Genomic DNA, 54,336 nt, shown 5'->3' on the forward strand with positions numbered 1-54,336 from the left:
CCGGGCGCCGGGCCCGGCCCGGGCCCAGACCCAGGCCCCTGGCCGGCCGGACGCCCACCGGCTCCGGGGCCGGACGCTCCCCCGGAGCCGGAGCCGGAGCCGGACGCCCCGCCAGGACCGCCGGGCCCGCCACTACCACCGGGATTACCGGGGCCGCCAGGGCCGCCGGGGCCCGGACCGTATCCCCCGGGAGCCGCCCCGCCGCCGCCGTACCCGCCGTACCCGCCGGGTCCTGCGCCGCTGCCGCCGCCCGCCGTCGGCGGGTTGGAACCGCCGGACGGATCGACGATCGCCTCGATCTTCCACTGCACGTTGAACTGCTCGGACAGGGCCTGCCGCAGCACGTCCTCGCTGCCGCTGCTCACGAAGTTGTCGCGCGCGCCGGCGTTGAGGAAGCCGACCTGGAGCGTGGTGCCGTCGAACCCGGTCACCTGCGCGTTCTGGCTGAGGAGGATCCAGGTGAAGCGACGGCGGTTCTTGACCGCCTCCAGGATGTCCGGCCACATGTTGCGCACCTGTCCCGCGCCGGCCGCGGGGTTGGACGGATCACCGCCGGAGGACGGCGCGGACGGCTGGGCCGGCGCGGAACCACCACCGGGCGCGCCACCACCGCGTGCGGCGCCGCCTCCCCCGCCAGCCGTGGGCCAGCCCCCGGGCCTCCGCGCACCTCCGCCCCCCTCGGCGGGCGGGGCGGCCGACGGCTGCGAGGGCGGGAACTCGGGCGCGGGAGCCGGCTCAGGGGACTGAGGCTGACGTTGCTGCAATGGCTGGGGCGCGTGCGGCTGGGCCGTCTCAGGTACGTACTCGGCGGTGACCGTTCCAGGTCCCTCGGGCCCGGACGGCCGGGGCGGCGGCGTGTACTCGGCGGCCGCCATGGCCGTACCGGCGGCCACGCCCCGCTCCAGGCGCTCGAGCCGTGTACGCACCGAACGCTCGTCGTCGAAGGCCGCGGGCAGCAGCACGCGCGCGCAGATCAACTCGAGCTGCAACCGTGGCGAGGTGGCGCCGCGCATCTCCGTCAATCCCGTATTGACGAGATCGGCGGCCCGCGACAGCTCCGCCGCCCCGAAGACGGACGCCTGCGCCTGCATGCGCTCGACCAGATCGGCGGGTGCGTCGATGAGGCCCTTCTCGAGCGCGTCGGGAACGGCCGCGAGAATCACCAGGTCACGCAGGCGCTCCAGCAGGTCGGCGACGAAGCGGCGGGGGTCGTTGCCCCCTTCGATGACCCGGTCGACCACCTCGAAGGCCGCCGCGCCGTCACCGGCCGCGAACGCGTCCACCACCGAGTCAAGCAGGGAGCCGTCCGTATAACCGAGGAGGCCGGTGGCCATGGCATACGTCACACCGTCCTCGGCGGCCCCGGCGAGCAGCTGGTCCATCACCGACATGGAGTCGCGGACGGACCCGGCGCCGGCACGCACGACGAGCGGCAGCACCCCGTCGGCCACCGGGATCCCCTCGCGCCCGCACACGTCGGACAGGTACTCGCGCAGGGTCCCGGGAGGCACGAGCCGGAAGGGGTAGTGATGGGTACGCGACCGGATGGTCCCGATGACCTTCTCGGGCTCCGTCGTGGCGAAGATGAACTTCAGATGCTCGGGCGGCTCCTCGACGACCTTCAGCAGGGCGTTGAACCCCGCCGAGGTGACCATGTGCGCCTCGTCGATGATGTAGATCTTGTAGCGGCTGCCTGCCGGGCCGAAGAACGCCTTTTCCCGCAGGTCACGGGCGTCGTCCACGCCACCGTGCGAAGCGGCGTCGATCTCGATGACGTCGATGGACCCGGGGCCGTTGCGCGCGAGGTCACGACAGGACTGGCACTCGCCGCAGGGCGTCGGCGTGGGTCCCTGCACACAGTTGAGACAGCGCGCGAGGATCCGCGCACTGGTCGTCTTGCCACATCCGCGCGGGCCGCTGAACAGGTACGCATGGTTGACGCGGTTGTTCCGCAGGGCCTGCTGGAGGGGGTCGGTCACGTGCTCCTGCCCGATGACCTCGGCGAAGGTCTCGGGACGATAGCGGCGGTACAGCGCAAGCGAGGACACGCCTACGACGATATCCGCCACCTATGACAACGCCCCCCACGCACCCGCCAGAGCCAACCTACCCTTGCTGCCTTCCGGCCCTGGGGGAGTTCAGTCAGATAGCGCCACGTGAGGGGCTCCGCACACAGTACCTGATCGGAGGCCCTCCCAACGAGTTCGCGAGCACTCCCCGCGGTCTTGTATGGTTCTCAGCGGAGGATTCGCCTAGAGGCCTAGGGCGCACGCTTGGAAAGCGTGTTGGGGGCAACCCCTCACGAGTTCGAATCTCGTATCCTCCGCTCATGCTCTCACCGGGCATAACGTCGATGGCCCCCGCTGCTCGCAGCGGGGGCCATCGACGTGTGTGGTCTCAGTTCTGGTCTAAGTTGCACGGGGCGGACAGCCCTGGACCTCCACGGACAAGCTCGGGCTGCTCCGTGCCAACGATCAGAACCGCCGGGATCGTGGTGGTCGTCTGCACCGAGTCCAAAATCACCATGACCGTCCCCGGCAAGGCCGGCGGGCTCGTCGATGCCCACGTCCACTCCTTCTCCTGGCCGCCTCCCAGAAGGAAGCCTTCTTTCTGGAAACCCAAGGCACCACCATCCTCAAGGAGCTGCTGACCCTCATCCGCCGAAGCCCGACCGGGGACGACGACGGGGGAAGGCGGCCGCCGTGTATGCCGGAGTCCTCGACCACATCAGGGCAGCCCTCGAAAAAGGACGTCGAACCAGGGTCCGCGAAGTACAGCGCCCTGGCAGAGCGGATCAGGCAGCTGCGTGACCGGGTCACGACCGGGCGCTGCGCTACCTCGTCGGCGGCCCCGACGTGATGCGCGAGCAGTACGACGAGATCACCAGACTGGCCGGGCTCGACAACGTGACCGTTCAGGTACTCCCCCACACCGTGAGCGGGTACAACGCGGTAAGCGACTTCAGCATCCTTCACCTCGGTGACATGCTGCCCACCACGGTCCAGGTGGACAACGCCTGGGGCGCGTCGTCTGTCTCCGACACCCGCGCGAAGTCGCGGAGTTCTCGCGGCAGTTCAACGCCCTGGTGGCGTCGTCCTTCCCATCCGAGGACACCTCGAAGTTCCTGCATCAACTATCGCGAGAGATCACAGAATGACCACACGCACCCGCAAGCTCACAGCACCCGACCTGGACGGTGTGGCCACCTGGTTCAAGTCCTCCTACGGCAGTGGCTTCGGCAACAACTGAGTGGAGATCGCGGACCTGACCCATACCTCCACCGGGGCGGTCGCCATCCGCGACTCGAAGAACGCCGGCGGCCCCGTCCTGCTGATCGAGCCCGAGCACTTCGCCGCCCTCGTTGAAGGCGTACGTGGCGGCCGCATCGGCGCCTGATGTCCCGTCTCCGGCTTGGTGACCAGGTCCCGCCGGGCCTGGCCACGTTCGGGTCAAACTCGGGCGTATGGCCAAAGCTCTCGTGGTCCGCCGTAGGTTCGTGAGGTTCGTGCCGTGCGATGTCGGAGTGGCGGGCATGACGGATCCGTCGGTCGTTGCGCTTTGTTGGGCGGGCCGACCGATGAGTCAGCGGTGGACGTCCACCCAGCCGTCCCGCAGGGCGACCGCGAACACGACCAGGCCGACCGCCGTCAACAGCGTGGTCGCTGGCGCGATGCGGGTGAGCAGTGCCGGAGGATTGCGCTTGGTGAACATGCCGAAGAGCCCCAGGCACGCGAAGACCATGGCGAAGAACTGGAGTATCAGCGTCATTCCGGCGAACGACATCGTTTTCCTGCCTGTCTGCTTGCCACGGGAAACAACCTCACCGGGCACGAAGTCGTCGGGCATCGGACCGGCCGCCGCTACGCGGGGCCGCACCACTGAGCTTGTTCCGCTTTGACGGACACCATTGGTGTGGTGGTCAGGCTGTGAGTGCGGTCTCGTAGTCGGCAGGACTGAGGTAGCCGAGGCTGCTGTGCAGTCGGTTCAAGTTGTACCAGCTCTCGATGAAGTCGAAGATCGCGGTGCGTGCGGTGGCCCGAGTGGTCCAGGTGATCGTGTCGAGCAGTTCGCGCTTGATGGTGGCGAAGAACGATTCGGCCAGCGCGTTGTCCCAACACTGCCCGGTGCGGCCAACCGACAGACGCACTCCGAACTGGTCTGCCAGGGCCGCGAATTTCTGGCTGGTGTACTGGCTTCCGCGGTCCGAGTGGAAGATCACCGATCGCTTCGGGCGACGCTGCCGGCAGGCGGCGGTCAGGGCGTCGGCGACCAGATCGGTGCGCATGTGGTCGGCGGTTTCCCAGCCGACGACGCGGCGTGAGGCGATGTCGATGACGGTGGCCAGGTAGAGCCAGCCCTCGTCGGTCGGGATGTAGGTGATGTCGCCGCACCAGCGGGCGTCCAGCCCGGCGGGGTCGGGCTGAAAGCCCCGGGCGATGAGGTCGGGACGGGTGGCGGCCCGGAGGTCGGGAACAGTGGTCAGGTGGCGTCGGCGGCGATGCACGCCTGCCAGCCCGGCGGCCCGCATCAGGCGGGCAACACGGCGACGCCCGCAGGCGGCGCCGTCGCGCCGGAGAGCTGCGTGGACGCGTGGGGCACCGTAGGTTCCCCACGACCTGGTGTGGACGGCGGTGATCTGCTCGGTCAACTCGGCGTCACGGACCGCGCGGGGACCTGGAGTGCCAGTGCGGCGGGCGTAGTAGGCGGCTCGGGAGACCTTCATCAGCTCACAGGCTCGTTTGATGCTGTGACCTGCACGTTTCTCCGCCTCGATGAACGGGTGAACCGTCACCGGGTCTCCTTCACGAAGAAGGCCGTGGCCCGCTTGAGGATGTCGACGTCCTCGCGCAGTCGGCGGTTCTCCCGCCGCAGCACGGCCAGTTCCTCGCGTTCGCTGCTGGTCAGGCCGCCGCGCTCACCGGCGTCGACCTCAGCCTGCTTGACCCAGTCGCGCACCGCGGTCTCGGTCAGGTCGAAATCCTTGGCGATCTGACCGACCGTGCGGTCACCGCGCTGGCACAGCTCGACGATCTCGGCCTTGAACTGCGGCGTGAACGAGCGGCGAGGGCGTGGCTTCTTCTTCCCCATGCTCTCCATGATGGACATCCTCCCGGGGCAGAACCCCTGATCTCGAATGTCCGTCAAAGCGGATCAAGCCCAGTGGCGACAGCCGTAACTTAGGCGTCTCGGGGGCTGGGCTGCCAGTGGCGAGGCGTATTCGGGCGGATACTCGAAGCCATGGAGACTCGTGTGCATCCCCCGCTCGGATTCATACCCTACGGTCTCCCTGCGGCCTGGCCAGGGGATCGATGGATCGACTTGTACGACTTCCATGAATCGGACGATGGCCCGCCGGGTAGCCCGGTCTGGTCGGTCTGGCTGGAGCATCGGAACGAGGACTCCGCACTGATGGTCCAGACCGTCGAGGACACCCGGCACATCAAGATCATGAAGCCCGAAGACGCTCGTGCCGACATCGCTCTCACCGCGACCTTCGTGCATCTGAACATGGTCCTGCCTCTGGCCACCGAGGCCGATCGTGAGCGGCTCCTCCGCCGGCTCTATGGCGTGGCTGAGGAGGAAGCTGCACGATTCGGCAAGTGGCCGACCGAAGAGTGGCAGTTCCATGATCGGGTCACGGAGACCGTCGTCGGTCACCGCTGGGAGTTCGCAGATCTCTGGACGGTGGTGCTGCCGAGCCACCTGGGCCGTACGGTGATCTTGCACGGTATGGGCCCCAGGCCCGAGGAACGCATTCTGACCGCTGTCACAGACACCTCACCGTACGGGTTCGACCTGGACCAGCCGCTGCGCTACGAGGATCTCGGACGTCAGCGACGGGCATGGCCACTTGCCGATCATGTTGCCGCCTCTACCCACCCGGACATCGTTCGGCGCTTCGGGTTGGATTCCGAAGTCCGTTGAGGCTGACGAATACTCGCACCCGAAGCTGCCGGCATTCACACGCACCTGCGATCTCACCCCCGACGATTCCCCCAGGCCCGCACCGCGGTGGCAACGACGGCGACGGTGATGGTCGCGATCCCCGAAGCGGCCAGCACCTGTCGTGGTCCCATGGCAGCGCTGAGCGGGCCGCCGAGCGCAGTGCCCACCGGGGAGGCGGTGAGAAGGGCGGCACCCCGTACGGCCAGGACCGTGGTCAGCCAGGCTTCCGGGGTGCGGTTCTGGAGCAAGGTGAAGGACAGCGCCGTGAAGGGCCCGTAGATCATGCCGCCGAGACCAAAGCACACCAGAGAGATACCGGTGGACACGCCCAGGCCGAAGGGCACAAGCATCAGGCCCCAACCAGCGACGATCCCCAGAGTGACCGGCCAGTGCGGAAGCTTGCTCAAAGCACCGGCCGCCAGGCCGCCAAGAACGGCACCCACCCCGAAGAGAGTCCAGTACAGCCCAAGAAGGCTCGCACCCGAATGAAGGTCGTCGGTGACATGCAGCGGGAGCGCGACTTCCACCGGCCCATAAAGGAAATTGAACAACCACGTCAACGCGAGAATCCCGAGAAGCTCGGGCTGACTGCGCAACAAGCGCAGACCGGTGGCCGACCGTCGGGCGCCGACCGACGCAGCTGCCGCTACCGCCTTGACACCGCTCAGCCGACCCACCTGGACGGCAAGGAGGGCGAAGGACATGGCATCGAGGCCGATGATCCAGGCTGGGCTGACGACCACCGCCAGGAATCCGGCGACTGCAGGACCGACGATGACAGACGCCGATGCGCTCGAACTGATCAGCGCATTCGCTGCCAGCCGCTGATCCGGCGGAAGCATCTGGGAAATCAGGGAATACTTGCCCGCACTACCCCAGGCATGCAGCACCGACGACCCAGCAAGCAGGCCGACATAGAGAACCGGGTGCAGCACTCCCGCTATCCAGGCGCACGGCACACACCCCAGAAGCACCATGCGGACCCAACTGTCTGTGGCCAGTAACCGCCGAGGCGTCAGGCGACGCAACCAACGGCCGAAGATCAGCGCGCCGGCGGCCCCGGGAAGGGCATAGGCGGCAACCGCAGCGCCGACAACCAACCCCGACTGACCGGGAGGCGCGATCGCAACGGCCAACCACGCCACGGCGACCACACTCATCCCATCACCGAGGTTGGAGACCGCCAGGGCCGGCAAGAACCGTCGGAACTCGGCATGAGCGAACAGCTGCCGATACGTCGGCGGCAACATGCGGGCTGTCGATGAAAGCGGCACTGAGTCAGACTTGTGGTTCAAGCGCGCTTGAAGTCAAGGGGGATCAGTGCGAGAGCTGGGCATCGGTGACCTTGCGCGACAGATCAACGTGCGGCCCTCGGCGTTGCGCTACTACGAGAGCCTCGGCCTGCTGCCGGCCGCCCGACGAGTCGCCGGCCGACGCGTCTATCCGGCCAGCGTCCTACGGCGGATCGCCCTGATCAAAATGGCACAGCGGCCGGATTCACCCTCGCCGAGATCCGCCAGCTGCTGGACTCCGACGCCGACCGGGGCGCCACCAAGCAATGGCGCACCCTTGCGGAACGCAAGATCCCGGAACTGGACCAGTTCATCCAGGAGACGCAAGCCCTACGGAACGCCGTCGCCGACTGCCTCGACTGCGGGTGCATGAACTTCGACAGCTGCCAACTGCTCGCCTCCGGCATGCCCGAAGGTGACGGCTGAGTCCCGCTACGGCCCCAAGCCCTTGGGGGCAATCACGTACTGAGGGGGGTTCGTTGCGTCGGGCTCAAGGTTGCGTTCGTTGCTCCTGCGAGCGCCAGATGTACGGTGTCGTGCCGGCGTTGCGCCGGAAGAAGGTTGTGAAGTTGCCAGGGTCGTCAAAGCCCACCCTGGTTGCGATTCGGGCCGTGGTCAGATGGGTATACGCGAGCAGGCGCTTCGCTTCGAGCGCGATACGTTCGTCGGCGAGCTGCTTGGCGCTGCGACCGAAAGTGGCCTGTGTGGCGCGGTTCAAGGTGCGGGCACTGCAACCGAGTTGCGCGGCGTACCACGCCGTGCCTCGACGTTCCACAACGTGCTCTTCGAGCAGGCGCTCGAACTCACCACACAGCGACGTCGCGGAGGCGCGGATCACCGTCGTCTGAACGGGGGCAACTCGGAGCAGCAGGCCGGCGAGCACGTGTCGAAGAACCGCCGGACGAGAAAGTACGGGGTTCGCGACGGCCACCTCGTGCTCTACGGCGAGATGGTTGACCGCCGACCGGGCCAGGGCGAACTGTTCGGCTCCCAGGTGCCAGGTGATCGGCCTGCCGGACCGGCTGAGCGAGTCCGCGACCGCCGCCGCGGTGGCCGTGAAGAGGACCAGCCGGCCCTGCACCTCGTCCACGTCGGTCCACGCGTGCACCATGCCGGGGCGCAGCCACGCGACTGACCCAGGCAGAAGGTCGTAGTCGACGAAGTCGGCGCGATGCGTCCCGGCGCCGGCTTCCACGAGCGCAAAAACATGGAACGTCGGCCGTTGCAGCCCACGACGCCGTCCCGACCGGTCCATCTGACGCAGGTCCGCGAAGGTGAGCACCTCGACCGGGAGATGGGAAGCCCCCACCGCAGGCTGGTACGGCACCTGCCAGATCACTTGTCCACTATCCACAATGTCGTGTCTTCCTCACCTACGTCGCGCCCGATCTCCCAACCTAACGTCGTGGACGTCAGACAAATACGCGCGGCCGCCCGGCTCGGGCAGCCGAGGGAGGAACCCATGGCGACCATGATCTCGACCGCACTCGACCTTTCTGCGGCCTTCGACAGCCGCCTCAACGACGGTGACCTTCCCAGGCTGATGGAGTTGCTCGCCGACACCGCGGTGAGCCGAACACCGCAGGGCGATGTCCTGACCGACCGCAAGGCGATCGAGGCGGACCTTGCCGGGATGATCACGGCGAAGGCAGTTTTGCACAACACGCCGCGCGTGGTCCTCGAAGCCGATGACGTGGCGCTGCTGCTCATCGACTGGGTGCTCGAAATCGACACGCCGACCGGCCGTGCGGACTTGGCGGGCACAACGGCCAACATCGCACGACGCGACGAGACCGGATCGTGGCGACTGGCCGTCCTCAACCCGGGTGGCACGAACTGACCCACCTGCTGGCCAGGTCCCAACCACCTCATGCCGCAGGCGCGTTCTCCACAGGTACCGGCGAACCCACCTTGCCGCTGTACTACGTCGAGATCACCACGCTGTCCGGCGCATTGGACACCAACGCCAAGCACAATCTCGAGCACGCGATCACCACAGCGATCCTCGAGCTCGAAGGATCCCGCGACCGGCAGCAGCCGAACGACCTCAACCGGGTATGGGTGCGGTTCTTCGACGTGCCTGACGGCGACTTGATCGTCGGAGGAGAGTCGACCTCGCTTGCCGGGCTCCGGGCACTCGTCGCCAGTCAGCACTGAGCACGCCTCGCAGCCCGTCGGCGGTGGCACCGTCCTCGCGCCACAGGGCGAAGCAGTAGAACACCGCCGGCCAGGCCGGAAGATCGTGCGGCAGGAGCCGCCACCGACAACTGGTCCGGTTCTGACCAGTGGTTCGATCAACGCCCACTGCCCGTCGGTCAAGGTCCGCCTCGGCTGCGGGGCGCGGTGGTCTCAGTTCTGGTCTCATTCGCCCCCGTCCGGCTCCGTCCGGAGCAGATCGTCAGTCCCACCGCCGGGCGAAATCAGCTCCGGCCAGCAGGTCCCCGGTCCGCACGATCGGATCGTCGATCCCCATCGCCTGCATCACGTCAGCGGCAGAAGCCACGTATCTTCCCTTCACCTTCGTGACGCGACAGGGAAAGCGATGAGCCCTCACCAGTCCAGGCGCCTTTGACGCGTCCACACCGAGCAGATCTGCCACCGTGCGCAGGGGCACGGGCTCAGTCAGCCACTGCGACAGCCGCATCGCGCCGGGGCTCATTCGACTTCCTCCTGCGTTGCGACGGCCTCGTCGGCATCACCTTCCGGCCCCAGCCTCGGATCCGAGCCGAGGTACTCACCCAGGACCCCGAGGCGATGCAACGTTGCGCCCATGCGCTCGCCGCCGACACGCTCCTTCACCAAGGGATCCTCCCCATCGACCACCTGAATGTCCGATTCGTTGCGGATGGGCGTGTAGCCGTCGTCAATTGGGCTCGCACGGTCGACAAGGCTTTGCGGATCCGTCGTGCGCTCGGCCGGATCCGCCCGCTCGACCATCCAGCCGGCAGCATTGGCGGATCGAACGACCTCATCACGGACGTCATCGGCCCGGGCGCCCAACGCCAGGCCGTACAGAGCACCGAACACCATGGCCGACCTCACGTCTGCAACGTCGACGCAGAGCCTTCTCGAGACTCGCGCGGCTGACTTCCGCAGGTAGGGGATGACGAAGTACAACGCGAGCAACTGGCTACGCTGAGCCAGATTCGGCACGTCGCTGTGAGCATCTCGCCCCACACACCGCCACAACGCATCCCGCAGCGCAACGTCAGTGGCTCCTCGTGCTGCCGCTTCCTTCGCCTCCGAGAGTGTGAGGTGCTCGCTCACCAAGCACCTTTCCCCGGGTGCGTGCGGGCAGATCAATTGCCCACCGAGCAACTCCGGAGCCCTTAGCTCGATCGACCTGAAGATGTCCGCCGAAGGCAGCAAGGACATGGCCTCTCCTCCCTTTGTTCCGCCAACGGGAGGAGGTTCACCATTGCGGAGGGCATCCATCCGCCTGCCTAGCAGCATGCGCTGGAGAGAGTGAATGGCACGCCGTGACCGAGTGAAGCCGCACAGCCCAGAGGCCATGCGTGGGAAGGCCCATGGGTTGGCCTCCGGTCCCCTTGGGTCATCGATCACATCTGCTTCTTGGTAAGAGCAGCTACACCGGGAGTATGGTGACTTGTATGGCAACCAAAAAGGTGACGGTGACGATCCCCGAGGACCTCCTGGACGAGATCCGCGCTGATGCGGCCGAGCGGGGACTCTCCTCCTACGTCGCAGAAGCCCTGCGCTACAAACGCGACCGAGACCGGCTGCTGGAGCTGGTCGACTGGCTGCAGGAGGAACACGGCCCGGTCAGCGAGGACGAGCGCGCGGCAGCACTGGAGGAACTGGAAGATCTCGACACCGAACACGAGCGCCGCCGGACCACCGGTGGACACCACGCCGGGGAAGCTGCGTGAAGAAGCGGGCCGATCGGCGCAGGCCACGGGCACCGCGCGTCTTCGTACTCGACTGCGAAGCTCTGTCTCTTGCTGTGCGTGGAGACCGAAAGATGATCTCTTGGCTCGACCTCGCAGCGCGGGGCGAAGCTGAGGTGGTCACGTCTCCCATGACGCTGGTAGAAGCATATGACGGCAGAACCACCGAGCAGCGATGGGACTGGGTACTCTCCCGGCTCAAGGTCGCCGATATCGGGAAGGACGAGGCCCGCCAGGCGCGCCGTCTGCTGGCCGATGCCAAGCTTCACGGCCATGAATACGCGATCGACGCCGTGCTTGCGGTCATCGCCCGGCAGCAGAAAGGGCAGGTCACCCTATTCACATCGGATGCGGACGATCTAGAAAAGCTGGTCCCGGAGTCGATCGTCGTCAAGCCCCTGTGATCGGCGGCGCGGGTCTGACTCCGGTCTCATTCGCTCTGGTAGAGCACTGTCCATCTTCCGCCCGCGCCAGTCGGCGGAACCCGGGCCCCTCGGCCGTGGCACGCACGTTCCCGTGCGCAAGTTCTCCTGCCGAGCCGTAATCTGCCTCTTGCGAACGACGGAACGGTGAGCATCCATGGCCAAGGCGCACGAGCGGATCGCGGTGCGCCCGCCCGCGCGCGTCAGCGTCGTCACCGCCGTGCACGGGCCGTCCGCTCGCTTTCTGCCCGAGGCGTACAAGTCCCTGTGCGCCCAGGAGTTGCCCGAAGGCTGCGAGTGGCACTGGGTCGTCCAGCAGGACGGCATGACCGGCGAAGTCGCCGAGTACGTGCCCGACGATCCGCGCGTGACGTTCACGCAGGGGCGCTGCGGTGGTCCCGCCACGGCGCGTACGTTGGCGCTCGCGCGGGCGGACGGCGCGTACATCAAGGTCCTGGACGCCGACGACCAGCTGCTCCCGGGAGCTCTGGCGCGCGATCTGACGGCGCTGGAAGCGGACCCGTCCATCGGCTGGGCGACGTCCCGGGTGCTGGACCTGCTGCCCGACGGAAGCACCGCCGGCTTCCCGTCCGACCCGGATGCGGGGCCGATCGAGCGCGGGGCGGTCCTGGAGTTCTGGCGGGCGAACGGCTACCGGGCCCAGGTCCACCCGGCGACGCTCTTCGCACGCCGGGAGCTGGTCGTCGCGCTCGGCGGGTGGATGGCGCTGCCCGCCTCGGAGGACACCGGGCTGCTGCTCGCGCTCAACGCCGTGAGCACCGGGTGGTTCACCCCGGACGTCGGCATGCTGTATCGCAAATGGCCTGGTCAGACCACCCACCAGGCAGCCCACACGAACCCAGCCGAACGCGGGGCGCGGATGGCCGTCGTGGAAGCCAGGGCTCTTCAGCTGTCGCACCTGGGATGGACGTACCCGATGTCGTGAGCGGCCGGGGTCGAGGGATCAATCACCGGGTGCGGCAAGCCTCTTGGGCTTCTAAGATTCTCCAGGGATGCAAAGGACGCAGTTGACTCGGGTCTCTGGGGGACGACTTGGGAACCGGCGAGCAGATCGTGACGGTGGTGGCCGTGCTGCTCGGTGCGCTCACGACGCACCTCACCAACCACCTGACGCAGCGCGGCAAGGTCAAGTACGAGCTGCTGACACGATGGGACAACCGCAAGCTCGACGCCTACTCGCAGTTCGTCGACCGCGTGCGGACGGGCATCTTCCTGGCGGTCAGGCTCTACGAGCACCGCGAGGGCCTGCGGCTCAGCGACATCCCCGAGACCGAGCTGGTCGCCGACCTGGCCGAGGCCGAGCGGTTCCAGGGCCGGTCCTTCGAGCAGATCATGCTCCTCGGCGGGGACGACGTCGTCGAGGCCGCGCACGAGCTGCACGCGGCGGTGCGTGCGATCGACTGGCAGGCCAACGGCAAGGTGACCGGCACGTTGGAGGAGTGGCGGGAGCGCAACCGTGTCGCGTTCCGCGCCATCAACACCTTCCACGAGTCAGCGCGCGCGGACCTCGGCGTACGGGGGCGCGTGACCGGTGAACAGCACCCGGAACGCGACCTGTTGCTGCCGGCCGCCCGGCAGGACGCCGACGCGGCCGGCGAGTAGCGCGCTCTCGGGCCCTCGTGCTCTTGGGCTCTCGGGCCCTTGGGGCTCTCGGCCGAGGCACTCGATACCAACTTTTTGCCTGACTATTCACTCAGTACATGTACTGAGTGAATAGTGTGGCCCCATGAGCACCCGCCATATCCTCCTTGGCCTGCTCGCCATGGGCCCGAGGCACGGATACGACCTCAAACACCGGCACGACGAGCGCTTCCCGCAGGCCCGGCCGCTCGCCTTCGGGCAGGTCTACACAACGCTGCAGCGCCTGGTGCGGGACGGGCTCGCCGAGGTCGAGGAGACCGGTTCCGACGGCGGGCCCGAGCGGACCATGTACCGCAGCACGGACGCCGGCGCCCGCGAACTCGCCGACTGGGCCGGGTCCGTCACGCCGTCCGCGCCGTTCGTCGCGAACGAGATCTTCGCGAAGGTCGTCGTCGCGATCCTGTCCGGCGGTGACCCGGCGGCCTACCTGGCAGCGCAGCGGGCCTCGCACATGCAGCGGATGCGAGAGCTCACGGCGGTGAAGTCCGCGAAGGACGCCGACCTCACCACCGTGCTCTCGGCGGACTACGCCCTCACCCACCTCAACGCCGATCTGCGCTGGATGACGACCACCGCCGACCGGCTCGCCACCCTGACCGCGGAGGTCGAATCAACGTGAACACCACCGAGTCCGCGCACGGCCAACCGCTGCTCGCAGCAAGGGGCTTGTACAAGGCCTACGGTTCGACCCCCGCGCTGCGCGGCGCGTCGGCACAGCTGCGAGCCGGCGAGATCGTCGCGGTGACAGGCCCGAGCGGCAGCGGTAAGTCCTCCCTGCTGCACTGCATGGCGGGGATGGTCCGCCCCGACCACGGGCAGGTGATGTACGGCGACGAGCACCTCGCCCACGCGTCCGAGGATCGGCTCAGCGAGCTGCGCCGGACCCAGTTCGCGGTGGTGTTCCAGTTCGGGCAGCTGATCCCCGAGCTGACAGCGGTCGACAACGTCTCCCTTCCACTGATCCTGGGCGGGACGGATCGACGCACCGCCCATGGTCAGGCGCATTCCTGGCTGGAGCGGTTCGGAGTGCTGGACCGGGCCGAGGCACGCCCCGGCGAACTCAGCGGCGGCCAGGAACAGCGCGTAGCCCTGGCCCGTGCTCTGGTCACCGGCCCGAGGATCGTGTTCGCAGACGAGCCGACAGGAGCACTGGACTCGCTCGCGGGTGAGCAGGTGATGACCGAGCTGACCGCCGCCGCACGGGAGTTGGGCGCGGCGGTGCTGCTGGTGACGCACGACGCGACGATCGCCGCCTATGCCGACCGTGAGATCCGGCTGACGGACGGCCGGACGGGCGCCCTGGAGGTGTCGGCGTGAGAGGCGTTGGCGTGAGAGGTGGCGGCGCGAGTGGTGGCGGTGTGAGCGGTGGCGGTGTGAGTGGTGGCGGTGTGAGAGCGGATCTGCGGCTGGCCTGGTTGCTGACCAGCGGTTCCGACCGGCGTGAATGGTGGCGGATCGGCCTCACGGCCGTGGGCGCGGCCGGTGTGGCCGCCTTCGGTGCGATGGCCGCTGCCGTGGCGTCCGTACACGGGTACGTGCACCTCTCGCTCACCGATGGCCTGCTGGACGCTCCGGGCGAGCGCAGTGGTGTGCTCCTGGCACTGCTGCTTCTGCTGGTACCGGGCCTCGGCTTCCTCGGGCAGTGCGCCCGGCTGGGCGCCGTGCACCGCGATCGCCGTATGGCCCGGCTGCGCCTGGCGGGCGCCGCGCCGGTTCGGGTACGGCGGATCGCCGCACTGGAGGCCGGAGTTGCTTGCCTGGCGGGCTCGATCGTTGGCTCCGCAGCCGTGGCCGCATGCGTGCTCTACGCGGGCCGCCCGCCGGCTCGGCTGTGGTGGCTGGTGGCCGCTGTCCTGCTCGCGGTCCCGGTCGTGGGCGTGGCGGTGAGCCTGACCGCGCTGCGCCGGGTGGTCGCGTCGCCCCTCGGCGAGGTGCGAAGGTTGCGCGGTGGACGAGGCGGCGGCCGGGCCCTCGCACTGGGCGTGTTCCTGGTCGTGGTGGCCGTGAGCGGCGGCATCCTCGCGCCCGCGTACGGGGCGGCCGGGCTGGCTCCCATGTTCCTGTTCTGGGTGTTGCTCCTGGTCGGCGCCGGGGCCCTGGGGGTGAGCGGTGGCATGGCCAGGCTGGCAGGACGCCGGTACGCGGCGCGCGCCGAGAGTCCGGCCCTGCTGATCGCCGCCGAGCGGCTGTCCGCCGATCCCTGGGCCGCGGCGCGCACCCATGCGGCCGTCCTGCTGGTGACGGTGGCGGGCACCGGCTTCGTGGGCGTACGGAAAGCGTTGCTCGAGGGTCTGCACCACAACGACTACGGCCCCACCGACCTGGACTTCTACACCGCCGGGATCGACCTGGCGGGTGCGGCGGTGCTGGTCGGTCTCCTCATCGTCCTCGTCTCGGTCGCCGTGAGCGCCGCCGAATCCGTGGCCGCCCGGCGCCGGGCACTCGCCCGGCAGGTCGCCGCGGGCGTGCCGCGGAAGGTCCTGCGCCATGCGGTACTCCTCGAGACCGCCTTGCCACTGGCACCGGCTCTGCTGATCGCGGGCGCGGGCGGGCTGGTCGTCGGGATCTGGTACGCGTCGCTCGTCGGACACGAATTCACCGTGCCGTACACGGCCCTGGCCGTCCCGCCGCTGATGCTCGCCGCCTGCCTCCTGTCCGTGGCCACCTCGCTGCCCCTGCTGCGTCGCTCGGCGCGGCCGGCGGAGCTCAGGCACGCTTGAGCGTCGCGAAGATAGTGGTGGCGGAACTCTGGCGTACCAGTGGCGGAACTCTGGCGGAGCTGTCCTATGCTGGGCCTGATGGAGGAGATCGAGGAGAAGGAGAAGGGGGAGGCGCGGGGGCAGGCAAGGGCGCCACGCGGGCCCGCGTCGGCGGGTGCGGGTGCGCGGCGCGTGCCGGCCGAGTGGGTGTCGACCCGGCCGAGGGCCGAGCGGGCGCGGCGGGTGGCCGAGGCGCTGCGCCAGCAGATCTCCGACGGGGTCCTCGGCGGTGTGCTGCCTGACGAGCACAGCCTCGCCGACCGGTTGAGCGCGTCCCGCAACTCCGTCCGCGAGGCGCTCGGGATGCTGCGTGACGAGGGCCTGGTCACGCGTCGCCGCGGGGTGGGCACCGTGGTGGTGACGCCGACGTACGGGCACGGCCTCGGCCGGCTCGAGGGTCTCGCGGAGGCGCTGGCCGGACACGGGACCGTCACCAACGAGGTCCTCGTCGCGGAGGTCGTCAGTGACCCGCCCGCCGAGGTCCGCGTGCAGTTGCGCCTCGACCCCGGGGCCGGTGCCGTGCACATCGAGCGGGTTCGTCGCGTCGACGGCTCGCCCGTCTCGCTAGACAGCACCTACCTCAGCGCCGATGTCGGCCTCGGCGTGCTGCGGGGCGACCTGGAGAGCCGGGACATCTTCGCCGTGATCGAGGAGGCCATCGGCTGCCCGCTGGGCCGGGCCGAGATCGAGGTGCGCGCGGCCGTCGCGGATCGCGGAACCGCGGCGCTGCTCGAAGTGCCCGCCGGGGCCCCGGTGTTCGTCATCGACCGGCTGACGCGCCTGTCCGACGGGACGCCGGTCGACGTCGAGACGCTGCGCATCCGCGCCGACCGGATGAGCCTGCGGGCCACCCTGTATCGCGGGCCGGAGGCGCGGCGTTGAGCGCGGCCGGGCTGGTGTTGCTGGGCGCCATCGGCCTGGTCGGCGGGGTCGGCATCACGGCCGTCGGTCCCGGGGGCGTGCTGCCCACGATCGGGCTGTTCGCCCTGACGTCGCTGTCGCCCGCCCAGGTCGCCGGGACCTCCATCGTCACTCACGTCGCCACGGGCGCTCTGGGCACAGCGGCCTACACACGCTCGGGCCAGCTGCGCGAGCCGGCCACCCGCCGGATGGCGCTGGTCCTGGCCGCGACCGCCCTGGTCGGGACGCCGCTCGGCGTGCTGGCCGGGACCGCGGTGTCGCGGCACGCGTTCGCGGTCGTGCTCGGCTGCGTGGTCGCGGCGGCCGCCGGCCTCGTCTGGTACCGCGCCAACCACACGGACGGCACGCAGCCCGCCTCCCCGCCGACGGGAGCGACGGGAGCGATGGCAGGGGCGGCAGAGACGGAAGCGGCGACACCGCCGACGCCGCTGATCGTCGCCCTCGGGCTCGCGGTGTCGGTCCTGAGCGGGATCGTGGGCGTCGGCGGTCCCATGCTGGCCGTGCCGCTGCTCGCCGCGGCGGGCCTGCCCGTGCTCCGCTCGCTGGCGTGTGCGCAGGCGCAGTCGATCGTGATCGCCACCGTCGGCACCGTCGGCTATCTGGTGCACGGAACGATCGACTGGCCCCTCGCCGTCCTCGTCGGCCTGCCCGAACTCGCGGGCGTGCTCGTCGGGTGGAAGATCGCTCACGCCCTGCCCACGCGCGCGCTGAGGAACGCCCTCGTCGTCACGCTCGGCGTGCTCGCTCTCTACCTCGTCGGCCACGGGTGAACCCCGGACGGCACAGCAGCCGGAACGAGCCCGTCAGTGTGCGCCGGCGAGGGCCGGTGCGTGCCAGACATCGATCACGATCTGCTGCCGCTTCGGGGCCAACGCCGCCGCCCTGCCCGCGTAGTTGCGGTCGACCTGCGCCGCCTCCGCCGCGCTGGGCTCGGCGTTGGTGCACGACGGGCCCGGGCCGTGTCCTGACATCAGCTCCGAGCACGGCCCGCTGTAGTCGTCGGGCAGCCCGAGGATGTGCCCGGTCTCGTGCGCCGCGACACGGGTCATGGCGTAGCCCTCGTCGACGGCTTCCTGGCCCAGTTGCACCTCGCCCCTCCTGCCGCCCGGGACGATCGGGCCGAGCGTCGTCTGGGGCCAGCCGCTGGTCGCCACGTAGACGAAGTTCGCCGAGCCGGGCGAAGTCGCGGGCTCCAAGCGCACGTTGTGCACCGCCGCGTTCCAGTTCCGCGCGCCTTGGCTGATCGCGCCCGCCCACCGTCCTGCCCGGCTGGCGTCATAGGTCAGAGTGACCACCGCCGCGTCCGCCTTCGGTGCCGAGTGCGCCGGACGCGCCGGGTGCGCCGGATTCGCCGCGTCCGCCTTCGGTGCCGAGTGCGCCGGACGCGCCGCGTGCGCCGCGTGCGCCGGATTCGCCGAAGCGGCGGCGGACGTGACGCCCAGCATGGCCGGGATCAGTGCCGCAACTGCTGCCATTTGCTTGATCACGAGACTCGTTCCCCTTCCTGACGTCGGTTGCCTGCGAGCATCAAGAGCACCACGTCGCCGACTCGCGTCACAAGTGGGCCTCACAGGAGCCCAGTTGGGTGCGTCCGTCTTCATGGGACGATGAGTACCGGCCGTGGGGCTTACGTGAGAGGCAGCGCAGTGGCAGAGAGCGAATCCATCGCAGCGGGGTCCGACGAGGTCCGGTCGCCCTCAGACGAGGGCGGCAGCCCGCGCGCCTCGCGCTCGCTGCGCCGGCGCATCGGCGGAGCCGTGGTCCTCCTCGTCCTCGTCCTGCTGTTCTTCCTGCCGTGGTGGACGCTGTTCGCCGGCGGCACCGGCTGGCCGTTGCCCGTCTTCGTCGCCGGCACGGTCGTCTTCGCCTGCTCGATGGCCGCCTTCCCCTTCCTCATGGCCGCGGGCCACGGGCGGCGGCGCAACGACCGGGCGGCACGCGTCGCGGACGCCTCCCTCGGCGCGGTCTGGGTGCTGTTCACCTGGTCGGTGCTGGGCGGACTCGTACATCTCGCGCTGATCGGTCTCGGCATCGGCGGCGCCGAGCGTGCCAGGGGCATCGCCGTGGCGGTCGCCGTGGTGTCCGCCGGGCTGCTGGCGTGGGGGCATTACGAGGCGATGCGCGTGCCGCGGGTGAAGCGGCTCGACGTCCATGTCCCGCGGCTCGGCGGCGGCCTGGACGGAACCCGCGTCGTGGTGCTGGCCGACACGCACTTCGGGCCGATCGACCGGGCCGGCTGGTCGAGGCGTGTCGCCGAGGCCGTCAACGCGCTCGACGCGGACGTCGTGGTCCACGCCGGCGACATCGCCGACGGCACCCCGGCCCAGCGCCATGAGCAGTCCGCGCCGCTGGGGACGATCCGGTCACGGCTGGCGAGGGTCTATGTCACCGGAAACCACGAGTACTTCGGCGAGGCCCAGGGGTGGCTCGACCGCATGGCGGAGCTCGGCTGGGAGCCGCTGCACAACCGCCATGTCGTCGTGGAGCGCGGCGGCGACCACCTCGTACTCGCCGGTGTGGACGACGTGACCGCGGAGTCGTCCGGCCTGGCCGGGCACCGCGCCAATCTGAGCGGCGCGCTGGCGGGGGCGGACCCCGGGCGGCCGGTACTGCTCGTCGCCCACCAGCCCAAGTACGTCGATCAGGCGGCCGCGGCCGGCATCGACCTGCAGGTCTCCGGGCATACTCACGGCGGCCAGATCTGGCCGTTCAACTTCCTCGTCCGCGTCGACCAGCCGGTGGTGCACGGCCTGAGCCGGCACGGTGAGCGCACCCGGCTCTACACCAGCCGCGGCACCGGCTTCTGGGGCCCGCCCTTCCGGGTCTTCGCACCGAGCGAGATCACGCTGCTCACGCTGCGGCCGGGCGGCGCGGCGGAAAGCGAGCCGGGAGCCTCCGGGCGTTCGCCGGGGCGTTCAGGCCTGTGACGACCTGATGAGCGGCCAGAAGATGTCGTCGACGATGGACCGGATCCGCTCGGCCGACAGCGGCCGCAGCGTCGTCAGGATGTCGTGGCGCACCAGCTGGAACGGCAGGTCCCGCACGTCCTGAGGGATCCGCGCGAGGTCGATCTCGCCTCGCTCGTGGGCCTGGTGGAACACCTCGTCCGACCGCCACGGGCCGTCGCCGCGCACGATGCGGCGGACGTCCTCCGGGGTGAGTCCCGCGCTGTCGTGCAGGCCCGCGAACGTCGCGCCGACGACTGCCGCGAGCTCCGTCCGTCCCGCGTTGAGGTTCTCGATCAGCGCGACCATGTCGTCGCGCAGGTTGCCGGTGTCGGGGACGGCGACCGGGTGGGTGTCGCCGTAGTGGCGGATGGCGGCGAGCACGAGGTCGTTCTTGTCCGTCCAGCGGCGGTAGAGCACCGCCACGCCGGTCTTCGCGCGGTCCGCGACGGACTCCATCGTCAGCTTCGCGAAGCCGGCCTCCACCAGCTCGTCCCAGGCCGCGGCGAGGAGTGCGCGCTCGAGTTCGGCGCCTCGGCGCCGGCGTTTGACGGCGTCCGGCGCCGGCTCGGCGGGGGCGGTCTGCTCGCTCGTCATGCGCACCAGGATAGGAGATACCCGAATAAGAGAAGCTTGCATTCCTTCGCTATGGCGCCTACTTTCAACACTAAGGAATGAACGCAACTCTTAATGGGGGCGCTATGTCCGTGATGTCCGCTGATGCACCCGCGAACGGCAGAGTCGACCCGAAGGTGCTGAGGACCGCGATGGTCCTGGTCGTCGGGGCGCTCGCGGTGGTCTTCGACACGACGATCGTCAGCGTCGCGCTGCACCGGCTCTCGACGAGCCTGCACGTGCCCGTCTCGACGATCCAGTGGGTGGCCACCGGTTACATGCTCGCCCTCGGCGTGGCCGTGCCGCTCAGCACCTGGGCGCTCGCGCGCTTCGGCGGCAAGCGGGTCTGGATGTTCGCCCTCACGGTCTTCCTCGCCGCCTCGATCGGGTCGAGTCTCGCGTGGGACGCGGGGTCGCTCATCGGCTGGCGCGTCGTGCAGGGGCTGGGCGGCGGCCTGATGCTGCCGGTGATGACGACGCTCATCATGCAGGCGGCGGGGGGACGCGCGCTCGGCCGCACGATGGCCTGGGTCGCGCTGCCCGCGCTGCTCGGGCCGATCCTCGGGCCGCTCGCAGGCGGTGCGATCATCACCGACCTGAGCTGGCGCTTCATGTTCTGGGTCAACGTGCCGTTCTGCGTGGCCGGGCTGATACTCGCGGGCCTCTGCCTCGCCGACGACTCGCCGGCCGCCTCCGCAGCACGGCCACGGCCCGGCTCCGAAGCGCGGCCGCGACCCACCGCGGCAGCGCGGCCGCGGTCGGAAGCGCGGCCACGGCTCGACGTGCGGGGGCTCGTGCTGCTCGCCCCGGGCATCGCGACCGTGATCCTCGGCCTTTCGAACGCCGGCTCCGCCGACGGCTTCGCCCACCCGGACGTCGTCGCGCCGCTCGCCGTCGGCGTCGCCTTCCTCGTCGCCTTCACGCTCTACGCGCTGCGCCGCCGCGACCCGCTCGTGGACATCCGGCTCCTCGCGGCGCGGTCGGTCGGGTCCGCGTCCTCCGTGCTGTTCCTGTCGGGCTTCTCGCTGTTCGGCGCGATGCTGCTGCTGCCGCTCTACTACCAGGAGGTGCGCGGCGTGAGCGCGCTGACCGCCGGACTCATGCTGGTGCCGCAGGGCGTCGGCACGCTGCTCAGCCGTCAGATCGTCGGGCCGCTCACCGATCGGGTGGGTGCCCGCTCCATCGCCGTCGTCGGGTTCCTCGTGGTCGCGGGGACGACCGTGCCGTTCTGCTTCGCCGACACGACGAGCGACGGCCGGCTGCTCGCCCTCTGGCTGCTGCTGCGCGGCGCCGGGCTCGGCGCCGTCACCATGCCGGTCATGACCGCCGCGTACGTCGGGCTCGACCGTTCCCGCATCGCGCACTCGAGCGTGCTGACGCGGACCGCGCAGCAGATCGGCGGGTCGTTCGGCACGGCGGTGCTCGCCGTCGTCCTCGAACGGTCCGTCTCCGGCGGCGGGGCGGGCGCGGTCGTCTCGGGCTTTCACGTCGCGTTCTGGTGGGCGTCGGGGTTGTCGCTCGTCGCGACGGCGCTGTGCGTATGGCTGCCGGGGCGCAAGCAGGTCCTGGCCGCAGCCGCCGCGGCCGCTGCCGCCTCGGCTCCGCCCGCGCTCGCCGCGACCGCCGAGCCCGAGGCTGCGGTTGACGCCAAGGCCGAGGCCGCGACCGCCAAGCCCGACGACGCCGCCGACGCCGAGTAGGCGCTCTCAGAGAGCCCGCAGGCCGCGGTCCGTGAAGGCGATCAGCCACTCGAAGCTCTCGTCCACCTCGGCGCTCCACTGGAAGCCGTTCGCCGACTGGAGGGTGGCGAAGCCGTGGCACAGGCTGCGGAGCATGCGCAGCGCGTGGTCGACGTCCGGCTCCTTGATCGCGTAGCCGCGCAGCACCGCCGTGAAGCCGTCGAGCAGCCGACCGCCGGCGGTGGCCACCGGGTCGTCGGGACCTGACGGCTCGACGCCGATCGTCGCGGCATAGCGGCCCGGGTGGTCGAGGACGAAGGCGCGGAAGGCGCGCGCCGCGGCCGCCAGGGCGTCGCGCCCCGCGTACCCCTGGACCGCGCCGCCGACGGCGTCGCCGGCTTCGCTCAGCGCGAGGGCCGCGATGCGCCGGACCAAATCCTCCTGGCCGGCCACGTGCTTGTAGAGCGACGGCGTGCGCACGCCCACCCGTTCGGCCAGCAGACCCATCGTCAGATTGGCGATGCCCACCTCGTCGGCGATGGCGGCACCGGCCGCGACCACCGCCGCCGTGTCGAGGCCCGCCCTAGGCACGGGCGGCGTCCGAGCGGCGGAGGAAGGCGAGCATCAGCGAAACCGTCTGTTCGGGGAACTGGTCGTGCGGGTAGTGCCCCGCGCCCTCGATCATCTCAAGGCGGCCGAGGCCGGACGGCAGGGCGTCGACGATCGCCGCGCCCTCGGCGCGCGGGTCGGCCCAGTCGGGGTCGAGCGTGCCCATCACGACCATCACCGGGCCGCGGACGTCCGCGAGGTGTGCGCCGGCGTCGGTCGGGGCGCTGCGGCCCATGGCCTGCATGGCCTTCATCCTGCCCGGCTCGCGCAGCAGGGAGTCGATGCGGCCGAGCCGCTCGGCAAAGCCGGCCGGCCGCGCGCCGGGGTAGGCCACCTCGAGGTACGAGCGCCACAGCCGGCGGCTGCCGAACACGCCCGCGCCGAGCAGCCGCAGCATGCCCCGCCGGAAGCGCCGCACCCGCAGGTCGCCGAGGCCGGCCGACTGCTTGCGGGTGAACGGCGCCAGCTCGACGACGGCGGTGATCAGCGACGGCTCAAGCGCCGCCGCGATGGTGGCGGCGCCGCCGGAGACCGAGTGCCCGACGAGCACGGCCGGACCGCCCAGGTGGCGGATCACGGCGAGCAGGTCGCCGGCGATCGCGGTCCTGCTCCAGGCCGGCCAGCCGGTGCTGGACTCGCCGTGGCCGCGCAGGTCGACCGCGGCGACCCGGTAGCCGGCCGCCACCAGCGGCGGGATCACGGCGCGGAACGCGGCGCGGCTGTCGCCCATGCCGTGCGAGAGGACGATCAGCGGGCCGGACCCCGCCACCTCGTAAGCGATCGTGCCGCCGTCGACGGCGAGGTACTCGGTCATGGCGTCTCCCCTTGGCTAATATCGTTAGCTAAAAGCTAATGCTATTAGCCTTAGCTGTCAACGACGCTCCATCCCTTGACAGTGCCGCGACACCGGGCGATTCTCCGGAGAGCGCTCTCTCGCAGCTCCCCCTGCCATGGCCGCCGCGCCCGCGCGGGCGCGGCCGCCGTGCACCCCCATGAGGTGAAGGAGTACGGATGTCGTTCAGACGCAAGCGCGGATGCAGCGAACACAGCGGGCGGACCGGGCGGAGACGGCGGTCGGCCGGCGGTCTTGTGGCCACCCTGGCCGCCGCCGCGGTGGCGTTTGCCGGCGCGCCCGCCGCGTTCGCCGGAGCACCGGCCGCGCACGGCTCACCGAACTCGCCGGGATCAGCGGGCTCGTCAGCCTCTGCCCGTCAGGCCGCCGTGCCCGCGCCGCCCGCCGGGTTCTCGACCACCTGGAGCGACGACTTCAACGGCCCGGCCGGCACCGGCCTGGACACCGGGACCTGGCGGTACGACACCGGCGCCGGCTGGACCTTCGGCACCGGCGAGATCGAGACCATGACCAACAGCACGTCCAACGTCTACCAGGACGGCAGCGGCCACCTCGTGCTCAAGGCGCTGCACTCGGGGTCCGACCCCAGCGCCGGCTGGACGTCCGGCCGAGTCGAGACGCAGGCCGACGGGTTCGGCGCGCAGCCCGGCGGTGTCGTGCGGATGCAGGCGTCCATCCAGCAGCCCGACGTCACGACCGCGAACGGGGCGGGCTACTGGCCCGCGTTCTGGATGCTCGGCTCGCCGCTGCGTGTCGGCGTGCCCTGGCCGGGCTCGGGCGAGGTCGACATCCTGGAGGACGTCAACGGCCGCAGCTCCGTCTTCTCCACCCTGCACTGCGGGGTCAGCCCCGGCGGCCCCTGCAACGAGTCCAGCGGCATAGGCAGCGGCGAACACGCCTGCCCCGGCTGCCAGACGGCCTACCACACGTACGCGGTCGAGGTCGACAGGTCGACGTCACCCGAGCAGATCCGCTGGTACCTCGACGGCACCAACTTCTACACCCTGCGCGCCGATCAGGTGGACGCCACGACCTGGGCCAACGCCGTCGACCACTCGTACTTCATCATCTTCGACCTCGCCATGGGCGGCGGCTTCCCCGGCGCGTTCGGCGGCGGCCCCAACGCGAGCACGGTCTCCGGCGGGCAGATGAACGTCGACTACGTCGCCGTCTACAACAAGCCGCCCGCGGGCCAGTCAGGACTTGGGCCGAACATCGCGCGCGCCAAGCCGACCACGGCGTCGTCCGCGGAGAGCGCGGACTTCCCTGCGTCGAACGCCACCGACGGCGACATCACCACCCGCTGGTCGAGCGGGTTCTCGGACCCGCAGTGGCTCCAGGTCGACCTCGGCCGCTCGTACGACCTGACCCACGCGACGCTGACCTGGGAGGCGGCCGCCGCGTCCGCCTACCAGTTGCAGACGTCCGACGACGGGACCAACTGGCGGACGATCTACACCAACAGCAACAGCCCCGCCGACATCCAGGACACCGCGCTCTCCGGCTCGGGCAGGTACGTGCGCGTCTACGCCACCTCCAGAGCCTCCCAGTACGGCGACTCCCTCTACGAGTTGGCGCTCTACGGCACACCGACGGACGGTGGCGGTGGCGGTGACCCGGGCGGCGGGACGCTCCTGTCGCAGGGCAGGCCGGCCACCGCGTCGTCGTCCGAGAACAGCAGCTTCGTGCCGGCCGCGGCGGTCGACGGCAACACCGGTACCCGCTGGTCGAGCGGGTTCTCCGACCCGCAGTGGCTCCAGGTCGACCTCGGCGCGACGCACACCCTGAGCAAGGTCGTCCTCAACTGGGAGACCGCGTACGCCACGGCCTACCGGATCCAGACGTCCAACGACGGCACCTCGTGGACCGACGTGTACGCGACGACCACCGGGACGGGCGGCACGCAGACCGTGCCGGTCACCGGCTCGGGGCGGTACGTGCGCGTCGACTGCACGGCGCGCGCCACGCAGTACGGCGACTCGCTCTGGGAGTTCCAGGTCTACGGTTCCTGAGCACCGCATCGCCTGCATCCCGCACCTCTCCCGCATCGCCGGGCCCCGGCCGTCGCGCGCGCCGGGGCCCGGCCTGCCGACCCGCGAGAACGCCAACGCACCGTTGACATGCCTACCACCAGGTCTTAGCGTCCGCGAATGCTGAATACGGTGTTGCAGCAAGCGCGCGGCCTCACCCGGGACCAGCGCAACGCCTTCATCGCCGCCTATCTGGGCTGGTCGATGGACGCCTTCGACTACTTCCTCGTCGTGCTCGTCTACAGCGAGATCGCGGACGACTTCCACGTCTCGCTGACCGACATGGCCTTCCTCACGACCGTCACGCTGATCATGCGGCCGGTGGGCGCCTTCCTCTTCGGCCTGTGGGCCGACAAGCGCGGCAGAAGAACACCCCTGATCGTCGACGTGCTGTTCTACTCCGTCGTCGGCTTCGCCTGCGCCTTCGCGCCCAACTACGCGGTGCTGCTGGTGCTCCGCCTGCTGTACGGCATCGGCATGGGCGGCGAGTGGGGCCTCGGCGCCGCCCTCGCGCTGGAGAAGATACCCACGGAGAAGCGCGGCTTCTGGTCGGGCATGCTGCAGGGTGGCTACTCCTTCGGCTACCTGCTGGCCGCGCTCGCCTTCCTGTTCATCCAGCCCACCTTCGGCTGGCGCGGCCTCTTCGCGTTCAGCCTGATCCCCGCGATGGTCGCGCTGTTCGTACGCAGCAGGGTCGGCGAGAGCGAGGCGTGGCAGGAGTCGGTGAAGCGCAACACCACGCCGGCGCGGAAGATCTTCCGCAACCCGGTGGTCCTGAAGCGGTTCGTCTACCTGGTCCTGCTGATGACGGCGTTCAACCTGATGTCGCACGGAACCCAGGACGTCTACCCGACCTTCATCAAGAAGGGCCTCGGGATGACGCCCGACACGGCCATCGTCATCGCCCTCATCTACAACGTGGGCGCGATGATCGGCGGTCCGCTGCTCGGCGCGTACTCGGAGCGGTTCGGGCGGCGCAGGATGATCGTGTTCGCGGGCATCGCCGCGCTGCCGCTCGTGCCGTTCTTCGCGCTGTCGCGCACGGCGGGCCTGCTCGCGCTGAGTTCGTTCCTGATGCAGGTGTGCGTGCAGGGCGCGTGGGGTGTCATCCCCGCGCACCTCAACGAGCTGAGTCCCGACGCGATCCGCGGCTTCTACCCGGGTGTGACCTACCAGTTGGGCAACTGCATCGCCGCCCTGAACCTGCCACTCCAGGAGTCGATCGCCGGCCACTACAGCTATTCGACGGCGCTGATGGTGACGGTGGCGCCGACGCTCGTCCTGATGGTCGTGCTCACCCTGCTCGGCACGGAGGCGCGGGGGCGGCGGTTCGGTGAGGACGAGCCTCCGGACGCCGCGCCGTCCGCACCGCCCGCGACGGGAGGTGCTCCGGCCCCTTCGAGCGCGTGAACACGCCGACGCGCCCCCGCGGTTCCACGTGAAACATTCCCGGACCGTCAGGGGCGCGCCGGCGGGTCGAGCAGCTCCAGCGCCTCCTCCCAGCGGAACTCCGGCTCGCAGGAGCCGATCCGTACGCCCATCGACCGCAGCCTGTCGAGGCTTTCCCGGTACGCGGGGTGCGCCGCCTGCGCGGTGTTGAGGCACGGCAGGGCGGCGATCGGGATGCCCATCCCGTAGGCCTCGCAGAGGATGCCGACCGCGAGGGTGTCGGACATCCCCGCGGCCCACTTGTTGATCGTGTTGAACGTGGCGGGGGCGACCGCGATCGCGTCGGGCGGCGGGAGTGGTCGCGGGTCGCCCGGCTTTCGCCATGCGGAGCGGATGGGGTAGCCCGTCCGCGCCTCCACGGCCGCCTGGTCGATGAACCCGAGCCCCTGGGGCGTGGCGACGACGCCCACGTCCCACCCGTCCTCCTGCGCCGCGGCGATCAGCCGCCCCACCTGCCCGGCGATGCCCGCCGCGCACACGACCACGTAGAGGAAGCGCTTCCGCTCCCCCGTGTGGTGGTCCTGCTCCTTCGACTCCCCGCCCATCAGAGTGACCCGCTTTCCTTCGCTGCCGTACACCCGCCGCCTGCCGAATACATCGCATCACGGCGCGGCGTGGAACACCGGCCGCGGTCCGGCGGTTCGATGAGGCATGGCAACTCTGGGACTCATCGGCAGTGGACACATCGGCAAGACCCTGGCGCGCCTCGCCGTGGACGGCGGGCTCGACGTGGTGCTCAGCAACTCGCGGGGGCCCGAGACCCTGGCCGATCTGGCGGCGGACCTCGGCCCGCGCGCCAGGGCGGCGACCGCGGCCGAGGCGGCCGCGGCGGGCGACTGGGTCGTCGTGACCATCCCGCTCGTCGCGTACACGCGGGTGGAGCGCGAACCACTCGCGGGCAAGACGGTCATCGACACAATGAACTACTACCCCGAGCGTGACGGGCGGTTCGAGGGCCTCGACGACGGCACCACGACGAGCAGCGAGCTCTTCCAGCAGCACCTGGGTGCGTCGGCGCACGTCGTCAAGGCGTTCAACAACATCTTCTTCCGCCACCTCGCGGCGCTTGGCAGGCCGGCGGGCGCCGACGACCGCACCGCCCTGCCCATCGCGGGTGACGACGCTGACGCCAAGCGCCACGCGACGGAGCTGCTCGGGATCCTCGGGTACGACGCGGTGGACGCGGGCCCGCTCGCGAAGGGTCGGCTGTTCCAGCCGGGGACGCCCGCGTACGGGGCGCCGTACGCGCAGGACAAGGACGCTCCCTTCGCGCAGCAGGACGCGGGACCTGCCCCGGCTGCGCTGGTACGGGAGTTCCTGGCTCGGGCCGGGGACTGACCGCGCACGAGCCGGGGACTGACGGCCCGCGAGCCGGGGAACGACGGCCCGCGAGCCGGGGAACGGCCGTCGGCGCGGGCACCGGGAACGGAGCCCGCGCCACCCCGCGGCCGGCTACGCCACGTCCGCCGCCCTGACCGCATCCGCGCCCTCGTCCGCCTCCGCGGACGGCGGCGCTTCCGCCGCGACCGCCGCAACGGCCGCGATGCCCAGCGGGGACGGCAGCCGGACCCGCGCCGCGGCCGTGCCCGCGCCGGTGAGCGTCGGCGGGAGCCAGCGCGGCTCGGGACGGTCCTCCAGCAGGTCGCACTCCCTGTACCGGTGGCAGCCCTCGTGCCAGACGAGGATGCCCGACAGCCAGTTCTCCAGCTCCTTGACGTAGCCGTCGAGCGCCGCGCGCGCGTCCGCGTCGAGGTCGAAGTCGTCGCGGACGACCGGCAGCTCGTTCGCCACCACGTGCTGGAACTGGCGCATCCTGCCGTGCATCAAGTCCACCACGATGCGCAGCCCCGTCGGGTAGTCGCAGCGGAAGAAGTTCTGCACGACGAGGACACCGTTGTGCACCTCGCCCTCGAACTCGATCTCCTTCTGGTAGGAGAAGACGTCGTTGAGCAGGCACGCGTAGTCCTGCGCCGCGTTCTGCAGTGCCTGTACGGGGCCGCTGTCGAGCACCTCCTGGGGGATCGTGTCGCCGAGGCCGATCCGGCACAGGCTCATCGTCATGTCGGAGCCGAAGGTCCTGCGCCGCATCTCGATGTAGTCGACGGGGTCGGGGACGCGGTTCTGCGTCTGGTTGGCGAGCTCCCACAGCCAGCTGTCGATCATGTCGTCGACGGCCTTGCGGAACGCCTGGCGGCCGTTGTCGTCCATCGGCCCCGCCGTACGTGTCCACAGGTCCGCGAGGCCGCGCTCCAGCGCGTTGCCGGGCGGCGGTGTGTCGCCCGCGTCCAGCGGCATGAACAGCCGCAGGCGCTCGTTGCACGCCTTGGCGCCCGCCACATCGCGTGCCGTGCCGAAGACGACGGGGTAGTAGTCGTCCCCGTACGTGCCCCACGTCAGCCAGTCGGACGTCAGGTCGAGGCCCTCGGGCGTCGCGTCCGGGTGGATGCCTGCGGCGCACAGGGGCAGGTCGATGCGGCGCAGCCGCCGCTCGTCCCACACGCCCGAGTTCGGCACGCCCGGCTGCTCGGTCAGCAGGCCCATCCGGTGCGCCCACTCCACGACGTGCTCGCGCGAGGCGTCCAGGTGGGGGCTGAGGCTCGCCTCGAACGGCATCCCGAGATCCGGCACCACGGACGGGCCGACCTTCTGGAACGGCACATGGGCGTGGCTGCGAAGGCGCGCCTCGCCGCCCGCCGTCAGCGTCTTCAGGTAGTCGGACGCGGCCGTGCCGAGCCCGGCGGGCGTCATCGCGAACCGCGCCCCGTAGAGACCGGCGAGGCCGCCGCCCGGCAGCGGCGGGTACGCGTCCTTCGGGCCGCCGCCGTTCATGTACCGGCTTGAGCGCATGTGCCACTCGTGGCCGCCGGCCTGCCAGTCCTGGAGGCCCTTGACGTACGCGAGGGTGTCGGCGACGCCCTTCGGGCTCGTGGCCTTCTCGGCGAAGAGGGGCCCGAGTTCCGTCAGGGCCGTGTTGTCGAACTGCTGGAGGCGTGACGTCAGCAGGTCGTTGACCGCGTCGGCGGCCTCCTGGGTCGTGCAGCCGAGGAATGTCTCCAGGACGAGGACGCCGTTGCTCAGCTCGCCCTCCTCCTCGACCTCGCGCTGGTACGAGAAGAGGTCGTTGCGCAGGTGGACGCCGTCGGAGAACGTGTCGCGCAGCACGAGAAGCGGCCGCGTGCCGGCGAGCTCGGCGGGGATCTCGGCGCCGGCCGCGTACTCCACGATCCCCGCGGACCAGGGCGCGCCGCCGACCTTGCGCCGCATCTCGATGTACTCGACCGGGTTCGACACCCGGTCGGCGTCGATGTTGGACAGCTCCCAGAGGGACTCGTTGAGCAGGTTCTCCGTGCTCTTGGCGAACCGCCGGCGCCAGTCCATCGACATGCTGGGGACCGTGCGGGCCCACAGGTCGGCGAGGCCCGCCTCCACGGGGTTCGTCGGCTCGGGGAACCCGTCGGCCAGGTCCATCGGCATGAAGGCCGGCATCCGGTCGAGGTACGCCTTGCCGCCCTCGCGGTTCCTGTCGCGTTTGAACGCCTCGAGGAAGTGGTCGTCGAAGAAGAAGACCCACACGTACCAGTCCGTCACGAGCGACAGGGCGGGGCCGTCGCAGTCGGGGTGGGTGTAGGCGCACAGCAGCCCGTAGTCGTGGGCTTCCAGATCCTTCTGCTCCCAGATGCCGGAGCCTTCCAGCATCCCCATGTCCCTGGCCCAGTGTCTGGTGTGCTCCCTCGCCTCCTCCAGGTGCGGATTGAGTCGGGCCGGATACGGCATGTAGAAATCCGGCAGTTCAAAAGGCTGTGTCACGGGCGAGCGGCCTTTCCCGAGGATTCCCGGAGGTCAGGTCCCGGGCATTCCTCGAATTTCCGGGTCGGCTCAGCACTACCCCCGCCCGATGTCCGCCATCCGCACCACAAAACAGTCATATGAACACATCGAACTCTTGTATTCGTCGCGCCGTGGGGTGCCCGGAGGGCCCGGAGTGTCCGGAGAATTAACGGAAGACGTGGTTCCGTTAATTTCTCCTATCCATTAGGCGGCATATGTCACCATTACTCACTCACGCGATGGCTGCGCCGTGTGCCGCTTGCCCGGTAGGCTTTCCGTGTGATCTTCAAGCGCATCGGAAACGGGCGGCCGTACCCCGACCACGGCCGGGAATCCACCCGGCAGTGGGCGGACGTCGCGCCGCGCCCGGTCCGCCTCGACCAGCTCGTGACCACCAAGGGCCAGCTGGATCTGGAGACGCTGCTCGCCGAGGACTCGACGTTCTACGGCGACCTCTTCGCCCACGTCGTGAAGTGGCAGGGCGACCTCTACCTCGAGGACGGCCTGCACCGCGCGGTGCGCGCCGCGCTCCAGCAGCGCCAGGTCCTGCACGCGCGCGTGCTGGAGCTCGAAGCGGGCTGACGGCCCGGCGTGGGGGCGGCCACTGGTCCTTTCGGGGGCATTGACCGCTCCACCCGAGCGATCCGTTGATCGTTTAGTAGGAAACACTGACCGCGCGCACTACGCTGCGCACATGAGCATGCTCACTCCCCCTGGGCTCGGCGGGAAGTACCGCATCACGGGCGACAAGTACCCACGCATGCGCCGCCCCCGCCGTCGCGGCCGGGTCGTGTTCGCCGTCGTCACGGCCGTGGTCGTGCTGGGGCTCGTGGGGTGGGGGACGCAGCAGCTGATCCACGTGTTCTCCGGCGACGCGAGCAAGGCGATCGCGGCGAAGAAGCCGGACTGCACGCGGCCCGCCGCGGCGGCGAAGACGCTGCCGAAGCCGGCGCAGATCACGGTCAACGTCTACAACGCGACGACGCGCAGCGGCCTCGCCCAGCGGACCGCCGACGAGCTCAAGAAGCGCGGCTTCGTGGTCGGCAAGGTGGGCAACGCGTCGGCGCAGTACGACAAGAAGGTGGCGGGTGCCGCCGTCCTGCTGGGCGCGCCCTCGGCGGCCAACGGCACGTTCACGGTTCTGGGCACGCAGGTCAAGGGCGCGTCGCCCAAGACCGACACCAGGACGGGCAAGGACGTCGACTTCATCATCGGCACGGGCTTCACGGCCCTGACGGCGCAGAAGGTCGCGGACACCGAGCTGGCCTCGCTGTCGAAGCCGCCCGCCAAGCCCGGCTGCCCCTCGGCCGGCACGCGCGCGGCGAAGGCCGGCGCGAAGGCGCGGACGGGCCCCGCCTCGCACGGCTGAGCCACCGGCCGGCCGAAGGCGCGCCCCCGCGCCCCCGGCGCCCCCGCGCCCCCGCGCCCTACGGCTCGGCCCGATGCCCCGGCTCAGGCCGAGCCGTACAGGCGGTCGCCCGCGTCGCCGAGCCCGGGCACGATGTAGCCGTGCTCGTCCAGGCGCTCGTCGACGGCGGCGGCCACCACCGTCACCGGCGAGCCCGCGAGCTCGCGCTCCATCGTCTCGACGCCCTCGGGCGCCGCGAGCAGCACGACGGCGGTCACATCGTCCGCGCCGCGCCCGATCAGCTCGCGGATCGCGGCGACGAGCGTGCCGCCCGTGGCCAGCATGGGGTCGAGCACGTAGACCTGGCGGCCGGAGAGGTCGGACGGCAGGCGGTTCGCGTACGTGGACGCCTGCAGCGTCTCCTCGTCGCGCACCATCCCGATGAACCCGACCTCGGCCGTCGGCAGCAGCCTGACCATGCCGTCGAGCATGCCGATGCCGGCGCGCAGGATCGGCACCACGAGGGGCCGCGGGTACGACAGCTTCACGCCGGTCGTCGACGTCACGGGCGTCTCGATGTCGACCTGCTCGGTGCGTACGTCCCGTGTCGCCTCGTAGGCGAGGAGGGTGACCAGCTCGTCGGCGAGGCGCCGGAAGGTGGCCGAGTCGGTGCGCCGGTCGCGCAGGGTGGTCAGTTTGTGCGCGACCAGTGGATGGTCGACGACGTGGATCCGCATGCCGAAAAGCGTAACCGGAGGCCAAGGCATCACGCGTCGGCATCATCCACCCCCGGCACGGGAACACGTACGGCAGCGATACCCACCGTGTACGCAGGAGGTGGCGCTGATGTCCGAGCAGGGCGAAGGCCGCGAGAGCGGCGCGGACGGCCCCCGCGGCCCCCGCGCGCCCCGCGCGCCGGAGACGGACGCCGAACGGCGCCGCAGGCGCGCCCGTTTTCTGCGCGAACTCGCGGAGGCGAAGGCGCTGCGCGAGCGGGTGCGGCCGCAGCACGCCCGCGCGGAGAGGCTGCGCAGGCAGCTGCGGATGCGGTCCTTCCGCTGGTAGCCCCGGGCAACCGCCACGCCGGCGGGCCGGCCGCCGCCGCGTGGCGAACGGGCGGCCAATAAAACGCGCGCACGACGCAACGGCCGAAGACCTCTCGCGGAGCGCCGGTTTCTGCCACGATTCCGAGTGGGCGGGCAAGCGCAGCACTCCGCCCGTTCGTCACACCTCTATCCAGTGGGAGAGTCACGGTGTACTTCGCCGCACTGCTCGCGCGCACCGAAGACGGGTGGGAAGCGAGCGATACAGACCTCGACGACGTGGAAACCCTCTCGGACCTGACGGATCTGGCCCGTGAGGCATCGGTGGACGAGGACACGGTCCTCCTGTTCATCGAGCAGGAGGACGCCTGGTTCGGCATCATCCGCGTGGAGGGCGAGGACGACCCGCGCGTCTACGTCTCCGACGCGGCGGCCGCCGCGCGCTCCTCGTACGGGGAAATCCTCGTCGACGAAGTGGTCGGCGGCGACGAGGACGACGCCGCGACCGACCTCGACACGCTCGACCTCGACGGCACCGAGGACGGCGAACCCGAAGCGGACGACGAGACGGAGGACACGGGCGACGCCCTCGCGGGCCCAGGCCCGGGCGACCACCCGGCGGGGCCGGTCGGGGACCGGGAGATCCTCACCGACCTCGGGGTGGCCGTGCCGCAGCTCCTCGCTGTGGAGACCGACGCCATGGCCGAGATCGCCGACGCGCTCGGCGCCTCCGACGTCCTGGAGGCCGTGCGCTAGTGGAGTCACGCGGACCGGACGGACCGGGCGAACAGGACAGCCCCGGCGTCCCGGCCGATCCGGTGCGCGACCCGTGGCGTACGTGGATGCGCCGCGCCCTCGACGAGGCGGCGGGCGCGGCGCTGACCGGTGACGTGCCGGTCGGCGCCGTCGTCCTGTCCCCCGCCGGGACGGTGCTCGCGACCGGCCGCAACGAACGCGAGGCGACCGGCGACCCGACGGCACACGCGGAGGTGCTCGCCCTGCGCGCCGCCGCCGCGCGCTCCGGAGCGTGGCGGCTGACCGGCTGCACGCTCGTCGTCACGCTCGAACCCTGCACGATGTGCGCGGGCGCGCTGGTCCAGGCGCGCGTGGACCGCGTGGTCTACGGCGCGCGCGACGAGAAGGCGGGCGCCGTGGGCTCGCTGTGGGACGTCGTGCGCGACCGCCGCCTCAACCACCGCCCCGAGGTGATCGGCGGCGTCCTGGCCGACGAGTGCGCGGCCGGGCTCCGCGACTTCTTCGCCCTGCGCAGGACCCCGGAGGGACCGGCCGCGGATACGGCCACGGATACGGCCACGGATACGGATTTCTGACCACGGCCCCACGTGGGCTAGGATCTCTCCCGGTAGCGTGTCCGAGCGGCCGAAGGAGCTCGCCTCGAAAGCGAGTGTGGGGAAACTCACCGAGGGTTCAAATCCCTCCGCTACCGCAGGTGGGCGAAGGGCCCGGTCCACAGGACCGGGCCCTTCGTGCTGCTTCCACCCGCGCGGCTCTGGGACAGTGAACCTCGCGATCGAAAGATGTACTGACCAACAGGAAGTCCGTGGACAGCAGTCAGAGCACCGAAGGCAGCGCCGGGACGAGCGACGTTCCGGCCGCGCCGGCGGCGAGCGCGCCGGCGGTGGAGCCGTCCCCCGGTCGGCGCGGATGGCGCCGCTGGGCGATGGACACCCGGCCGCTGCGCCATCCGCCGTTCCGCCGGCTCTGGTCCTCGACGATCGTCACGGCGGTCGGCAGCCAGCTCACGGCCGTGGCGGTGCCGAAGCAGATATTCGACATCACCGGGTCATCCGCGTGGGTCGGCTACGCCAGCCTCGCTGGGCTCGTCCCGCTGGTCGTCTTCGCGCTGTGGGGCGGCGCCATCGCGGACAGCATGGACCGCCGCAAGCTGCTGCTGATCACCAACTGCGGCATCGCCGGCACCTCGCTGCTGTTCTGGGCGCAGGCCATCGCGGGCCTCGGCTCGGTCGCGGTGCTGATGGCGCTGCTCGCGCTGCAGCAGGCCTTCTTCGGCCTGAACTCGCCCGCGAGGACCGCGTCCATCGCCCGGCTCGTCCCGGCGGACGAGCTGCCCGCCGCCAACGCCCTCAGCTCGACCGTGATGCAGACGGGCCTGGTGGCCGGGCCGCTGCTCGCGGGCGCGCTCATACCCGTCATCGGGCTTCCCGAGCTGTACCTCATCGACGCGGTCGCCCTGTGCGCCACGGTGTGGGCCGTCTTCCGGCTGCCCTCGCTGCCGCCGCTCGGCGGTTCTTCGGCCGTCAGGCGGGCGGGGTGGCGGCAGATCGCCGAGGGCTTCCGCTACATGTCACGGCGCCGGGTGCTGCTGCTTTCCTTCCTCGCGGACATCATCGCCATGGTCTTCGGCATGCCGCGTGCCCTGTTCCCGCAGCTGGCCTCGCAGACGTTCGCGCCCTACGGGCAGGGGCTCGCCCTCGGCCTGCTGTATGCGGCGATCCCGATCGGCGCGGTGGTCGGCGGCCTGTTCTCCGGCACCTTCTCGCGGGCCGGGCGGCACGGCCTGATGGTCATCGGCGCGGTCGTGGCCTGGGGTCTCGCGGTGGCCGTGAGCGGGCTGAGCGGCAATCTGTGGATCGCGGTGGCGTGCCTGGCGGCCGCCGGCGTCGCGGACATGGTCTCCATGGTGTTCCGCGGCGCCATCCTGCTGTCCGCGGCGACCGACGAGATGCGCGGCCGGATGCAGGGCGTCTTCACGGTCGTGGTCGCGGGCGGGCCGCGCCTGGCCGACGTGCTGCACGGCACGTCGGGCTCGGCGCTCGGGCCGCGGGCGACGGTCGCGGGCGGCGGTCTGCTGGTCGTCGTGATCATGCTGGCCCTGGCGGCCGCGCTGCCGGAACTGCGCCGCTACCGGATCTGAGGCGGCCGCGAAACCGTGGTCGATCACGCGTCGGCGCCGAGCCAGGCGAGCGCGGCGACCGCGAGCGCCGTGATCCCGGTGTCGAGGGTCGGCTGGATCACGGGCGCGAAGGCCGGTGAGTGGTTGACGGGGATGTCCTGGGCGACCGTGCCGCGCTCGGCGGCCGCGCGGTAGGTGTCCGGGTCGATGCCGCCGATGCCCCAGTAGGCGAAGGGCGCGCCGAACGCCTCGGGGATGCGGCTGAAGTCCTCGCTCGCGGTCTGCAGGCCGATGGTGTGCGCGTCGTCGCCGAAGTGGTCGCGGAACGCACGGTCGAGGCGGTCGGCGACCTCGTCGTCGTTGACCGTCGGCGGGAACGCGTTCAGCCGCTCGACGAGGGGCTGGCGCGGCGCGTTCGACGCCTTCGCCTCGGCGTCGACGCAGCGTCGCACGGCGTCGAGCACCTGCCTGCGGGTGGCGTCGTCGTACGTGCGGACGTTGAGCTCCATGACGGCGGTGTCCGGGATGACGTTGGGGCTCGCGCCGGCCCTGATGCTGCCGACCGTGAGCACGGCGGGCGTGGTCGCGGCCAGTTCGCGCGAGACGATCGTCTGCAGGCGCACCACGCACATGGCCGCCAACACCACCGGGTCCACGCCGGCCTGCGGCATCGATCCGTGGGCCCCGCGCCCGTACAGCGTGACGCGCAGGCTGTCGGCGGCGGACAGGAACGAGCCGCGCCGCACCCCGACATAGCCGGCCGGGTACGGCAGGACGTGCTGCGCGAGGGCGACGTCGGGCCGCGGGACGCGGTCCGTCAGCCCGTCCTCCACCATGCCGTCCGCGCCGTCGGCCTTCTCCTCCGAGGGCTGGAACAGCGTGACGAGCGTGCCCGACCAGGCGTCCCCGGCCGAGGCCATGAGCCGCGCGAACCCGAGCATGCACGTGACGTGGACGTCGTGCCCGCAGGCGTGCATGACCGGCTGCTCATCCCCGTCGTCGCCGGTCACGGTCGCGGTCGACGCGTACGGCAGCCCGGTGTCCTCGCGCACGGGCAGCGCGTCCATGTCCGCGCGCAGCAGGACGGTCGGCCCGTCGCCGTTGGCCAGGACGCCGACGACGCCGGTGGTGCCGATGGACTCCGTCACCTCGTAGCCGTACCCGCGCAGGAGTTCGGCGGCGCGTGCGGCGGTGCGGTGCTCGTCGTTGCCGAGTTCCGGGTGGGCGTGCAGGTCCTTGTAGAGGTCCTCGGCGTCCTGGCGGATGCCGGGGAGCCCGGCAAGGACGCGGTCGAGCGGTGCGGGCACGGGATCTTTCCTTCCTCGCGGGGAACGGGGGCCTGTCGCCGCCCCCCAGGGGGTCCTGCCGCGCGCGGCGTCGAGGGCGGAGTGCGGATCGAGCGACAGGCCGGTCGGCAGGTACCACCCCCGCCGGTGGGCGACCACCCGGAACGCCAGGGCCAGGAGCACGCCGCAGACGATGCCGAGGGTGGGGTGGCCGAGGTCCGCGCAGAGCACGAAGAGGCCGGAGACGGCGACGGCCACCGTCGCGTACAGGCCGTTGCCCCCGAAGATCGCGGGCACGCGCCGCAGCAGCAGGTCGCGCACGGCGCCCCCGCCGACCGCTGTGATGGTGCCGAGGAGCACGGCGGGCAGCCAGCCGAGGCCGGCCGCGAGCGTCTTCTGCGCCCCGGCAACCGACCAGAAGCCGATGACCGCGGCGTCCAGGGCCGTGAACGCCTTCGCCCACTCGTCCTCGCCGAGGGTGAGCACGAAGGCGACGAAGGCACCGGCGAACGCGGTGGGCAGGTACGCGACGTCCGTGAGAGCCACCGGGGTGCCGCGTTGCAGGAGCGTGTCGCGGATGATCCCGCCGCCGAGACCCGACACCGTGCCGACGACCAGGTAGCCGAAGAGGTCGAGCCCTTCGTTCCTGGCCACCACGCCGCCGAGCAGCCCCATGATGAACACGCCGGCCAGGTCGAGCCAGTGCGTCACCGTGTCGACGCCGTCCGGCGACAGCCAGTGGCCCATGTGCGTCCGCCCTCTGCTCGCGCGCCGCGGTGCGCGGCCGCACCCGAGGCCTTCCCCGTCGGCCGCGCCCGGTCCTCGGGGCGGCGCGGACATCGCCCGAATGCCCGGGAAAGGCGCGGGACGGGAGCGCGCGAGGTCAGCGGCGCTCGGCCGCGGCCTTCGAGGCAGCCTCGCCCGAGACCTCGCCCGCGGCCTCCGTGGGGACGAAGGCACGGATGGCGTCGAGTACCTGCGCCGGCTGCTCGATCTGCGGGAAGTGCCCGGCCTCGGGCACCGGCCGGAACGTAGCGCGCGGGAACGCGTCGGCGAGGGCGCGCTCGTACGCCAGGGGGACGATCCCGTCCTGCTCGCCGGCGAGCACGAGGACCGGGACGGTGACGCGGTGCAGGCGGCCCCCGAGCTTCGGGTCGTAGCAGAACGGGTCGCCCGCGTAGACCGCGAGCGTGCGCTGGTTGGCGGCCATGGCGGCCTTGCGCTCCTCGCTCAGGGCGGCGGGGTCGAGGCGGTACTGGGGATTGTGGAAGGCCAGTTCGCCGGCCTTGGCAGGGCCGAGTCGTGCGGGGTCCGCGATCTCCAGCGGAGGCTCGGGCTTGATGCCGGTGGCGGCGAGCAGGACGAGCGAGCCGATCCGGCGGTGGTTGTCGCGCGTGCCCATCTCGGCCGCTGTCCAGCCGCCGACGGAGTTGCCCGCGACCATGACGGAGCTGAGGCCGAGCGCGTCGAGCAGGTCCAGGTAGGCCACGGCCAGATCGGCGATGGTGTCGGTCGACTCGGGCCGCGGCGTGCCGTCGAATCCGGGGTGGGTGGGGACGGCCACGTAGCCGTACCTGGACAGCGCGGCCGCCAGGCCGGCGACGGATCCCGGGCCGGCCCCGCCGTGCAGCACGAGGGCGCCCGTGCTCGCGGCGGCGGCGTCACCGTACTCGTCGACGGTGACGGTGACGCCGCCCGGGAGGGTGATCGTGCGGGTGGTGGGGGCGGACGGGGCGGGCGCGTGGACGGTCATGTTCGCGGGTTCCCTTGCAGTCTTCGTGAGAGCTGACTCTCACGAGAGTAAGCAGTCAACTCTCTTCATGCAAGAGCACTCTCACGAACGACCCGGCCCGCCGCCTCAGGCGTCGCCGCCGGGGGCGAAATCCTCGGCCAGGGCGGTGTCGTAGCGGGCCATCACCTCGCCGACGCCCTCCGCGGTCGCGGCGCGGCCGTCGGCGATCGCGTCCCGCAGATCGCGGAAGTACCCGACGTAGAAGTCGGGGGTGAAGGTGTTGATCATGACCAGCGGCTCGTCGCCGGGGTTGGCGAAGCCGTGCGGCACACCCGGGGGCACCATCGCGAGCGCGCCGGGCGGCGCGTCGTACACGGTGGACCCGACGGTGAACCTGGCCGTCCCCGACACGACGTAGAACCCCTCGTCGTGACGGGAGTGGCGGTGCTGCGCGGGGCCCTCCTCATGCGGGGCCAGCGTGATCTCGACGATCCCGAGGCGGTGCGCCGTGGTGCTCCCGTCCTCGATGACGCGGATCGTGGCCGCGCCGAGTTCGATCACCTCGCCGTCGCCGGGACCGACGACCGAAACGTCACTCATGGTTCTGCTCCTTGCTCGTCGCTGTGCCTGCTCCTCCATTTGTGCAAGTAGGCTCTCACGATGGGAGTCAACTTGCTACAGTGGTTCCATGCAGAACGGCGAACTCAAGGCCGAGCAGACGAAGACCGGCCGCAGCAACCAGAAACTGCGCACGCGCACCGCGATCCTGGGCGCCGCCGCCGATCTGATGCGCACCGGCGGCGAGGTGAGCATGCCCGCTGTCGCCAAGGCCGCCCTGGTGTCCGAGGCAACCGCCTACCGCTACTTCCCCGACCTGCCGAGCCTGCTGAGCGAGGCCATGTCCGGGCAGTGGCCCACCCCGGCGGAGGCACTGGAAGCGGTGGCGGGGTCCACCGACCCGGTCGCCCGCGTCGCCGCCGCCACCGAGCACCTGCTGCGCCACGTCCTGAGCGTCCAGGGCGCCACCCGCGCCATGATCGCGGCCACCATCGCCAGGCCCGCGGCCGCCTCCGCGCGCCCGGGGCTGCGGTTCGGCCTGATCGACCACGCGCTCGAACCGCTCGCCGCCACGCTCGGCGCCGAGGACCCCGCGGCCCTTGAGCAGCTGAAGAAGGACCTCGCGGTCGTCGTCAGCGCCGAGGCGCTCTTCACGCTGACCGACCTGTGCGGCCTGGACCCCGAGGACGCCGTCGCCAGCGCCGTGCACACGGCCTCGACGCTCACGCGCGCGGCGCTGCCCGCGTAGGGCGGGTCCATGGGGCGCACGCCAACGCGCCTCCCGCGTGGCACAGTTCACCCATGACAGCGATTCCTGGGGCCTCCACCGACGTGCTGCGCTACGCCGCCTTCAGCTCCGATCCCGCCGGTGGCAACCCCGCCGGCGTAGTGCTCGACGCGTCCGGGTACGACGAGGCACGCATGCTGGCCGTCGCGGCCGACGTGGGCTACTCGGAGACGGCCTTCGTCACGGCGGCCGACCCGGCGAGCCGCCGCTTCACCCTGCGGTACTTCTCCCCGCTCGCGGAGGTGGCCTTCTGCGGCCACGCCACGGTCGCGACGGCGGTCGCGCTCGCGGAGCGCGCCGGAGCCGGGGCACTCGTCTTCGACACGCCCGCCGGCGAGATCCCCGTCGCCACCGCCGTGGGCCGGGACGGGACGGTGACCGCAACGCTCACCAGCGTCCCGAGCCGCTCGCGGCCCGCCGGGGACGACGAGCTGACGGCCACGCTCGCCGCCCTGGGCTGGGCACGCTCCGACCTCGACCCCGAACTGCCGCCGCACGTCGCCTTCGCGGGCAACGACCACCTCGTGCTCGCGGCGGCGAGCAGACGGCGCCTGGCCGACCTGGCCTACGACTTCGACGCCCTGGCCGCGGTGATGGGCCGCCACGGTTGGACCACCGTCCACCTCGTGTGGCGCGAGACGCCCGCGCTCTTCCACGCCCGCGACCCCTTCCCCGTGGGCGGGGTGGTCGAGGACCCCGCCACCGGGGCCGCGGCGGCCGCCTTCGGCGGCTACCTGCGGGCCCTCGGACTCGTGCCGGAGACGGCGGAGGTGACCGTCCGCCAGGGCGAGGACATGGGCCGCCCCGGCGAACTGCTGGTCGGTATCAGCGCGGTGGATCCCCGGGTCACGGTCACGGGGACGGCCGTGCGGCTGGAGCCGTGACGACGGCGTGAACCCGGCAGACGCCGGAATGGGCCGACGTCACGTCACCTCACGTCACTTCACGTGGGCGCGTAGCGGCTCGTCGTGCTCGACCAGCGGCGTACGCCGTCGACCAGCCGGCGCGTCTCGCGCAGGTACCAGCCGGCCTCCGGGTGATGGGCGGCCAGCCGGCTGCGCAGGATGTCGCCGCGCAGGCTCAGCCGGTCGATCTCGGCCCGCACGGTGGAGATCGCCGCGTCCCTGCTCATGCGCTGTTCGCGCCGCAGGACCGTGACCATGTTGAACGGCGCGCACCGCGGCTCCTCGTCGAACGGCGCGCACTGCCGTTCCTCGCGCTCCAGCGAGTACAGGTCGTTGACGAGCGTCGCCGTGTCCGCGATGTGGGCGCGCAGCAGCCGCAGTTCGGGCTCGGCGTGCACCTCCTCGGGGAGCGGGGTGCCGCGTACCCACTCCAGCATGTTCGTGAACGGGTAGAGGCAGCTGGCGTGGCGCCGCAGCAGCACCGCCTGGCGCACCGTCGGCGTGGTCGCCGCCGCGCGGTGCCCCGTCTCGGTGACGAACGTGGTCAGGCAGCGGGCCCAGTCGCGTGCCGCACGGCGCGACCAGAGCACCGGCATGGCCGCCCGCTGCCTGTGCCACAGGTCGCGCCAGGCCGCGGGCAGGTCGGCCACCCCGGCGGGAACCGGGTCGCCGGCCGGCGGCGCGGGGTCCATCGCGTCGAGGAAGTCGCGGATCAGCCGGCGGGCCGCCGCGGGGTCGCGCCCCGTCGGCCCGTCGAAGTGGTCGTCGATGATCGTGAACCAGCCGAGCATGTCGACGAGCAGGCTCAGCCCCTCGTGGTTCGCCTGCGGGTAGGCGTCCGCGATCAGGGCGGGCAGCGCGTACGAGTGGTGGCGTTCCAGCGCGTCCTCGGGCACGAGGCAGTAGCGCAGGAGCCAGGCGGTGTGGGCGTCCGTCACCGCGCCCTGCGGGGCGCCTGCCGTCATCACAGGTCCACCGCCGCGTCAGTGTCCGTGTACGTGTGCGCGTCTGTGTCCGTGTCCACGCCCGCGTCCGCGTCCGTGCGCGGGGCGAACGTCATGGCGAGGCCCTGCGCCTGGACCGTGGTCCACACGACCTCCCTGGCCTCGCGCCCCGGCACCGGCTGGAGGCTCAGTGAGCGCAGGATCGTCGCCGCGGCCACGCCGAGCTCCGCCCACGCCAGGTCCTCGCCGACGCACTTGTGCTTGCCCGCGCCGAACGGCATGGCCACCCGCCGCGCGGCCGCGCCCGCGGGCTCCTCGGCGCCCCAGCGGCCGGGGTCGAAGGTGTGCGGGTCGGGGAAGAAGTCCGGGTGGCGGTGGAGGGCCGTGAGGCTGAAGAGGAGTTCGGTGCCGGCCGGCACGCGGTAGGGGCCGAGCGTGACGTCCCTGCGCGCGGTGCGCATGAGGAACGCGTTGGGCGTGTGCAGGCGCACCACCTCGCGGAGCGTGTTCGCGGTGTACGGGAGGTGGTCGAACATCTCCAGCGTGAGGACGTCGGACGCGGCGTCGGCGACCGGGCCGAGGTGGGCGTCCAGTTCGGCGACGACGCGCGCCAGGACGTCCGGGTGGCGCGCGAGCTCGTGGAGCAGCCATGTCATGGTCGTCGACACCGTCTCGGTGCCCGCGCCGAACATCGTGATGGCCTCGGCGCGTACGTCGTCCTCGGTGAGGGGTTCGCCCGTCGCCGGGTCGACGGCCTCACGCAGCAGGGCCAGCAGTGTGCCCTCCCGGCCGCCGTCCTCCCCTTCGCGGCGCTCGCCGAGCCCTTCGCAACGCTCGCCGAGCCCGTCGCGGCGCTCGCCGACCGCCCTGTCCACGACCTGGTGGATGACGCGGACCGCCTCGTCGAAGCGGCGGTTGACCGGCAGCGGCAGGCGCACGAACGACGGGTGGGGCGCCAGTGAGTGCACGATCTGGCCCTTGACCAGGTCGGGCAGCGCGCGGTGGAACGCCGCCGCGAGGTCGTCGTCGAGCCGGGCGCCGAAGAGGGTGCGGGTGACGACGTCGAGCGCGAGGTGGTTCATCTCCCGCTCGACGTCGACCAGTCGTCCGTCGCCCCAGCCGGCGATACGTTCTTTCACCACGCTCTGGATGATGGGTACGTAGTCGGCGACGCGCGTCCTGGTGAACGCCGCGCCCATGCTGCGGCGGCGGTCGCGGTGCGCCTGGCCGTCGGACATCAGCAGGCCGTCGCCGAAGGCGTCCTTCAAGGTCTGCTGCACCGCGCCGCGCGGCGCGTCGTGCGCGAGGGCGACCAGCAGCTCGTGGACGAGCGCGGGCGCCGTGACGACGCGGACGCGACGCGGTCCGAGCCGGGTCTCGACCACGCCGCCGACGCGGGACAGCGACTCCATGAAACCGAGGGGGTCGCGCAGCAGCGGCACCACATGGCCCAGTCCAGGCACCCCGCCGGGGGCCCGGGGGGTGGGCGCCGTCGGACGGGTGCGGTCCGAACGGCCGTCGGAGTGAGGAGCCAACGTGGCCACGTCATCAACCTTCCGTGAGCGGTCACTTGGCGCGCGTGCGCGCTTGCGCGCCCTCGCGCGCGTCCGTGCGTATGGGTCTCGCGCGTCTCGTCCCCTCACCGGATGAGGGGCTGTTTCCTGCCGGCGACCGGCAGACAGAACCTCAGCATCTCACGCTTCGCTTATGAAAATTGACTGAGCGTAGTCGTTTCGCGGATCTGCCTGGATCCGAAACGTGCCTTCGCGGAAATCACCCGGACAGACGGTGGACGACGGGTGCCCGGCCGCCCTCAATCACCGGCGATCGGCATTCGTATGGTTAAACTCACGGCTACTGCAAACGGCCCAACGGGACAGCCGGCGGGGGAGGGTGAGGCCGATGGCGACCGCACGGAAGGTCATCCTCTATGCGATTGTCGTCTTCATCCTCTATACGATCATCACGTCCCCGGCCAGGGCGGCCGACCTGGTGCAAGTAGGGTTCGAGGGGATATCCAGCGCCGCGCAGGGCGTCGGGCAGTTCTTCACCCAGCTCATCCAGTAGCCCAGGGGCCCTCGGCGCGGCATGTCGTCCCCCCGGGAGTGAGTGCGCCGTGATCCGCCATCTGGTCCTGTTCAAGCTCAACGAGGGCGTCTCGCACGACGACCCGCGCGTCTCCGCGGGCGTGGCGGCCTTCACCGCGCTCGGCGGCCGGGTGCCCGAGGTCGAGTCGTGGGAGTTCGCGCGGAACCTGAGCGACCGGTCGAACGCGTACGACTACGCCATCAACGCCGCCGTCGCCGACCGCGACGCGCTGCGGCGCTACGCCGACCACCCCGACCACCAGGCGGGCGTGGCCCTGTGGCGCGAGTTCGCCACCTGGGTGATCGCCGACTACGAGTTCTGACCCTCCTCCCGCTCGGGCCCCACGTCGGGATGACGTGGGGCCCTCTGCGTTTAAGCGGCAGAAAGAGCGCCAACACGGAGTTACCGGGTGCTTGCACATCGTGCACATGTCTTGTGATGCTATGACCGCTTTTGACCGATGAGTTGACCGAAAGTTGACGAGGGGTGGCGTGACCGTGCCGGCCAGTACAACGCCTCAAGCACCACCCCAGGAGTCACCGCCCGCCGCCTCTCAGGGCGCGGGCGCGCCCCGGGGCGACACGGCGGACGGGGCCGACGGAGCCGCCGGGACGCCCGCACAGGGGGGCGCGAGCGGCGCGGGCAGCACGAGCGCACAGGGCGGCGCGGGCACACAGGGCGGCGCGGGCGGCACGTGCACACAGGGGCGCCCCCCGACCGCCGGGCAGAGCAGGGCGGCCGACACCCGCGCCCTCACGCAGGTCCTCTTCGCCGAGCTCAAGACCCTCGAACCCGGCACCGAGGCGCACCACCGCGTCCGCTCCGCGCTGATCGAGGCGAACCTCCCCCTCGTGCGGTACGCCGCCGCACGCTTCCGCAGCCGCAACGAGCCCATGGAGGACGTCGTCCAGGTCGGCACGATCGGGCTGATCAACGCGATCGACCGGTTCGACCCCGACAGGGGCGTGCAGTTCCCGACGTTCGCCATGCCGACCGTCGTGGGCGAGATCAAACGTTACTTCCGGGACAACGTGCGCACCGTCCACGTGCCGCGCCGCCTGCACGAGCTGTGGGTCCAGGTCACCGGCGCCACCGAGGACCTGACGACCGCTCACGGCCGCTCGCCGACCACGGCCGAGATCGCCGAACGACTGAAGATCTCCGAGGACGAGGTGCTCGCCTGCATCGAGGCGGGCCGCTCCTACCACGCCACCTCACTGGAGGCCGCACAGGAGGGCGACGGGCTGCCGGGCCTGCTCGACCGCCTCGGGTACGAGGACCCGGCGCTCGCCGGCGTCGAACACCGCGACCTCGTACGGCACCTCCTCGTACAGCTGCCCGAGCGCGAGCAGCGCATCCTGATGCTGCGCTACTACAGCAACCTGACGCAGTCGCAGATCAGCCAGGAGCTGGGGGTCTCGCAGATGCATGTGTCAAGGCTTCTTGCCCGAAGCTTTGCCAGACTTCGATCCGCAAATCGGATCGAAGCCTAACCCTCGCGGTTACTCCCTGAATTTCCGTCACCCTCCGTCCCAGCCGCTCCAGATGGCCGTTTTCCTGCGTTGACGCCGCCCTCCCATGTCGACATGTCACTACAGCGTGTTGCCGACATGTGACATTCTGCGGATACCGCGTTTGGCACGGGTCCGCCGCCGGTATTCAGGTGGAGGCTGCGTTCATCGAATAGAACGCCCAGCGCGACCGTCCGCGACCTCAAGGGGGTGGCATGTCCGCAGAACAGGGCAGCCCTAAGGTGCTCACGCTCACCAAGAGCGCTCCCGCGCCCGACGCTCTCGACACCGTGGTGGCCCAGCCGCCGGTGCCGTCACAGCCGGAGGCCATCGATACCCGTACCCTGTCCCGCTCCCTGTTCCTGCGGCTCGCCGCGCTGGACGCGGAGGGCCGGGAAGGCGCGGACGGCCCGGAGCGCACCTATGTGCGCGACACGCTCATCGAGCTCAACCTCCCGCTCGTCAGATACGCGGCGGCGCGCTTCCGCAGCCGCAACGAGCCCATGGAGGACATCGTCCAGGTCGGCACGATCGGCCTCATCAAGGCCATCGACCGGTTCGACTGCGAGCGCGGGGTCGAGTTCCCGACGTTCGCGATGCCGACGGTCGTCGGCGAGATCAAGCGCTTCTTCCGCGACACCTCGTGGTCGGTGCGCGTGCCGCGCCGCCTCCAGGAGCTGCGGCTCGCCCTGACGAAGGCCAGCGACGAGCTCGCGCAGAAGCTGGACCGCTCCCCGACCGTGCCCGAACTGGCCGCCGTGCTCGGCGTGTCCGAGGAGGACGTGGTCGACGGGCTCGCGGTGGGCAACGCGTACACGGCGTCGTCGCTCGACTCGCCCTCGGCGGAGGACGACGGCGGCGAGGGGTCGCTCGCCGACCGCCTCGGCTACGAGGACCTCGCGCTCGAAGGCGTGGAGTACCGGGAGTCGCTCAAGCCGCTGCTGGCGAAGCTGCCGCCCCGCGAGCGGCAGATCATCATGCTCCGCTTCTTCGCGAACATGACCCAGTCGCAGATCGGCGAGGAGGTCGGCATCTCCCAGATGCACGTCTCGCGCCTGCTGACCCGCACCCTCGCGCAGCTGCGCGAGGGCCTGATCTCCGACTGATCCGGGAATCGACGAGCCGGCCGGTCCTCGCGGACCGGCCGGGAAGAATCAACGGAAAGAATCAAGGGGACGTGCGGGCTCAGCCGAGGGCCAGCCAGGCCACGACGGCCAGCACGACCACGACGAGCACCACGCCGACGATCACGCCGACCTTCGGCCCGCCACCCTGGCGCGCCGCTGCCGCCGGCTGCCGCTGCGGCTCGCCCTCGTCGACGAAGGCGCGGAACATCTGGGTGCTGCCCGCGGGGTCGGGGTTGCCAGGTGTGCCCTGAGGGCCCTGCGGGGCATGAGGGTTGTGTGCCATGGTGCGAGACCCTAGCGAACCACCGGGTTCCGCCCAAGCCCGGCCCCGAAAAGGGTTGTCGGGTGTTCACGGGGTGGACGTGAGATGGGCGTGACGGCCACGCGCACGAGTGTGTGATCGAACGCGTGCGCAAGCATATTGATCATTCTGATGTGAAGATTTTGTTTTTCCGTGGTCTGTGCCGTACGTTTTCATTTGCCTGTAGCAACCAACATGATTATGGTTGCCTAGAGCAACGTAATCGTCGGGAGAGCCCATGGCCACACAGAGCCGGTACAGGGAACTGGCGCGGAACATCACCGCCCTCGGTGCCGTCAAACGCGCCCTGACCCGCTCGCTGCCCGCCGAGTGCCCCGGCGGTCCCGCCGCCGTGCTCTCGCTGGTCAACGCCCACGGCGAGATGCGGATGAGCAGGCTATCCGAGCTGCTCGCCGTCGACGTGTCGGTGACCAGCAGGCACGTCGCGCACGCGGCGCAGCGCGGCTGGCTCGAGAGGCTGCCGGATCCGGCGGACGGCAGGTCCCGGCTGCTGAGGCTGACCCCGGCGGGGCGCGACATGCTCGCGGCCATGGGCGAGGCCGCCGTCGAGATGATCGCGACCACGCTGGCCGACTGGTCCGACGAGGACCTGGAGGCGCTGACGACGATGCTCGGCAGGCTCCGCGAGGACTTCGGCGACTGCCGCGCGCTCCACGGCGGCGACCACTCCGCCACAGGCCACCGCGCACCCGCGGCCTCGACCCCACGCCCGGCGAGCGCGCCGGCGAACGCACCGTGACGAGCCCCCGGCCCGGCACACGCCCCCGGTGAGCGACGGCTCGACGCGCGGCTGACATGCCCGCGGGTGACATGCCCGAAACAGCCGGTGCGCCCGGTGCGGCGCGTCCACCGGCCAACCCGTAACCCTCACCCCCACAGACGCAGGACAAGGAACCAGACCAGATGGCTACATCCACACCGACCGGTGTGCGGGGCGGCCACGCCAAACACGGCGGCGAGCCAGCCCCAGCCCCCGGCACCGGCGCGCCGATGACGCACCGCGAGATCATGCAGGCCCTGTCCGGGCTGCTGCTCGGACTGTTCGTCGCGATCCTCTCCTCGACGGTCGTGACGAACGCGCTGCCGCACATCATCTCCGACCTGGGCGGCGGGCAGAGCTCGTACACCTGGGTGGTGACCGCCTCCCTGCTGGCCATGACGGCGACCACCCCGCTGTGGGGCAAGCTCGCCGACCTGTTCAGCAAGAAGCTGCTGGTCCAGGTCGCCCTGAGCATCTACGTGATCGGCTCGATCATCGCCGGCCTCTCGGTGAACTCCGAGATGCTGATCGCGGTCCGCGTCTTCCAGGGCATCGGCGTGGGCGGCCTGTCCGCGCTCGCCCAGATCGTGATGGCCGCGATGATCTCCCCGCGCGAGCGCGGCCGCTACAGCGGCTACCTCGGCGCGACCTTCGCCGTCGCCACCGTCGGCGGCCCGCTGCTGGGCGGTGTCATCACCGACACGTCCTGGCTGGGCTGGCGCTGGTGCTTCTACGTCGGCGTGCCGTTCGCGGTGATCGCCCTGATCGTGCTGCAGAAGACGCTGCACCTGCCGCTCGTGAAGCGGAAGGTCAAGGTCGACTGGGGCGGCGCGTTCTTCATCGCCGCGGCGGCCTCGCTGCTGCTCGTCTGGGTGACGTTCGCCGGCAGCAAGTACGACTGGCTGTCGTGGCAGACGTACGCCATGGTCGGCGGCTCGATCGTGCTCGGCCTGCTCTTCCTGCTGGTGGAGTCGAAGGCCAGCGAGCCGATCATCCCGCTGCGGCTGTTCCGCAACCGGACGATCTCCCTGGCATCCACGGCGTCCCTGTTCGTCGGCATCTCGATGTTCGCCGGCACGGTCTTCTTCAGCCAGTACTTCCAGCTGGCGCGCGGCAAGAGCCCGACGATGTCCGGCGTGATGACCATCCCCATGATCGCCGGCCTGTTCGTGGCCTCGACCGTCGCGGGTCAGATCATCACCCGTACAGGACGCTGGAAGGTCTGGCTCGTCACCGGCGGCTTCCTGCTGACCGGCGGCCTCGGCATGCTGGGCACCATCCGGTACGACACCACGTACTGGCACATGGCGATCTTCATGGCGGCCATGGGCCTCGGCGTCGGCATGATGATGCAGAACCTGGTGCTGTGCACGCAGAACCAGGTGCAGGCCAAGGACCTCGGGTCCGCCAGTTCCACCGTCACGTTCTTCCGCTCCCTGGGTGGCGCCATCGGCGTCTCCGCGCTCGGCGCGATCCTCGCCAACCACGTGACGAAGTACGTCACGGACGGGCTCACCGCGCTCGGCCCGCAGGGCAAGGCCCTGGCCGCCAAGGCGGGCAGCGGCGGAGGCGGTATTCCCGATCTCAACGCGATGCCCGCACCCCTGCGTCACGTCATGGAGGTCGCTTACGGGCATGGTGTAGGTGACGTCTTCCTGTTCGCGGCGCCGTGTGCACTCGTCGCGTTCCTGGTCACCTGGTTCATCAAGGAGGTTCCGTTGAGGACACGTGCTGTCGGCGACTCGTCGCAGGACCCGCAGGAGACGGCCGCCGCCGTCACCGGACCCGCCGCGCAGGCCCAGGCGCCCGTCGCCGCTTCCTCGGAGATAGCCGCGGACACGACCGGGCGTACGGACACCACCGGGCGTACTCAGCCGCTCGTCGGCCTCGCCGCGACCGGCGCCACCGGGGGCATGGACGGCACGGGCGTGCCGCCGCTGCCCGAGGGCACGCCCGTGCACGGCCTGGTACGCAGCGCCGAGGGCGCCGCGGTGTCCGGCGCCGCCGTGACCCTCATCTCGCTCGGCGGCCGGCAGCTCGGCCGTTCCGTGGCGCGCCCCGACGGCGTGTACGTCGTCGAGGCGCCAGGCGCGGGCAGCTACGTGCTGATCGCCGCCGCCGACGGTTTCCAGCCGCAGGCGTCCACGGTGGTCGTGGGCGACGAGCCGCTGCCGTTCGACATCCTGCTCTCCGGTACGAGCGGCCTCGCGGGCTCGGTGCGCGGCGCCGACTCGGGGTCGGCCATCGCGGACGCGATGGTGATCGTGACCGACATCCGCGGCGACGTGCTCGCCACGGGCAAGTCGGACGCGATGGGCGAGTTCGCGTTCGGCGAGCTCGTGCCCGGTTCCGTGACCGTCGCCGTCAACGCGTCGGGCTACCGGCCGCTCGCACTCCCGGTGGAGATCGGCGGCCAGGGCGTGACGCGGATCGAGGCCGTACTCGACTCGGGCGCGCTGGTGCAGGGCATCGTGCGGGCGGGCGCCGACCGCCGCCCGCTGCACGACGCGCGGGTCACGCTCGTGGACGCGGCGGGCAACGTCGTCGCCACGTCCACGACCGGCGAGGACGGCGCGTACGCCTTCGCCGACCTGGACTCGGGCGAGTACACCGTCATCGCCACCGGCTACCCGCCGGTCGCCGGCTCGTTGACCGTGGGGGGCCGCGGCGTCGACGGGCACGACATCGAGCTCACGCATCCCGTCGAGTAGCAGGCGCGCGGCGGACGCACCAGACACGTCCGCCGCGCCGCCTCGTCACACAGCAAGACCAAGGAGAGAACGCGGGATGGGACTTCGCGCACAGGTCAGGACGCGGGACGGCTGGGCCGTGCAGCACGCGGTCGTGACCCTCACGGACACCAACGGCAGCCAGGTGCTGCGCGCCGACGCGGACGCCGACGGCGTCGTCTCCGCGCCGGACACGCTGGCCCCGGGGCCCTACACGGTGGTCGTGACCGCCGTCGGCTACACGCCTTCGGCCGCGACCGCCCTGGTCACCGCCAGTGGCCGGGCCGACGTCGGCACGGTCGTGCTGGCACGGCAGGGCGGCTTCGAGCTGCCGCCGCCAGGCTCGTGGTCCATCGACCCGGCTCACTCGACGGTGAGCGCGGTCGCCCAGCACCTGGGCCTCGCCAGCGTGCACGGCAGGTTCAACGAGTTCGGCGGCACGATCGAGATCGTCGAGGACGGCGGCGAGTATGTCGCCTCGCACGTCGAGGCGACCATCGCGGCGGCGAGCATCGACACCGGCAACGGGCTGCGCGACAAGCACCTCAAGTCGCCGGACTTCCTGGACGTCGAGGCGTTCCCCGACATCACGTTCCGCAGCACGTCCCTCGTGCCCGCCGGGACCGACCGGTGGACCGTGCACGGCAAGCTCGCCCTGCACGGCGTGGAGCGCGACGTCGACCTCGCGCTCTCCTACCTGGGCAGCGGCTCCGACCCGTGGGGCGGCGTGCGTGCCGCGTTCAGCGCGACGACCGAGCTGCGCCGCGAGGACTACTCGATGAACTACAACCAGGTCGTCCAGGCCGGCATCGCGATGGTCGGCGCCGTGCTGAAGGTTGAGCTGCACATCGAGGCGGTCCAGGGCGAGCTGCCGCCGATGATGTGACGCGCGGCGGCCTGCGGGCGGGTGGCGGCCTCCGGGCGGGTGGCAGCCTCCGGCGCGCGCCCGCCGTAGGCTGCCGCCATGGCACCGAACATCGCAACGAACACCGTCGTCGACCGCGAGGGGCTGCTGGAGTTCGTCCGGCCGCGGCACCGCGCGATCCTGCTCACCACGCGCTCCGACGGCCGCCCCCAGGGCTCCCCGCTCACCTGCGGCGTCGACGACGCGGGCCGGATCGTCGTGTCGACCTACCCGGAGCGCGCCAAGACGAGGAACGCCAAGCGCGACGCGCGCGTCAGCCTGATCGTCCTGTCCGACGAGTGGAACGGGCCGTGGGTGCAGGTCGACGGCGTCGCCGAGGTGCTCGACGTGCCGGAGTCCGTCGAGCCGCTCGTCGAGTACTTCCGCAACATCTCGGGCGAGCACCCCGACTGGGACGAGTACCGCGAGGCCATGGTCAAGCAGGGCAAGTCCATCATCCGCGTCACGCCCGAGCGCTGGTCGCCGCTGGCCACCGGCGGCTTCCCCGCGCGCCTCGCCCCGGAGTCCTGAGCCCTCAGGGGGGCGGCGGCGGCCCTCAGGGCGTGGCGGCGGCGCCCCGCACCCGCAGGGCCTCGATGCCCGCCACCAGCAGGTCGAGGGCGATCTCGAAGTCGCGCTCGCGCATCTCCTGCACGGTGGAGGCGCCGCGCGGCTCGATGGGCTCGCCCGTGGAGGCGAACGCCGCCCTCAGGCCGGGCTGCTCGTCGATCGTGCCCATGGCGAGGCGGTAGTACTCGTCCTGGCTGAGTCCGGCGTCCGCGCACCGCTGCACGTAATGGCCCTCGATGGTGCCGAAGCCGTACACGAACTGGAAGACGGCCGAGATGGCGCCCCGCTGCACGCGCGGCGGCAACCCCATGCGCCGGACGACGGAGCGCACGGCGTTGGAGAAGAGCGTGGCGCAGGGGCCGATGTTCAGGTACTTGCCGATGAGGGGCGACGCCCACGGGTGGTCGACGAACACGGAGCGGTAGCTGGCCGCGAGTGCGCGCAGCTGGCCGGGCCAGTCCTCGTCCGTCGCGCCGACGGGCTCGGGCACGGGTTCGGGCTCGGGCACGGTCGCCTCGCCGAATACGTGGTCGAGGGAGAGCTCGAGCAGGTCGTCCTTGGTGTCCACGTACCAGTACAGCGACATCGCCGTGACGCCGAGTTCGGAGGCGAGCCGCCGCATGGAGAACTTCTCCGGGCCCTCCGCGTCCAGCAGGCGGACGGACACCTCGGTGATCCGGTCGCGGTCGAGGGCAGTGGGGTCACCGGCCGCGGCGGGCGGCTGCTCCGGCCGCTCGTGGCGCCGCCCGCGGACCCTCGGCTTCCCCTCAAGCCACACGCTCGTCCGTGCGGGACGCTTCGCGCGGTGGGCTCCGGCGACCATGGGCCAGCCTCCTCGGTTCCATCCGGCCGGGCGGGTACCGGACCTTCGGCGGGTTGTACGGGTCGGGCGGCGGGCGCCTGAGCACCCGCGGGCGGACGGCGGCCCCGCGGGCCTCCTCCCGTACGCCTTCCCGTACCGTTCCCATGATCCACCCGGTTGAGGATGTTATGCCGTGGCTGGTGGTGATCCTTCCCGTCGGTAGCCGTGAACGAGCCACAGAGGCTCAGCGGACTGTGCCCGGCTCCCCCGGCTTGATCAGGTAGCCGGCGCCGCGCCGCGTGTGGATCATCGGCGGGCGGCCCACGTCGATCTTGCGCCGCAGGTACGAGATGTAGAGCTCGACCACGTTGGCCTGGCCGCCGAAGTCGTACGACCACACCCGGTCGAGGATCTGTGCCTTGGACAGCACCCGGCGCGGGTTGCGCATCAGGTAGCGCAGCAGCTCGAACTCCGTCGCCGTGAGGTGAATGGAGTCGCCGCCGCGCGTCACGTCGTGGCTGTCCTCGTCCAGCGTGAGGTCGCCGACGACCAGCATCGACTCGCTGCGTACCGTCGCCACGCCGGAGCGGCGGATCAGGCCGCGCAGCCGGCCCACCACGTCCTCCAGGCTGAACGGCTTGGTGACGTAGTCGTCGCCGCCCGCCGTGAGGCCCGCGATGCGCTCCTCGACGCCGTCCCTGGTGGTCAGGAAGAGCACCGGGACCTGCGGGAGCTCGGTCCGCAGACGCCGCAGCACCGCCCTGGCGTCGGGTGCCTGGGCCACCGCGCCGCCCGCACCGCCCGCACCACCTTCACCGGCCTCGGCGACCGCGCCGGCCGCGCCGCCGGCCGTGGCCCCGGCCGAGACACCCACCGTGGACAGCGAGACGTCCCATATCACCGCATCCGGCGCGAAGTCGCGCGCCGAGTCCATCGCGGCGGAGCCGTCGCCCGCGCTCAGCACCTCCCACCCCTCGTACCGGAGGGCCATGGAAAGCAGCTCGGTGAGCGACGCCTCGTCGTCCACGACGAGTACGCGGACGGGGCTCCCGTCCGGCTTCAGCATTTCGGTGCGCCCGCGGGGCGAGGTGATCGTCATGCTCCTCACCCTGGGCAGAGCCTCTGAG

General features: G+C 71.0%; 58 protein-coding genes, 2 tRNA genes, 1 other RNA gene and 3 pseudogenes. 39 read left to right on the top strand and 25 right to left on the bottom strand.

What is annotated here, in order from left to right; translation table 11 throughout:
- Both JFN87_RS05680 and ffs read right to left on the bottom strand, forming a co-directional pair.
- Nucleotides 1-2,048, bottom strand: a 2,048-nt coding sequence (locus tag JFN87_RS05680) for a DNA polymerase III subunit gamma and tau (protein ID WP_307865316.1), incomplete at its 3' end; no start/stop codon positions are given.
- Nucleotides 2,049-2,073: 25 nt separating this feature from the next.
- Nucleotides 2,074-2,168: signal recognition particle sRNA small type (gene ffs, locus JFN87_RS05685), an RNA gene on the bottom strand.
- 73 nt (nt 2,169-2,241) lie between these two features.
- On the opposite strand from ffs, the gene JFN87_RS05690 reads away from it, so the two are divergent.
- The 3 genes and pseudogenes from JFN87_RS05690 to JFN87_RS34275 all read left to right on the top strand — a co-directional run bounded on the left by JFN87_RS05690 (nt 2,242) and on the right by JFN87_RS34275 (nt 3,396).
- Nucleotides 2,242-2,326: transfer RNA gene (locus tag JFN87_RS05690), tRNA-Ser, on the top strand.
- 532 nt (nt 2,327-2,858) lie between these two features.
- A pseudogene (locus tag JFN87_RS33495) lies at nt 2,859-2,981 on the top strand (Scr1 family TA system antitoxin-like transcriptional regulator); the annotation flags it as partial.
- A 268-nt stretch (nt 2,982-3,249) separates the two neighbouring features.
- Nucleotides 3,250-3,396 (top strand): DUF397 domain-containing protein, encoded by a 147-nt coding sequence (locus tag JFN87_RS34275; protein WP_307865317.1) that lies wholly within the window; start codon nt 3,250-3,252, stop codon nt 3,394-3,396.
- A gap of 186 nt (nt 3,397-3,582) precedes the next feature.
- Here JFN87_RS34275 and JFN87_RS05700 read toward each other — a convergent pair whose 3' ends face one another.
- The 3 genes from JFN87_RS05700 to JFN87_RS05710 all read right to left on the bottom strand — a co-directional run bounded on the left by JFN87_RS05700 (nt 3,583) and on the right by JFN87_RS05710 (nt 5,097).
- Complete coding sequence (locus tag JFN87_RS05700; RefSeq protein WP_209338778.1) at nt 3,583-3,783, bottom strand: hypothetical protein; 201 nt, start codon at nt 3,781-3,783, stop codon at nt 3,583-3,585.
- A gap of 136 nt (nt 3,784-3,919) precedes the next feature.
- Nucleotides 3,920-4,792: an IS3 family transposase gene (locus JFN87_RS05705; RefSeq protein ID WP_307865318.1), complete on the bottom strand. Its 873-nt coding sequence runs from the start codon at nt 4,790-4,792 to the stop codon at nt 3,920-3,922.
- Nucleotides 4,789-5,097 carry a transposase gene (locus JFN87_RS05710; protein ID WP_209338779.1) on the bottom strand — a complete coding sequence of 103 codons (309 nt, stop codon included), beginning with the start codon at nt 5,095-5,097 and terminating at the stop codon, nt 4,789-4,791. Before JFN87_RS05710 ends, JFN87_RS05705 begins: the two co-directional genes overlap by 4 nt.
- A 222-nt stretch (nt 5,098-5,319) precedes the next feature.
- On the opposite strand from JFN87_RS05710, the gene JFN87_RS05715 reads away from it, so the two are divergent.
- Nucleotides 5,320-5,925 (top strand): hypothetical protein, encoded by a 606-nt coding sequence (locus JFN87_RS05715; RefSeq protein WP_209338780.1) that lies wholly within the window; start codon nt 5,320-5,322, stop codon nt 5,923-5,925.
- 53 nt (nt 5,926-5,978) lie between these two features.
- Here the strand turns inward: JFN87_RS05715 and JFN87_RS05720 are convergent, their stop codons facing one another.
- Nucleotides 5,979-7,241, bottom strand: coding sequence for an MFS transporter (locus tag JFN87_RS05720; RefSeq protein WP_245178809.1), 1,263 nt, complete (start codon nt 7,239-7,241; stop codon nt 5,979-5,981).
- 67 nt (nt 7,242-7,308) lie between these two features.
- Between JFN87_RS05720 and JFN87_RS34490 the strand changes: the two are divergent.
- Together JFN87_RS34490 and JFN87_RS34495 are read left to right on the top strand one after the other, a co-directional pair.
- A pseudogene (locus JFN87_RS34490) lies at nt 7,309-7,371 on the top strand (hypothetical protein); the annotation flags it as partial.
- 98 nt (nt 7,372-7,469) lie between these two features.
- Nucleotides 7,470-7,664, top strand: a complete 195-nt coding sequence (locus tag JFN87_RS34495) for a MerR family transcriptional regulator (RefSeq protein ID WP_372449191.1) — start codon at nt 7,470-7,472, stop codon at nt 7,662-7,664.
- A 64-nt stretch (nt 7,665-7,728) separates the two neighbouring features.
- On the opposite strand, the gene JFN87_RS05730 is transcribed toward JFN87_RS34495, so the two are convergent.
- Nucleotides 7,729-8,577, bottom strand: a complete 849-nt coding sequence (locus tag JFN87_RS05730) for a helix-turn-helix domain-containing protein (RefSeq protein WP_209338782.1) — start codon at nt 8,575-8,577, stop codon at nt 7,729-7,731.
- Between the two features lie 123 nt (nt 8,578-8,700).
- Between JFN87_RS05730 and JFN87_RS05735 the strand changes: the two genes are divergently transcribed.
- Nucleotides 8,701-9,078, top strand: a complete 378-nt coding sequence (locus tag JFN87_RS05735) for a YybH family protein (RefSeq protein ID WP_209338783.1) — start codon at nt 8,701-8,703, stop codon at nt 9,076-9,078.
- A 71-nt stretch (nt 9,079-9,149) separates the two neighbouring features.
- Complete coding sequence (locus tag JFN87_RS05740; protein ID WP_209338784.1) at nt 9,150-9,395, top strand: tautomerase family protein; 246 nt, start codon at nt 9,150-9,152, stop codon at nt 9,393-9,395.
- Nucleotides 9,396-9,636: 241 nt separating this feature from the next.
- Here JFN87_RS05740 and JFN87_RS05745 read toward each other — a convergent pair whose 3' ends face one another.
- On the bottom strand, nt 9,637-9,897 hold the full coding sequence (locus JFN87_RS05745) for a DNA-binding protein (RefSeq protein WP_209338785.1): 261 nt from the start codon (nt 9,895-9,897) through the stop codon (nt 9,637-9,639).
- Nucleotides 9,894-10,505, bottom strand: coding sequence for a hypothetical protein (locus JFN87_RS33500; protein ID WP_245178810.1), 612 nt, complete (start codon nt 10,503-10,505; stop codon nt 9,894-9,896). The genes JFN87_RS05745 and JFN87_RS33500 overlap by 4 nt, the downstream gene beginning before the upstream one ends.
- A 344-nt stretch (nt 10,506-10,849) precedes the next feature.
- Between JFN87_RS33500 and JFN87_RS05755 the strand changes: the two genes are divergently transcribed.
- The 9 genes from JFN87_RS05755 to JFN87_RS05795 all read left to right on the top strand — a co-directional run bounded on the left by JFN87_RS05755 (nt 10,850) and on the right by JFN87_RS05795 (nt 17,680).
- Nucleotides 10,850-11,128 (top strand): ribbon-helix-helix domain-containing protein, encoded by a 279-nt coding sequence (locus JFN87_RS05755; RefSeq protein WP_209338786.1) that lies wholly within the window; start codon nt 10,850-10,852, stop codon nt 11,126-11,128.
- Nucleotides 11,129-11,277: 149 nt separating this feature from the next.
- Complete coding sequence (locus JFN87_RS34500) at nt 11,278-11,550, top strand: hypothetical protein (protein WP_245178811.1); 273 nt, start codon at nt 11,278-11,280, stop codon at nt 11,548-11,550.
- Between the two features lie 175 nt (nt 11,551-11,725).
- On the top strand, nt 11,726-12,514 hold the full coding sequence (locus JFN87_RS05765) for a glycosyltransferase family 2 protein (RefSeq protein WP_209338788.1): 789 nt from the start codon (nt 11,726-11,728) through the stop codon (nt 12,512-12,514).
- Between the two features lie 107 nt (nt 12,515-12,621).
- Nucleotides 12,622-13,191 carry a hypothetical protein gene (locus JFN87_RS05770; protein ID WP_209338789.1) on the top strand — a complete coding sequence of 190 codons (570 nt, stop codon included), beginning with the start codon at nt 12,622-12,624 and terminating at the stop codon, nt 13,189-13,191.
- Between the two features lie 124 nt (nt 13,192-13,315).
- Nucleotides 13,316-13,849: a PadR family transcriptional regulator gene (locus JFN87_RS05775; RefSeq protein WP_209338790.1), complete on the top strand. Its 534-nt coding sequence runs from the start codon at nt 13,316-13,318 to the stop codon at nt 13,847-13,849.
- Nucleotides 13,846-14,547 (top strand): ABC transporter ATP-binding protein, encoded by a 702-nt coding sequence (locus JFN87_RS05780; protein WP_209338791.1) that lies wholly within the window; start codon nt 13,846-13,848, stop codon nt 14,545-14,547. The genes JFN87_RS05775 and JFN87_RS05780 overlap by 4 nt, the downstream gene beginning before the upstream one ends.
- Nucleotides 14,548-14,618: 71 nt before the next feature.
- Nucleotides 14,619-15,950 (top strand): FtsX-like permease family protein, encoded by a 1,332-nt coding sequence (locus tag JFN87_RS05785; RefSeq protein ID WP_209338792.1) that lies wholly within the window; start codon nt 14,619-14,621, stop codon nt 15,948-15,950.
- 78 nt (nt 15,951-16,028) lie between these two features.
- The gene (locus JFN87_RS05790) at nt 16,029-16,871 is read left to right on the top strand and encodes a GntR family transcriptional regulator (RefSeq protein ID WP_209338793.1); all 843 of its coding nucleotides are present in this window, start codon (nt 16,029-16,031) and stop codon (nt 16,869-16,871) included.
- On the top strand, nt 16,868-17,680 hold the full coding sequence (locus JFN87_RS05795) for a sulfite exporter TauE/SafE family protein (protein ID WP_209338794.1): 813 nt from the start codon (nt 16,868-16,870) through the stop codon (nt 17,678-17,680). The genes JFN87_RS05790 and JFN87_RS05795 overlap by 4 nt, the downstream gene beginning before the upstream one ends.
- A 33-nt stretch (nt 17,681-17,713) precedes the next feature.
- On the opposite strand, the gene JFN87_RS05800 is transcribed toward JFN87_RS05795, so the two are convergent.
- Nucleotides 17,714-18,385, bottom strand: a complete 672-nt coding sequence (locus JFN87_RS05800; protein ID WP_209338795.1) for a snapalysin family zinc-dependent metalloprotease — start codon at nt 18,383-18,385, stop codon at nt 17,714-17,716.
- 171 nt (nt 18,386-18,556) lie between these two features.
- Between JFN87_RS05800 and JFN87_RS05805 the strand changes: the two genes are divergently transcribed.
- Nucleotides 18,557-19,837 (top strand): metallophosphoesterase, encoded by a 1,281-nt coding sequence (locus JFN87_RS05805; protein WP_372449188.1) that lies wholly within the window; start codon nt 18,557-18,559, stop codon nt 19,835-19,837.
- Here JFN87_RS05805 and JFN87_RS05810 read toward each other — a convergent pair.
- Entirely contained in the window at nt 19,826-20,452 is a 627-nt protein-coding gene (locus JFN87_RS05810) for a TetR/AcrR family transcriptional regulator (RefSeq protein WP_209338797.1), read from the bottom strand. The two genes, JFN87_RS05805 and JFN87_RS05810, sit on opposite strands and share 12 nt — an antisense overlap.
- Before the next feature lie 113 nt (nt 20,453-20,565).
- Between JFN87_RS05810 and JFN87_RS05815 the strand changes: the two genes are divergently transcribed.
- Complete coding sequence (locus tag JFN87_RS05815; RefSeq protein ID WP_245178812.1) at nt 20,566-22,170, top strand: MDR family MFS transporter; 1,605 nt, start codon at nt 20,566-20,568, stop codon at nt 22,168-22,170.
- Between the two features lie 6 nt (nt 22,171-22,176).
- On the opposite strand, the gene JFN87_RS05820 is transcribed toward JFN87_RS05815, so the two are convergent.
- Together JFN87_RS05820 and JFN87_RS05825 are read right to left on the bottom strand one after the other, a co-directional pair.
- Complete coding sequence (locus tag JFN87_RS05820) at nt 22,177-22,710, bottom strand: TetR/AcrR family transcriptional regulator (RefSeq protein WP_209338839.1); 534 nt, start codon at nt 22,708-22,710, stop codon at nt 22,177-22,179.
- Between the two features lie 22 nt (nt 22,711-22,732).
- The gene (locus JFN87_RS05825) at nt 22,733-23,572 is read right to left on the bottom strand and encodes an alpha/beta fold hydrolase (protein WP_209338799.1); all 840 of its coding nucleotides are present in this window, start codon (nt 23,570-23,572) and stop codon (nt 22,733-22,735) included.
- Nucleotides 23,573-23,769: 197 nt separating this feature from the next.
- Between JFN87_RS05825 and JFN87_RS05830 the strand changes: the two genes are divergently transcribed.
- Nucleotides 23,770-25,623, top strand: a complete 1,854-nt coding sequence (locus tag JFN87_RS05830; protein ID WP_209338800.1) for a discoidin domain-containing protein — start codon at nt 23,770-23,772, stop codon at nt 25,621-25,623.
- A 138-nt stretch (nt 25,624-25,761) separates the two neighbouring features.
- Nucleotides 25,762-27,051, top strand: a complete 1,290-nt coding sequence (locus JFN87_RS05835; protein ID WP_209338801.1) for an MFS transporter — start codon at nt 25,762-25,764, stop codon at nt 27,049-27,051.
- A 47-nt stretch (nt 27,052-27,098) separates the two neighbouring features.
- On the opposite strand, the gene JFN87_RS05840 is transcribed toward JFN87_RS05835, so the two are convergent.
- Nucleotides 27,099-27,635, bottom strand: coding sequence for a flavoprotein (locus JFN87_RS05840; RefSeq protein WP_209338802.1), 537 nt, complete (start codon nt 27,633-27,635; stop codon nt 27,099-27,101).
- A 106-nt stretch (nt 27,636-27,741) separates the two neighbouring features.
- Here JFN87_RS05840 and JFN87_RS05845 point away from each other — a divergent pair, with 106 nt between their 5' ends.
- Complete coding sequence (locus tag JFN87_RS05845) at nt 27,742-28,428, top strand: NADPH-dependent F420 reductase (RefSeq protein WP_209338803.1); 687 nt, start codon at nt 27,742-27,744, stop codon at nt 28,426-28,428.
- A gap of 114 nt (nt 28,429-28,542) precedes the next feature.
- Here the strand turns inward: JFN87_RS05845 and JFN87_RS05850 are convergent, their stop codons facing one another.
- Nucleotides 28,543-30,897: a terpene synthase family protein gene (locus JFN87_RS05850; protein WP_307865319.1), complete on the bottom strand. Its 2,355-nt coding sequence runs from the start codon at nt 30,895-30,897 to the stop codon at nt 28,543-28,545.
- 300 nt (nt 30,898-31,197) lie between these two features.
- Between JFN87_RS05850 and JFN87_RS05855 the strand changes: the two genes are divergently transcribed.
- Together JFN87_RS05855 and JFN87_RS05860 are read left to right on the top strand one after the other, a co-directional pair.
- The gene (locus JFN87_RS05855) at nt 31,198-31,500 is read left to right on the top strand and encodes a type II toxin-antitoxin system VapB family antitoxin (RefSeq protein ID WP_030905926.1); all 303 of its coding nucleotides are present in this window, start codon (nt 31,198-31,200) and stop codon (nt 31,498-31,500) included.
- 112 nt (nt 31,501-31,612) lie between these two features.
- Nucleotides 31,613-32,287: a LytR C-terminal domain-containing protein gene (locus tag JFN87_RS05860; protein WP_209338804.1), complete on the top strand. Its 675-nt coding sequence runs from the start codon at nt 31,613-31,615 to the stop codon at nt 32,285-32,287.
- A gap of 83 nt (nt 32,288-32,370) precedes the next feature.
- Here the strand turns inward: JFN87_RS05860 and upp are convergent, their stop codons facing one another.
- Nucleotides 32,371-33,003, bottom strand: coding sequence for a uracil phosphoribosyltransferase (gene upp, locus JFN87_RS05865; RefSeq protein ID WP_209338805.1), 633 nt, complete (start codon nt 33,001-33,003; stop codon nt 32,371-32,373).
- A 109-nt stretch (nt 33,004-33,112) separates the two neighbouring features.
- Here upp and JFN87_RS05870 point away from each other — a divergent pair, with 109 nt between their 5' ends.
- The 5 genes from JFN87_RS05870 (at nt 33,113) to JFN87_RS05890 (ending at nt 36,205) form a co-directional block, all read left to right on the top strand.
- Nucleotides 33,113-33,331, top strand: a complete 219-nt coding sequence (locus tag JFN87_RS05870) for a hypothetical protein (RefSeq protein ID WP_209338806.1) — start codon at nt 33,113-33,115, stop codon at nt 33,329-33,331.
- Between the two features lie 188 nt (nt 33,332-33,519).
- Nucleotides 33,520-34,065 carry a tRNA adenosine deaminase-associated protein gene (locus JFN87_RS05875; protein WP_209338807.1) on the top strand — a complete coding sequence of 182 codons (546 nt, stop codon included), beginning with the start codon at nt 33,520-33,522 and terminating at the stop codon, nt 34,063-34,065.
- A gap of 86 nt (nt 34,066-34,151) precedes the next feature.
- Nucleotides 34,152-34,640 (top strand): tRNA adenosine(34) deaminase TadA, encoded by a 489-nt coding sequence (tadA, locus tag JFN87_RS05880; RefSeq protein ID WP_209338840.1) that lies wholly within the window; start codon nt 34,152-34,154, stop codon nt 34,638-34,640.
- Nucleotides 34,641-34,671: 31 nt separating this feature from the next.
- Nucleotides 34,672-34,756: transfer RNA gene (locus JFN87_RS05885), tRNA-Ser, on the top strand.
- A 114-nt stretch (nt 34,757-34,870) separates the two neighbouring features.
- Nucleotides 34,871-36,205 carry an MFS transporter gene (locus JFN87_RS05890; RefSeq protein WP_372449189.1) on the top strand — a complete coding sequence of 445 codons (1,335 nt, stop codon included), beginning with the start codon at nt 34,871-34,873 and terminating at the stop codon, nt 36,203-36,205.
- Between the two features lie 23 nt (nt 36,206-36,228).
- Here the strand turns inward: JFN87_RS05890 and JFN87_RS05895 are convergent, their stop codons facing one another.
- The 4 genes and pseudogenes from JFN87_RS05895 to JFN87_RS05910 form a co-directional block, all read right to left on the bottom strand.
- Nucleotides 36,229-37,491: an amidohydrolase gene (locus JFN87_RS05895; protein ID WP_209338842.1), complete on the bottom strand. Its 1,263-nt coding sequence runs from the start codon at nt 37,489-37,491 to the stop codon at nt 36,229-36,231.
- A gap of 261 nt (nt 37,492-37,752) precedes the next feature.
- Nucleotides 37,753-38,310: pseudogene (locus JFN87_RS33510) on the bottom strand (trimeric intracellular cation channel family protein); the annotation flags it as partial.
- A 43-nt stretch (nt 38,311-38,353) separates the two neighbouring features.
- Nucleotides 38,354-39,223 carry an alpha/beta fold hydrolase gene (locus JFN87_RS05905; RefSeq protein WP_209338808.1) on the bottom strand — a complete coding sequence of 290 codons (870 nt, stop codon included), beginning with the start codon at nt 39,221-39,223 and terminating at the stop codon, nt 38,354-38,356.
- A gap of 105 nt (nt 39,224-39,328) precedes the next feature.
- A complete protein-coding gene (locus tag JFN87_RS05910; protein ID WP_209338809.1) occupies nt 39,329-39,802 on the bottom strand; it encodes a cupin domain-containing protein in 474 nt (157 codons plus the stop codon).
- An 88-nt stretch (nt 39,803-39,890) separates the two neighbouring features.
- Here JFN87_RS05910 and JFN87_RS05915 point away from each other — a divergent pair, with 88 nt between their 5' ends.
- Together JFN87_RS05915 and JFN87_RS05920 are read left to right on the top strand one after the other, a co-directional pair.
- A complete protein-coding gene (locus JFN87_RS05915; RefSeq protein WP_209338810.1) occupies nt 39,891-40,508 on the top strand; it encodes a TetR/AcrR family transcriptional regulator in 618 nt (205 codons plus the stop codon).
- Between the two features lie 53 nt (nt 40,509-40,561).
- The gene (locus tag JFN87_RS05920) at nt 40,562-41,431 is read left to right on the top strand and encodes a PhzF family phenazine biosynthesis isomerase (RefSeq protein ID WP_209338811.1); all 870 of its coding nucleotides are present in this window, start codon (nt 40,562-40,564) and stop codon (nt 41,429-41,431) included.
- Between the two features lie 59 nt (nt 41,432-41,490).
- Here JFN87_RS05920 and JFN87_RS05925 read toward each other — a convergent pair whose 3' ends face one another.
- Nucleotides 41,491-42,417 carry a terpene synthase family protein gene (locus tag JFN87_RS05925; RefSeq protein WP_209338812.1) on the bottom strand — a complete coding sequence of 309 codons (927 nt, stop codon included), beginning with the start codon at nt 42,415-42,417 and terminating at the stop codon, nt 41,491-41,493.
- Complete coding sequence (locus JFN87_RS05930) at nt 42,417-43,940, bottom strand: cytochrome P450 (RefSeq protein WP_209338813.1); 1,524 nt, start codon at nt 43,938-43,940, stop codon at nt 42,417-42,419. Before JFN87_RS05930 ends, JFN87_RS05925 begins: the two co-directional genes overlap by 1 nt.
- Nucleotides 43,941-44,298: 358 nt before the next feature.
- Here JFN87_RS05930 and JFN87_RS05935 point away from each other — a divergent pair, with 358 nt between their 5' ends.
- The 4 genes from JFN87_RS05935 to JFN87_RS05950 all read left to right on the top strand — a co-directional run bounded on the left by JFN87_RS05935 (nt 44,299) and on the right by JFN87_RS05950 (nt 47,101).
- Nucleotides 44,299-44,463, top strand: a complete 165-nt coding sequence (locus JFN87_RS05935) for a hypothetical protein (RefSeq protein ID WP_209338814.1) — start codon at nt 44,299-44,301, stop codon at nt 44,461-44,463.
- A gap of 49 nt (nt 44,464-44,512) precedes the next feature.
- Entirely contained in the window at nt 44,513-44,806 is a 294-nt protein-coding gene (locus tag JFN87_RS05940; protein ID WP_209338815.1) for a Dabb family protein, read from the top strand.
- Nucleotides 44,807-44,981: 175 nt separating this feature from the next.
- The gene (locus JFN87_RS05945) at nt 44,982-45,977 is read left to right on the top strand and encodes an RNA polymerase sigma factor SigF (RefSeq protein WP_209338816.1); all 996 of its coding nucleotides are present in this window, start codon (nt 44,982-44,984) and stop codon (nt 45,975-45,977) included.
- 233 nt (nt 45,978-46,210) lie between these two features.
- Nucleotides 46,211-47,101 carry an RNA polymerase sigma factor SigF gene (locus JFN87_RS05950; protein ID WP_209338817.1) on the top strand — a complete coding sequence of 297 codons (891 nt, stop codon included), beginning with the start codon at nt 46,211-46,213 and terminating at the stop codon, nt 47,099-47,101.
- Between the two features lie 79 nt (nt 47,102-47,180).
- On the opposite strand, the gene JFN87_RS05955 is transcribed toward JFN87_RS05950, so the two are convergent.
- The gene (locus tag JFN87_RS05955; RefSeq protein ID WP_209338818.1) at nt 47,181-47,405 is read right to left on the bottom strand and encodes a hypothetical protein; all 225 of its coding nucleotides are present in this window, start codon (nt 47,403-47,405) and stop codon (nt 47,181-47,183) included.
- A gap of 256 nt (nt 47,406-47,661) precedes the next feature.
- On the opposite strand from JFN87_RS05955, the gene JFN87_RS05960 reads away from it, so the two are divergent.
- From JFN87_RS05960 to JFN87_RS05975, 4 genes are all read left to right on the top strand, one after another.
- Complete coding sequence (locus tag JFN87_RS05960; RefSeq protein WP_209338819.1) at nt 47,662-48,183, top strand: MarR family winged helix-turn-helix transcriptional regulator; 522 nt, start codon at nt 47,662-47,664, stop codon at nt 48,181-48,183.
- Between the two features lie 251 nt (nt 48,184-48,434).
- On the top strand, nt 48,435-50,915 hold the full coding sequence (locus JFN87_RS05965) for an MFS transporter (protein ID WP_504739774.1): 2,481 nt from the start codon (nt 48,435-48,437) through the stop codon (nt 50,913-50,915).
- Between the two features lie 76 nt (nt 50,916-50,991).
- Nucleotides 50,992-51,819: a YceI family protein gene (locus tag JFN87_RS05970; protein ID WP_209338821.1), complete on the top strand. Its 828-nt coding sequence runs from the start codon at nt 50,992-50,994 to the stop codon at nt 51,817-51,819.
- Nucleotides 51,820-51,897: 78 nt separating this feature from the next.
- Nucleotides 51,898-52,368, top strand: coding sequence for a PPOX class F420-dependent oxidoreductase (locus tag JFN87_RS05975; protein WP_209338822.1), 471 nt, complete (start codon nt 51,898-51,900; stop codon nt 52,366-52,368).
- A 25-nt stretch (nt 52,369-52,393) separates the two neighbouring features.
- Here the strand turns inward: JFN87_RS05975 and JFN87_RS05980 are convergent, their stop codons facing one another.
- Both JFN87_RS05980 and JFN87_RS05985 read right to left on the bottom strand, forming a co-directional pair.
- Nucleotides 52,394-53,230, bottom strand: a complete 837-nt coding sequence (locus JFN87_RS05980; RefSeq protein ID WP_209338823.1) for a TetR/AcrR family transcriptional regulator — start codon at nt 53,228-53,230, stop codon at nt 52,394-52,396.
- A gap of 223 nt (nt 53,231-53,453) precedes the next feature.
- Nucleotides 53,454-54,308, bottom strand: coding sequence for a response regulator transcription factor (locus tag JFN87_RS05985; RefSeq protein WP_209338824.1), 855 nt, complete (start codon nt 54,306-54,308; stop codon nt 53,454-53,456).
- Nucleotides 54,309-54,336: the final 28 nt, after the last annotated feature.

The sequence above is a fragment of the Streptomyces montanisoli genome, from assembly GCF_017813245.1.
GTDB classification, from domain to species: Bacteria; Actinomycetota; Actinomycetes; order Streptomycetales; family Streptomycetaceae; genus Streptomyces; species Streptomyces montanisoli.

Coding starts and splice junctions, on each gene's coding strand:
- JFN87_RS05830 (WP_209338800.1), top strand. CDS start 23,770: ATGTCGTTCAGACGCAAGCGCGGATGCAGCGAACACAGCGGGCGGACC.
- JFN87_RS05970 (WP_209338821.1), top strand. CDS start 50,992: ATGGGACTTCGCGCACAGGTCAGGACGCGGGACGGCTGGGCCGTGCAG.
- JFN87_RS05835 (WP_209338801.1), top strand. CDS start 25,762: ATGCTGAATACGGTGTTGCAGCAAGCGCGCGGCCTCACCCGGGACCAG.
- JFN87_RS05870 (WP_209338806.1), top strand. CDS start 33,113: ATGTCCGAGCAGGGCGAAGGCCGCGAGAGCGGCGCGGACGGCCCCCGC.
- JFN87_RS05800 (WP_209338795.1), bottom strand. CDS start 18,385: ATGGCAGCAGTTGCGGCACTGATCCCGGCCATGCTGGGCGTCACGTCC.
- JFN87_RS05910 (WP_209338809.1), bottom strand. CDS start 39,802: ATGAGTGACGTTTCGGTCGTCGGTCCCGGCGACGGCGAGGTGATCGAA.
- JFN87_RS05775 (WP_209338790.1), top strand. CDS start 13,316: ATGAGCACCCGCCATATCCTCCTTGGCCTGCTCGCCATGGGCCCGAGG.
- JFN87_RS05985 (WP_209338824.1), bottom strand. CDS start 54,308: ATGACGATCACCTCGCCCCGCGGGCGCACCGAAATGCTGAAGCCGGAC.
- JFN87_RS05710 (WP_209338779.1), bottom strand. CDS start 5,097: ATGGAGAGCATGGGGAAGAAGAAGCCACGCCCTCGCCGCTCGTTCACG.
- JFN87_RS05860 (WP_209338804.1), top strand. CDS start 31,613: ATGAGCATGCTCACTCCCCCTGGGCTCGGCGGGAAGTACCGCATCACG.
- JFN87_RS05765 (WP_209338788.1), top strand. CDS start 11,726: ATGGCCAAGGCGCACGAGCGGATCGCGGTGCGCCCGCCCGCGCGCGTC.
- tadA (WP_209338840.1), top strand. CDS start 34,152: ATGCGCCGCGCCCTCGACGAGGCGGCGGGCGCGGCGCTGACCGGTGAC.
- JFN87_RS05810 (WP_209338797.1), bottom strand. CDS start 20,452: ATGACGAGCGAGCAGACCGCCCCCGCCGAGCCGGCGCCGGACGCCGTC.
- JFN87_RS05735 (WP_209338783.1), top strand. CDS start 8,701: ATGGCGACCATGATCTCGACCGCACTCGACCTTTCTGCGGCCTTCGAC.
- JFN87_RS34500 (WP_245178811.1), top strand. CDS start 11,278: ATGACGCTGGTAGAAGCATATGACGGCAGAACCACCGAGCAGCGATGG.
- JFN87_RS05915 (WP_209338810.1), top strand. CDS start 39,891: ATGCAGAACGGCGAACTCAAGGCCGAGCAGACGAAGACCGGCCGCAGC.
- JFN87_RS05745 (WP_209338785.1), bottom strand. CDS start 9,897: ATGAGCCCCGGCGCGATGCGGCTGTCGCAGTGGCTGACTGAGCCCGTG.
- JFN87_RS05845 (WP_209338803.1), top strand. CDS start 27,742: ATGGCAACTCTGGGACTCATCGGCAGTGGACACATCGGCAAGACCCTG.
- JFN87_RS05700 (WP_209338778.1), bottom strand. CDS start 3,783: ATGTCGTTCGCCGGAATGACGCTGATACTCCAGTTCTTCGCCATGGTC.
- JFN87_RS05950 (WP_209338817.1), top strand. CDS start 46,211: ATGTCCGCAGAACAGGGCAGCCCTAAGGTGCTCACGCTCACCAAGAGC.
- JFN87_RS05840 (WP_209338802.1), bottom strand. CDS start 27,635: ATGGGCGGGGAGTCGAAGGAGCAGGACCACCACACGGGGGAGCGGAAG.
- JFN87_RS05955 (WP_209338818.1), bottom strand. CDS start 47,405: ATGGCACACAACCCTCATGCCCCGCAGGGCCCTCAGGGCACACCTGGC.
- upp (WP_209338805.1), bottom strand. CDS start 33,003: ATGCGGATCCACGTCGTCGACCATCCACTGGTCGCGCACAAACTGACC.
- JFN87_RS05920 (WP_209338811.1), top strand. CDS start 40,562: ATGACAGCGATTCCTGGGGCCTCCACCGACGTGCTGCGCTACGCCGCC.
- JFN87_RS05925 (WP_209338812.1), bottom strand. CDS start 42,417: ATGACGGCAGGCGCCCCGCAGGGCGCGGTGACGGACGCCCACACCGCC.
- JFN87_RS05755 (WP_209338786.1), top strand. CDS start 10,850: ATGGCAACCAAAAAGGTGACGGTGACGATCCCCGAGGACCTCCTGGAC.
- JFN87_RS05980 (WP_209338823.1), bottom strand. CDS start 53,230: ATGGTCGCCGGAGCCCACCGCGCGAAGCGTCCCGCACGGACGAGCGTG.
- JFN87_RS05790 (WP_209338793.1), top strand. CDS start 16,029: ATGGAGGAGATCGAGGAGAAGGAGAAGGGGGAGGCGCGGGGGCAGGCA.
- JFN87_RS05975 (WP_209338822.1), top strand. CDS start 51,898: ATGGCACCGAACATCGCAACGAACACCGTCGTCGACCGCGAGGGGCTG.
- JFN87_RS05825 (WP_209338799.1), bottom strand. CDS start 23,572: ATGACCGAGTACCTCGCCGTCGACGGCGGCACGATCGCTTACGAGGTG.
- JFN87_RS05965 (WP_504739774.1), top strand. CDS start 48,435: ATGACGCACCGCGAGATCATGCAGGCCCTGTCCGGGCTGCTGCTCGGA.
- JFN87_RS05935 (WP_209338814.1), top strand. CDS start 44,299: ATGGCGACCGCACGGAAGGTCATCCTCTATGCGATTGTCGTCTTCATC.
- JFN87_RS05905 (WP_209338808.1), bottom strand. CDS start 39,223: ATGACCGTCCACGCGCCCGCCCCGTCCGCCCCCACCACCCGCACGATC.
- JFN87_RS05960 (WP_209338819.1), top strand. CDS start 47,662: ATGGCCACACAGAGCCGGTACAGGGAACTGGCGCGGAACATCACCGCC.
- JFN87_RS05815 (WP_245178812.1), top strand. CDS start 20,566: ATGTCCGCTGATGCACCCGCGAACGGCAGAGTCGACCCGAAGGTGCTG.